This window comes from Neobacillus sp. NPDC093182 (genome assembly GCF_044754045.1).
Map to the genome: position 1 here is coordinate 231,789 of NZ_JBIVOI010000003.1, position 50,250 is coordinate 282,038.

A 50,250-nucleotide genomic window follows, 5' to 3' on the forward strand; every position below is an offset into this window, starting at 1 on the left:
ACCTCCATTCTGACAGATTCTGCTTTTCCAGAGCTTGCTCTGTCCGAATGTGACCTCTATTCTGACAGATTCTGCTTTTCCAAAGCTTGCTCTGTCCGTATGGAACCTGCTTTCTGACACCTTCTGCTTTTTCGGGCGGCTGTCTGTCCGAATGTGACCTCCATTCTGACAGATTCTGCTTTTCCAGAGCTTGCTCTGTCCGAATGTGACCTCCATTCTGACAGATTCTGCTTTTCCAGAGCTTGCTCTGTCCGAATGTGACCTCTATTCTGACAGATTCTGCTTTTCCAAAGCTTGCTCTGTCCGAATGGGACAGGCATCCAGACAGCTTCAGCCTTTTTAGGGCTTTCCCCTTTTTCTGCAACTATAACTGAGCGCAAACTCCCTTCTAAATATAAAAAGCATCCAGTATTTAAGAGAAGTTTTTGTTGAGGATTTTGTTAGGTTTCAAGATTAGAAAGATTTAGTGTAAAATCAGAATATACCATTTATCTAATTTTCGTTTGATTATAAAAAATAAGGTTGTGTTTTCATTGAATAAGAAAGAGATTCAAATGGCGCGCATGTGGAAGTTTTTTGTGGATGCAACGGCCAAAATTATAGAGGAGGAAGGAGTAGAGAATGTAACCGCAAGAAAGATTGGTGACATTGCCGGATACACTAGCTCTACTATTTATAACTATTTTGATGAATTGTCCCACTTGATTTTTTTTGCGTCGATGCGATTTTTAAATCCCTATATAAAAGAACTAACTCTTTATATCGAAAACGCGAAAGGCCCGATTGAGAAATATTTATCAACCTGGGAGTGCTTTTGCAAACACTCTTTTAATAATCCACAGATTTATCATGCCATTTTTATCGCTGATTTGGGAAAGGAGGCAAATCAATTATTAAAGCAGTACTACACTGTGTTTAGAAATGATTTAGTCGAGTTACCTGAAGATATTAAATTTCTAGTTTTGGAGCATGATCTTTCTAAAAGAAGCCGGGCGATGATACGGGAAGCTATTGACGAAGGTATTTTAACCATGGAAGATATGGAAACAGTAAATGAAATTACCATTTTTCTTTGGAAAGGAATGCTGACAACCATTCTAAATAATCGTTTAGATTATACACCTGAAGAAGCTACCACCGTGACGATGAACTATATTCGTGAAATAACTTTTAAATATCTCCAATAAACCCCCACATAAACCTTTACTAAAACCCAGCTATCCTCCAAAAAAATAGCTGGGTTTTTTATTATCTTAAAGCATGTTAATAGACAGAAAATTTATAATAAATAAAATTTTGGATTGCCTATACTATAAAGCTATGATATTATCATATTCATAAAATGAACATGTTCATAATATGATTTAGTTCACCAAGTGCGATTTACTACTACATTTGTTTTATGGGTCTGTGAAAAAGTGGAATTGACCTGATTCCCATTCCCGCTAAATAAATTAATAGAGGTGTTGACCATGTTAACTTCAATTGAAAAAAGCCAATCAGACATTAACAAAGATGTATCACTAATTGATTGTGACGTTCATTGTTTTCTAGGTTCATTGGATGAACTCATCCCCTATTCTGATGAATGGCTGCATAAAATGATGAACTTTGGCAAATTTAGCAATCATTTTTTAAAAAACCAAACCGCTGGTGCTTTTGATTTCCCTAAAACTAGATATCACAACCCGAACCATGTGCTGCGTCTTGACGCTGCGACCCCTGACGGTGGTGTTCCTGGATCAGACCCAGTATTTTTAGCAAAGGATTTGTTCGATCGTTTTAATACGACTTATGGTATTTTAAATGTTGGACACGGGACAATGAGTTCATATCATAATGTAGATGTCCAAATTGCGTACAGCTCTGCCTGTAATGATTGGTTGATTGATAAATGGGGAAATACCGACAACCGCTATAAAATTGATATGGTTGTCCCAACAATTGATACAGATGGTACTGTAAAGGAAATTGAGAGAATTGGGAAAAATCCTGCTGTTGTAGGGATTAACTTACAAAATATCAATATACCTTTAGGAAAACGCCATTTTTGGCCCATCTACGAGATTGCAGAACAGTATGGTTTACCCATAGTCCTTCATCCTGATTCCGAAGGTTCCGGAGAATATGCACCTGCACAATTTATTGGACCAGCCTCAACCTATATGGAGTGGCATACATCCCTTTCTCTAGTTGCTCAAAGACAAATTATGAGTTTAGTGTGTGAAGGGGTATTTGAGAGGTTTCCTAATTTAAAAGTTGTATTTGTAGAATATGGCTTTGCTTGGATGCCGCATTTAATGTGGCGTTTAGATAAAGATTGGAAAGCGCTTCGAGATGAAATTCCTTGGGTAAAAATGCTGCCGAGTGAATACATTAGGAGAAATATCCGTCTTGCTACTCAGCCATTTGAAGAGGCATTTCGTCCAAAGGATATCTTATCCATTATTGAAATGATTAAAGCTGAGGATATGCTTGTATTTTCGAGTGATTATCCACATTGGGATGGAGAATATAGTACAGAGATATTCTCCCATTTTCCGGCGGATTTGAAAAAGAAAATATTTTATGAGAATGCATTAAAAACATATAGATTTTAATTTGGGAAAGAAGGGAATAACATGAGCACTGGGACCCTTAATCAAATTATTGTTTGTTCTGCAGCAGAACTATCTCCTGGAAGGCGTAAGGTGGTTACACTTGATAACAATGTAATTGTTATTGTTAATTCGGACGGTAAACTCTATGGCTTTCAAAGCAGATGTCCACACCAAGGGGCACCGCTGGAATTTGGCTCAATATCTGGTGCAATGAAAGATTCAGAGCCACATCAATATGAGTATGGCTGCCATAACCAAGTTGTCAGATGTCCATTACATGGATGGGGCTTTGATATGGAAACAGGTCAATCACTATTTAGTTCAAAAGTAAAAATCAAAACATACGAAATAAAAGAAGTAAATGATTCCATCGTTTTGTATGTTACTAGAAAACCAACTAAAGTATCTGTAACTGATTTACCTGTTGGGTGCAGTTAGTATAAAACTACAAAAGGCAGCTGAATGATTTCATTCTGCTGCCATTTTAAGCAGCCAATTGGGATTTTAGAATACCTGGTTGACCTATTTTAAAATTGAAAAACTGCTTCATTAAGTACGACTTCTTTAATATATTTCATAGTAATGTGTGTAGCCTCCTCAGGAGTATAGAGTTTGCGGTTATTTAATATATTGGTAAACATCCCCTGCCAGATAAGTATGGTCAGTTCATTAATGGCATCAACATTACTCTCTTTAATAAAGCCATCCTTTACAGCTGTCTCAAGAACTGGCCGTCCCCGTTTAGACATGTTTCGTTCCAGAAGAATCGATTTTAACTCCTCCGGAATATTGATTAAATCATTAGGGAAAAGATTATAATAATGCTCTAGCATCTGTTCCGGGTGCTCACCTAAATCGGAATTAAAAACGGCATGAAAGATTTGCGGACTCTGAAAGGAGTGCTTACAAAAACATTCCCATGCCAACAAATACTTTTCAAGCGAATTTTTTCCTCTTTCCATATAAACCGCCACTTCATCGGTATAAGGCTTCATAAACTTCATCGAGGCAAAAAAGATTAAATGAGAGACTTCAGAAAAATAATTATAGAGTGTGGCGCTATTATAGCCCGCTTTATCCGCCACTTTTCTGATGGTAATTTTATCAAGTCCTTCTTCCTCAATAATTTCGACTGTTGCCTCAACGAAATACTTCCACATCCTGCCCATCTGAATTTCTTTTTTATTCACTTGATTTCCTCCTACCCTATATCTCTTGTTATTTCATTATATAAAATTTTTAGAAAATTTAATATTGTTAATTATTAATACGCGTGATAAAATATCCGTAATTATAAAATAATCATGATTATCAATCATTCCCCTGTATTTTAACATGAATGATAGAGTTAGAACAACAAGATCTGATACTAGTAAAATTTGAAAAAAAACAGGAGGTTTTACTATGGTTTTCAATGTTCGTGATGAGTCTCTTTCCATTAAGACTGAGTTCCCGTACACGATCCGCGAAATTGAGCATGTCTGGATTCCAATGTCAGACGGAACTCGTCTTGCGGCCAAAATTTGGCTCCCAGAGAATGCAGAACAAAATCCGGTTCCAGCCGTTTTGGAGTATATCCCCTATCGTAAAAATGATTTTACAGCATTGAGAGACTCTATCCGCCATCCCTACTTTGCCGGGCATGGATATGCGAGTGTTCGTGTTGATTTACGCGGTTCCGGTGATTCTGATGGAATTCTCTATGATGAGTATTTACCACAAGAACAAGACGACGCATTAGAGGTCCTCGATTGGATATCCTCACAGCCATGGTCGACCGGGAGTGTTGGAATGATTGGTAAGTCGTGGGGCGGATTTAACGGATTGCAGGTGGCGGCGCGCCGGCATCCTGCCCTTAAAACAATCATCACTCTTTGTTCAACAGACGATCGTTATGCAGATGATGTGCACTACATGGGCGGATGTCTTCTCGCCTCGGATATGCTTTGGTGGGCTTCGACCATGCTGGTCTATAACGGCCGGCCAGCTGACCCGCAAATTGTTGGAGAGTCTTGGCGTTCATCGTGGCTGGAACGATTGGAAAAAACACCGCCATATGTAGAAGAGTGGGTCCGGCATCAGCGGCGTGATGCCTATTGGAAACACGGTTCCGTTTGTGAGAATTATTCCGACATTAATATCCCGGTATTTGCTGTTGGAGGCTGGGCTGATGGCTATACGAATGCCGTCCTTCGCCTGCTCGAAGGGCTGCCGGGACCGAAAAAAGGCCTTATCGGTCCTTGGACACACGAATACCCTGAAGTGGCTGTTCCAGGTCCGGCCATCGGCTTTTTACAGGAATGTTTACGCTGGTGGGACCAGTGGTTAAACGGTAAGGACACCGGTATCATGGAAGAACCATTGCTAAGGGCTTGGATCCAAGACAGTGTTCCGCCGAAAGTCGACTACTCCGTCAGCCCTGGCCGTTGGGTGGCAGAAACTGTATGGCCGTCTCCCGATATTAAACCCGTTGACTTTTGGCTTGATGAGAAGAAACTTACAAAAAACCTTGTACCAAATGAGCAATCAATAACAATTTCCAGTATACAGGAGCATGGACTCTATTCCGGTGTTTGGTGTCCGTTTGGCCAGCCGGGAGATTTTGCTTCTGATCAACGTATAGAGGATGCCAAATCAATCTGTTTTGCAACCGAACCATTGAAAGAAACAATGGAAATCCTTGGTTTCCCCGAAGTAAACGTGGAGCTTTCCTCTAACCGGCCGAATGCAATCCTTGCTGCACGTCTATGCGATGTAGCACCAGACGGATCTTCTACCTTAATAAGCTGGGGAATGCTTAATTTAACCCATCGGGACAGCCATGAGTTCCCTCAGCCGCTGATTCCCGGTAAACGTTATACAATAGCCGTTCGTCTCAATGCCAATGGTTATTCACTGCCTGTTGGCCATCGCATTCAATTGGCCCTATCACCAACTTACTGGCCGCATGCCTGGCCGTCTCCTGAGCCAGTCACATTGACCGTTTTCACAGGAGAAAAAACTCGTCTTGTATTACCTGTACGTCCGCCGCAAAAAAGAGATGAGGAACTGCCGCCGTTTAGTGTACCGGAAACAGCCGCCGTCATGGAACGGGTGATCCTGAGAGAGGAAAAACGGACTCGGAAAGTGGAACACGATTTGATTAATGGAATCTGGAAATTGGATGATTATTCGGATGAGGGTGAGCGGATGCTGCCTAAGACAGGGATTGAATACGGCAGTACCAATCGCAATATATACACCATCAAAGAAGGCGACCCATTATCTGCAGAAGTACGCTGCGAATGGACGATGAAGGTAGGACGGGGTGACTGGCAGACCCGATTAGAAAGTGTCAGCACAATGTCGTCCGATGCTGAAATGTTTTACCTCACAAATGAATTGACCGCATTTGACAATGAAGAACAGGTCTTCACGAAGATATGGAAGACGGAAATACCGCGCGATTTAGTTTGATTTCAAGGAATTAGTGAGGTGATTGGATTGAATTTTACTGGCAGAACGCAAGTGATTAGACAATATATGGAGGAAAAAGGGATAAAGCTCTCTCTTATTTGGGATCCGGATAATCAATACTATCTTAGCGGCTTCCGGGCAATTATCTACTCGCGCCCAATTGTTACCCTTATCAGAGAAAGCTTAATCGAGTTAATTATTCCGGGACTTGAGGAAGCGCATGCACGCGAGAAGGCGAATGTAGATCATCTACATGTATATCATGAACAGCTGGATAAGGGAAAACAAGAAATTTCCTATCAGGACCATTTAACCGAGATACTAAACAAATATCCTTCCGGTACAAGGGTTGGCGTTGAGTTGGGGTCCCTTCCTTCCAACGTCTACCTTTACCTTAGTAGTTTCGGCTTTGAGGTAGTCGATATAGGTAATAAAATCACCCAAATGCGGACCATTAAGGACCCGGAAGAGATTGAACGGCTGAAAATTGCGGGCAAGCTGTCAGACCATGCGATTGGAGAGTCTCTCAAAAATGTGCGGGTCGGCATTAGCGAGCTGGAGTTTGATTCATACGGAGATCAGTTTCTATTGGAAATTGCCTCAAGGGAATACCCGGATGAACTAATAGGTTACGCTAATTGGACCTGTTCAGGAATAAAACGGAGTGAAATGCCCCATCTCTATTCAAGCACTAGGAAATTTGCTGCTGGAGATGTGGTCGTCCATAGCCGTCAAGTATGGTTTAACGGCTATAGAGCAGAAAATGAACGGACCTTTTTTGTGGGAACTCCTTCAGATAAACAAAAGGACCTGTTAAAATTAGCGATTGAGGCACAACAAGCTGCCATGGAGCACATTAGACCAGGCATTACTGCCAAAGAGGTAGATTACGTTTCCTATCAAGTATTTAAAAAGGCCGGATATGGTGATTATGTCAATCACCGAGTTGGGCATGGGCTGGGATTATCAGAACATGAAGAGCCATATTTGCGTTTTGACAATGAGTTAATCCTTGAAGAGGGAATGGTTTACACAATAGAACCGGGTATTTATGTCCCAGGTCTCGGCGGATACCGTCATTCAGATACTGTGATTTTATCCAAAACCGGAAGCTTCTCGATTACCGAGTATCCCAGGGAAATAGAGCACTTACTATTTTAATAGAAGAAACTGGGAAAAATACCCGCGATTGCAGGAAGCTCGCGAAAATACTAAAAAAAGTAGAGTGAAAAACGTGAATAAGCATATCACGATGTTGATGGGTGCTATGGTGCTTTGGGGAACGACGATTCCACCAACAAAGTGGGCCATGGAAGCGCTCCCGCCGTTCACCGTAACGTTTTTACGTTTACTTCTTGCATCCTTATTTTTAGCCCCTATAGTTTGGTGGCAAACAAGTCGTAACAAAGATAAACCAAAGATTCCCTGGGGGCGCATGTTGGTTCTTTCTTTTACTGGTGTGGTTGGCTATTTTATGATTAGCAGCATTGGACTAAATATGACAAGTGCAGTAAATGCTTCCATTCTTAATGCATCATTGCCACTTTTTACAATAATGCTTTCATCTTTGTACCTGAAAGAGCAGATCTCTGCCTCTCAGTGGTGCGGCTTGTTTCTTGGGGTTGCAGGTGTCCTGGTGATTACCTTCAATCCAGGCATGGAAGTAAAAAAAAGTTCTCTTATTGGAGACGGAGTCATTCTTTTAAGCTGCTTTATTTGGGCGATTTATATTGTGCTGATGAAACGACCAAAGGGTGAGGAAAGGCTATCCAATGAAATGTTTACGTTTTTAACCCTTTTCCTTGGGGCTGTGATGATGCTGCCGGCTGTCATTAGTGATGCTTTTGGATATGACCACCATTTCTTTAGCTGGAAAGCAGCACTTAGTATCCTATTTCTAGCACTTGTTCCTACCATTGCTGCCTATTGGCTATGGAACCAAGCCCTAAAGTATATTTCCGCTCCAACCGCAGGTGCCTATTTAAATACCTTACCTCTTTTTAGTGTTTTGTTTTCGATGGGATTACTAGGTGAATCGATAACATGGAGATTAATTGCTGGCGGAGTGTTCATTTTAATAGGCGTTTTTTGGACGGAAAAAAGAATTCAGAGGAGCGAAACATTTTTCTAAATTTATTGAATATTTAGATTGCGGTAAATATTATGCCGATGATATACTAACCTTATAAATTTGGTAATCATGATTGAAAAATAACTATGAGTTGTTGAACTGTTTTTTTACAAAAAAATGTAAAGCGGGGTTTTGGTATGAGAAAATTTAAGGTTGGTTCACTTTCCATTCTTATTACGGGCGCACTTTTACTATCTGCTTGTGGTGCAGGATCAACAGAAAAGACATCGAAGGAAAATGGTGGTTCAAACGGAACTTCGGGCAATACCGGTCAGGCGGTCATTGGAACTTGGGGAGGTGACTATCAACAATTATTAAAGGAAAATGTGGATAGTGCACTTGTTAAGGACCAGCCTAATTTAAAAGTGGTGTATGCTACCGGTGATGAAACATCACGGATGACAAAAATGCGTGCTGAAAAGTCCGGATCAGGTACGTATGATGTTGTCCATCAAGCTGACTACGAGTTCCAAGAATTAATCAATGATGATTTGCTTACTAAATTGGACTATGGCAAGATGGCAAATGCCTCTCATGTTCGTTCGACTATTAAAAATGATTACTTCATACCACATATCTACAGTGCGTCAGTCATTGTATATAACAAAGATAAAGTCAAGCCTGCTCCAGATTCTTGGAAGGTTCTTTGGGACCAGCAGTACAAAGGGAAGGTTGGAATTCTAAATTCCCTATGGACCAGCTGGCTATACGCTGCTGCTGCAGTAGATGGCAAAAATAATACAAGTGACTGGGAAGATTCTTGGAAAACATTGGTGAAAATTACAAACATGGAGCCTAAAATTTATGCGACGCAAGAAGAACTAGGACAAGCATTACAAACAGGTGAAGTCACCTTGGGTATCTCTTATCGCTCTCGTGCCGTTCAATGGTCGCAGGCAGGCGGCGAGCCACTCGGTAATGTCGTACCAAAGGAAGGCTCATATAGTGTAGTATTTGGAGCAGCTATCCCAAAAAATGCAAAAAATCCTGATGGCGGCTATGCTTATATGAATGCCATGTTAGATCAAAAGGGTCAGGCTGGATTTGCAGAAAAAATGGGCTATGCCCCAACGGTTGATAATGCGGATTTATCAGATGAGTTGAAGAAAACGATTGATTTTACTGAGGATGAGGCAGCAAGAATTAAAGCACCTGATTTGAAATATATTGCCGAGAACAATGCTATATGGAAAGAAAAATTTGAGAAAGAAATACTCTCTAAATAATCCAAACAAATTTAGAAGAGGAGAGGGTATTTGTGAAGAGTAACATTGAGAAAAATAATCAGGCTTTAGTAGTGGGACCTTTAATGGGTCCCACTACCATAATCGTTACGCTCATGTTTTTACTGCCTCTCATTATTTTTTTAAGAAGCAGTCTGAATGAGTTTGTCCCTGGTCAGTTTATGAAGACGGCGTGGACGCTTGAGAGCTTTAAAAATTTCCTGACAGATCCTTTTTATTTAAATATTCTATGGCGTACCTTTTATATTTCCTTATCATCCACTCTGCTTTCACTCGTTTTAGGCTTCCCCGTTGCTTATTTCCTTGTACGGATGAAATCTAAGAGAAAAAGTATGATTATTATGCTCATCGTCTTTCCATTATTGGTTGGAAATATGATCAGAAATGTCGGCTGGATTGCCCTGTTTAGCGGTTCAGGGCTGGTGAATCGCTGGATGATGTCACTCGGATTCATTCAAGAGCCTATGCAGATATTGCAAACTCCACTTTCTGTCATTATCGCTATAACGAATGTGGTTCTTCCGTATATGGTGTTAACCCTGCAATCCGTATTGGAGCGAATTGATCCTGCCCTTGAGGAAGCGGCCTACGACCTTGGTGCTTCACGCTGGACGGTTATGAAATCGATTGTTTTACCACTCGGTATGCCTGGAATTTTGGCTGGAACCCTGTTTGTATTCGTCCTTTCGATGAATTCGTATACAACCCCGCTCGTGATTGGCGGCCCAAAGGTACAAATGATGGCTCCTGCACTGTATTCCCAAATTACCCAAGCATCAAACTGGCCGATGGGAGCAGCAATGGCTTTCATTCTAATCGTTTTTACATTAGCTTTATCGCTTGTCTACTTAATGATTATGGAGAAATTTACTGGTAAAACAAGTGCAGCGGGAACGGAGGTAAAAGGATGAGTCAATCGATTGTTTCACGGGTCTTCTCAAAAGCAGGTATCTTTCTTATTTTCGCCTTTATGCTCCTTCCAGTTGTGATGGTGGTCTGGATATCGTTTTTTAGTTCTTCTGCAATCATGTTTCCACCAAAAGGCTACTCCCTTCAGTGGTACGGAAAATTATTAGAACAAGAAAATTTTTTAAATGCTTTCCTTTATAGTATAAGAGTTTCTTTCATTGCAATGGTAATCTCATTGGCTTTGGGGCTTTTAAGCTCTATCGCGATTACTCGGTATGAATTTAAAGGGAAACAACTTTTACAATCGTTATTCCTATCGCCATTGGTTGTCCCTGCGATTATTACTGGTATTGCCATTTACATTTTTATGTTCAACTTAGGACAAATCCTTGGAATCAATTTTGTCCCAAGCACGTGGTCATTGATTCTAGCTAATTTTGTGATAACCATTCCCTGGACTGTTCGATTACTGACAGCGGGGCTTCAGGGAGTCAATAAATCCCAAGAAGAAGCTGCCATTGATTTAGGAGCAAGCCGATTTCAAGCCTTTTGGTATGTAACCTTGCCTTCCATTCGTCCCTCGCTGGTGGCAGCTGGAATTATTGCTTTTATCTTTTCTTTTGACAGCTTGGAACTTAGTTTAATGCTTGTTAGTCCTGGTCAAAGTACATTGCCAATAGAAATACTAAATTATGTTTTCTGGAAACTTGACCCGTTAATTGCGGCTGTTTCAACCGTACAGATTATTATTGTTGGCATTTTGATGGTCATAGCTGACCGCTTTGTCGGATTAAGTAAGGTTTTTTAGAGGAGGGTCATTATGGCTGAGGTTGTATTAAACCATGTTAAAAAGAAATTCGGCGGTTCATTAGCTGTGAAAGATATGGATATAAAAATTGAAAAAGGAGAACTGGTATCGTTTCTCGGGCCTAGCGGCTGTGGAAAAAGTACCACTCTTCGTATGGTAGCGGGATTTTTGCAGCCTGATGAGGGACAAATATTCATTGGCGGTAAAGATGTGACCCGAATTCCTGCCAATAAAAGAGATACGGCGTTAGTGTTCCAGAACTACGCCCTATTCCCTCATATGAACATTTTCGATAATGTCGCTTTTGGGTTAAAAATGCGGAAACTTTCAAAAGATGAGATACGCACGCGTGTGAATGAAGCCTTGGAAATGGTGCATCTCGAGAAATTCAGCGAAAGATACCCGCGTCAACTCTCTGGCGGTCAGCAGCAGCGTGTTGCGCTGGCTCGTGCGATTGTGGTCAAGCCTCGTCTCCTTTTATTAGACGAACCGCTAAGTAATCTAGATGCAAAGCTTAGAATTGCCATGCGCAATCAAATTAGAGAACTTCAGCAAAAGCTAGACTTGACGGCGATTTTTGTAACACATGACCAAGAAGAAGCCCTTGTTCTATCTGATCGAATTGTCGTTCTAGAGCAAGGAAGCATTCGTCAAATTGGAAGTCCGCAAGAAGTATTCGATACGCCCAAGACACATTTTGTTGCTGACTTTGTAGGAATCCGGAACTTTTTTGATGGCTACTTCGAAGACAACGTGTTTATTACCAAAAGCGGTCTAACCATCATAACACATTCCACTGGTGACCCTGAGAGTAAGATGATTGGGATTCGTTCGAATATGATCGTAATTAACCCAAATAACCCGGACTTGTATGAAAATAAGGCCATGGTTAAAGTCCAATCGATTATCTACCGCGGTACCAGTGTAGAGATTACAGGGGTCTTTTCAACGGGTGAAACCATTGAAATTGAAATGCCTTCAGAACAGTTTAAGCTAAATACAATTGGTTTAGAAGATGAGATAATGGTTTATTGGAAGGCTGATAATGTGCTGCCACTGACAGAATAATAGTTTTTATGAAAAGGTATCAGTAGAATTAACAACAGCTTGTAACAGAACATTTCCAATCGCAATCCCCTTATCCAGTCAAAGTGCTCCGGTGAAAAGGAAAAAGTCATCGGGATAAACCATATGGTAATCCCGATGAAAAGCGATGTTAAACCAATAATTAAAGTCAATTTACTTGTAGGTTTATTAACTATTTTTTGAACTAGTGATTTAAATTACGGAAATATTAGTTTAGAAAGGTAAATAACTATAGCTACCGTAAAACAACTAGATAGAGTTGTGAGAATGACAATTGATGAAGCGATTTCAGGATAGTTATCATAGTCTAATGCTAGTAAAGATGCACTCCGATTGGACGGAAATGCACTTGATATAAATAAAGCCTGTGCAATGGTACCTTCAATCTGAAGCAGTAAAATAACGCCCAGCCCAACCATTGGGGAAAGAACCAGCTTGAAGAGCGAGGAAAAGATAACTATTTTGGAAATAGATTTAATTTATAAATAAGCAATTTGACCGCCTAATGTGATCAATGCCACCGCCACAAAGGCATTATCCGCGATCACTTTGTCCAAATGACACCTGCATTCTGACAAATTCCCCTAATCTCATTGAGATCTCTCCTGATTTGTCTTTCATCACACTTATGAAGGACTAATCTCATTGAGATTTCTCCCGGTTTGTCTTTCATCACACTTATGAAGGACTAATCTCATTGAGATTTCTCCCGGTTTGTCTTTCATCACGCTTATGGAGGCTCTCTATAATAAATAACCTCGGATCGCCTGAGCAACCCCCGCTTCCTGATTACTTCCCGTCACCTGATCGGCCAGTGCCTTTACTTTATCTGGTGCATTGCCCATTGCAATTCCAAGTCCTGCTGCCTTCAGCATCAGGGAATCATTAAAATTATCTCCAATCGCTGCGATTTGGGAGACAGGGATGTTGTATTTCTCACTTAGCTTTAAAAGTGACGAAGCTTTGCTTACTCCTGATGGTGATATCTCTAAATTTAAAAAATTCTTTTGGAACGAGTAATGTATCTCCTTCGTAAAAATGTGCGTAGAAACCTTCACCCTCACATAATTCCCAGAAACTCAATAAGCGGTCATGTACAAAAATTTCCTGTTCACTGATCTCGCCATTTTCATCCAGAATAATGGCCCCATTATAAGCGATGTCATTGGCGTCATTGGGATTACCGATTTTAATAGTTATATAGTCTAGGTAATCGGTTTTAGGACAATCGTTCTTATATAATACCGATACAAAAGGGAATTCTTTTTTAAAAATTTATTTTATTTTTGTATTTTTCCGTATGATTATGTAGTTTCTACTATAAAGTAAACTTATGTTTTTTAAGGAAATGTGAAAGCGCTTAATATTTTAGTATTTAGAGTTAAGAATGATCTTGAGAAAAGTAGATGAAGAAAACAAGAGTTCATATACCTTTCTACTATCCTGTTGATTTATTTTTTAGGATTTACGGAGGTGGGGATTTCCCAAAGCCGATTACTTCAGCAATACAAATTCGATTGGATGATTAGGGAAAGTCTCCAAGTTAACTATTTTAGACTAAGAGGTGTAAAAAATGAAAATGACAGATCTTGTTAATACTAATCAAGTGCAAAAGCCATGTAATAATGAAAGTGAAACAATAGATTTATTAACTTCAACTCAATTGATTATAAAAGAGGCGGTTCAAAATTTAGGGTATAACGATGAGGTATATGAGCTGCTAAAGGAACCACTTAGAACAATCACAGTACGTATCCCAGTTCGAATGGATGACGGTTCCATTAAAATTTTTACCGGTTACCGTTCGCAACATAACGATGCAGTAGGTCCGACAAAAGGTGGAGTACGTTTTCATCCTGAAGTCAATGAAGCAGAGGTAAAAGCATTATCTATCTGGATGAGTTTAAAGTGCGGGATTGCAAATCTTCCTTACGGCGGTGGAAAAGGTGGTATTATTTGTGACCCAAGAAACATGTCGTTTAGGGAACTAGAGAGATTAAGTCGTGGATATGTTCGTGCTATCAGCCAAATTGTCGGTCCTACAAAAGACATTCCGGCACCTGATGTATATACAAACTCTCAAATTATGGCTTGGATGATGGATGAGTACAGTCGTCTTCGTGAATTTGATTCCCCTGGTTTTATTACAGGTAAGCCGCTTGTTTTAGGGGGATCACAAGGTCGTGAAACCGCAACAGCTCGCGGTGTGACAATTTGTATTGAAGAAGCTGTAAAGAAAAAAAACATTGAATTACAAGGTGCACGAATCGTGATTCAAGGCTTTGGAAATGCTGGAAGTTTTTTAGCCAAATTCATGCATGATGCTGGAGCAAAGGTGATTGGTATATCAGATGCACATGGCGCTCTATATGATCCAGAAGGGCTTGATATTGATTATTTACTTGATCGGCGCGATAGTTACGGTACAGTTACAACTTTATTTACAAATGTCATTACCAATCAAGAATTACTTGAGAAAGAATGTGACATTCTTGTGCCAGCTGCCATTTCCAACCAAATTACAGCGCAAAATGCTGGTCGTATTAAGGCAGCGATTGTGGTGGAGGCAGCAAACGGACCAACAACCCTTGAAGCGACAAAAATTTTGGATGAAAGAGGAGTCCTTCTTGTACCTGACATACTGGCAAGTACAGGTGGTGTCACCGTTTCTTACTTTGAATGGGTTCAAAATAATCAAGGATATTATTGGTCAGAGGATGAGGTTGCTGAAAAACTGAGAAACGTGATGGTCACTTCCTTTGAAGAAATTTATCAAACATCACAGACCCGTCATGTTGATATGCGTTTAGCAGCATATATGGTTGGCATAAGAAAACCGGCTGAAGCTTCGCGTTACCGGGGCTGGATATAATCTTAAACGATTTACCAAGTATGGCAGCAAAAACTATTACTTTAATCTTGTATTTTTTAAAAATCGTTTTTTGATAGAATGCAAAAGTTGAAAATTCTTATGACATATTTAATTCGTCCTAATAGATAAAAAAAGATGGTAAAGGATATTGCTCCTTACCATCTTTTCTGCTTTATTTAATGTATCTTTAAAAAAGCTGACGAGTTTTTCGTATTAATTTTGCCATTTTAACTGTCATTTAAGCAGTTATTTTTGAAAAAGCACCTCAAAACGGACCCCTTTACTAATTGATACAGGCTTTTAACTTTTTCGTCAATATGTGCCCAAACGAATGGTATGAGACCTTAGTTTAACTTTAATTAGGAAATGGATTTATTCTAAAGCAGTTTGTTTTTCTTCTGCCAACGCTAATATGCGCTCTTTTACTTGTTTCGCATTAACAAGCTTTTGCGAAACACCTGTTTCCATTGCTGCGTTAGCAACTGCTTCTGCTACATAAGCCGCTACTCTTCGGTCAAATGGATTTGGAATTACATAATCAGCGCAAAGATCTTCATCTGCAATTAATCCGGCAATCGCATAAACGGCTGCGAGTTTCATTTCTTCGTTGATTTCTTTGGCGTAAACGTCTAAAGCACCACGAAAAATACCGGGGAATGCAAGTACGTTATTGATCTGATTTGGAAAATCTGAACGACCTGTTCCGACTACGAGTGCTCCCGCTTCAATTGCTAATTGAGGCATGATTTCAGGCACCGGATTTGCCATCGCAAAAATGATCGAACTATGATTCATTGAACGAACCATTTCTTTCGTGACGACACCTGGGGCTGATACTCCCACAAACACATCTGCTCCCACAAGAGCATCTGCCAGCGTACCTTGTTTTAGTTCTCTATTGGTAATACGAGCCATTTCCTCTTTAAATGGATTCATTCCAAACGGGCGTCCTTCATAAATAATTCCTTTTGTATCACATAAAATAACGTCTTTTACACCCATATGCAGCAGCAACTTGACAATCGCTACGCCTGCAGATCCGGCACCATTTACGACAACGCGAATCTCTCCTATTTTTTTGTTTGCTAGTTTCAAAGCATTGAGTAACCCAGCCGCTGTTACAATAGCTGTACCGTGCTGATCGTCATGGAAAACTGGAATATTACATATCTTTCGTAGCCGATCTTCAATTTCAAAACATTGCGGTGCAGCGATATCTTCTAAGTTCACTCCGCCAAAAGTCGGTTCCAATAATTTAACGACCTCCACAATCCTGTCCGAATCTGTTGTACCTAAGCAAATCGGGAATGCATCCACATCTGCAAACAATTTGAATAACAAAGCTTTCCCTTCCATGACCGGCATGGAAGCTTGCGGGCCGATATTCCCAAGACCCAGTACGGCTGTTCCATCTGAAACAACGGCAACAAGATTCCCCTTCATCGTGTATTCATACGCTTTGCTTTCATCTTCATAAATTTCCAAGCACGGATTCGCTACCCCTGGAGAATAAGCGAGACTTAAATCTTTCGCATTACGCACTGGAACTTTTGAATGAACACCAAGCTTTCCACGATTCTCCTTGTGCATCTTTAATGATTCTTTACGTAAAGTGGACATATATGTCGCTCCTTAATTTAATTGATATTTGTTTTAGTAAACAAATAGTTAAAAAATTCTCAAACCACATGAGTAAGATCTTTAATAGTAGCTAAGCAACAAAATAATCATTAAAGTAAACAATCTCGGAAAGAATCTTGCATCCTTGAATATTCTTGAAAGCTTCCCTTGCATCTTTTTCCGTGTCAAATTCAAACATCGAAGTATTTTCCTTTGAATAGACAGTGATTACCCACATAAAAAATTCCCCCTATAAAAGATTACTGTTCCTCTTGTCAATCCAAGGGCTAATTTGTAGTTAAAAATGAGGCTAATTCTTTACTTTTTTGTTTTCTTTCTTTGCGCATTGTTGCTCGCTCTGGAGCAGTTTCGTGTAACTTTCTCTCTTCTTTTGTTTCCGGAATGACTTGTGGAACACGCGTTGGGCGTCCATGTTCATCAAGTGCAACAAAGGTTAAGAGGGCAGTCGCTGCCATCTTACGCTCACCGCTTTTTAAGTCTTCTGCAATAATTTTTACAAATACCTCCATTGATGAAGTACCGGTCCATGTCACATAGGATTCGAAACAGACTGAATCTGTTGGTCGAATGGGATGTAAAAAGTCAACTGAATCTGTTGAAGCCGTTACACATTCCCTTCGACTATGACGCGCTGCGGAAATGGAGGCGACTTGGTCCAAATCACTCATTAACCGACCACCAAATAAGGTATTGTGATTATTTACATCGTTTGGGAATACGCGACTAGTCCGAATCACTCGTGATTCTTTACAATATTTTACTTCCATTCACACATCTCCCTAAAAGATATTAATCTGTTTATACATCATTATGGGTTATCCTTCTTCCTACCAAGAAACAAACCAAAATATGAAGCGTTTTCACATTTGTTTTTCATAAAGAATGTAGATTTAATTTATAATACGAACTACATAAAAATACGGAAAAATACATAAATAAAATCAATTTTTTATCAGATCTGCTTAGCCCTTGGTTGGACTAACGCTGGTATTGGGCCAAATCGGATTATAAAGTGCAAAGGAATATGATATTGAAATAACAGAAAAAAGCTGCCGAGGCAGCTTTTTTTCATGTTAGATTAAGAAGCCTTTTCAACTTCTTCAATATCAAATGTATGAGGTACTATAAAAGGGACTTAGCCTACAAGGTATGGGTGCAAAATATTTCATTGTTTTTCGACAAAAGACATCTTTTAATACCGAAAAGTTCTAGTTTAACAGTTTTATTTCAATATAACTTTACGGTATCGTGAAGTATTCATTGTTATTTACTTATACGAATAATCTCTACTATTTTTATTGTTACATATAACTATTTTTTTCTCTTTTTTTCTAACTATTACTACTCTCAACCATCTCAATTTTTGAAGCTTGACGATCCATATTCCATAATAGTTAAATTCACGTTGTATTCGATTAGAACTTCACTAAATGTTTGGTCCCAATCTTTTTTGACTTTTTCCCATACCTTTGGATGTTCAATTCTCAATCGGTTTCCGAAGCCGGCAACGTCCACTTGGTAATCCTTTTGCATTTTTTCTCCTACATTATTTACCAATCGTTTCACTTCTTCTTCAGCGGTTTTTTCAGCCCTTTTTAAAAATTCGTTTTCAGTAGTCCCCCCCGAAACCACCCAATTTTCAGAAAGACGCCCTTCTGATTCAATTTTTACATTAAAAGAGATGTGGTTACCATTAATATGAGGTATGATTTTACTTTTCATTGTCTTTACCTCGTAAACGATTGGCTGATTTGTCGCCTCATCAAAGCTTTTGACCAAACCGCCTTTTCCCTTTCCAGTTATCCACGTTAAGCCTTCCATTTCCTCTTCATTCAAAAAACCAAGCAGCTTTTTTGTCTTTCCTGTAATCACGGCAGCTCCTGAAAATTTAACTTCTCCGTTCGTCGGAATAACATTTTGCAAAAGAAAACTAGATCCTGAATGCATCTTGCCTTCTAATTTGGCGAGTGACATAGGGGGCAAAATCTTTGTTGTTCGATATTCATTATCTGAAATTCCAATCAAACGGAACGCTGGAATTTTTCCTGATTCTTTTGATTCTAGTGCCTCATTTGCCCGCCCCTTGCTAATGAACACAAGACAGCTTGGTCTAATTTCATTATCACGAAGTTGTTGATCAACTAATTGTTCCAATCTATACTTACGTACAAGATCCTCACTAATAACAATCACTTTAAGGTGGGGGCCGAATATGGGGCGATCACTTCTCAATGAAAATTCGCGAATCATTTGATGGATAGAATCACCGGTTTCAGAAATATTCAAGAAAGGTTTTTGTTGTGATCCCCCCCCTATACTCCCTGAAGCTGTTCCTTGTGGGTTAACAATTTGATAAGTCATGGTTATTTTTTCTGTTTGGTTATTTTCTCCTCCTTGTTCCTTTAACTCTTTCTCAATAGTTGACTCTTTTCCTTCATCTAGTGCCAAACCTACACTTAAACCTATTTCTTCAATTTCGTGACTGCTCCAGCATCCCGTAAGAAACAGGAGTAATAGAATAGAAAGTATACCCTTGAGTGACCGTACATGGTTAGGGCTTTGCTTCATGCTTTCCCACCTTCCATCGTGAAACAATGAGAAGCAGCAACGGTAGTAAACCAAATAAATAAAGAGCGACATTACCAAGCATATCGCCGAGTTTAAATAGGTCATTAATATTTTTCGGCATTTTCGTAATGATGTAAATAACCGGCAGTAATCCATACAAAAATGGATGAATATTCTTTTTGAAGAGTTGAGCCAAACCCAAAGCAGCCGCATAGTAGGCGATGGTAAATGTAGCAAATATTTGCATGATCCATATTACGAGTAACAGAGACTCAAATCTTTCAAAGATTAAGCCGGGGATTTCAAAACTTCTTATCAAATCAAGGGACGGCCACGTTCTTGTGACCACTCCATCGACGGATAACGCTCCGATAACCATAATGACGGTTATTACATAAAAAATTAAGGGTATGGCTATTCCGACTACTACAGCTTTTACTGCTTTATCCCTATGTATCATAAATGCCGGAAGGAACAACATGATTTCAAAACCTGTATATGCGAGAGCCGTTGTCTTTACCCCTTTTAGTACAGGTATGACTCCCAATCCTAATACTGGACGGAGATTATCCATCTCAAATATTCCAAAACTCATAAAGGCAACCAGCAAAAAAAGGATAACCGTTATAGGAAATATAATTTCAAACAGCCGGGCGATTGGGTTGATGCCTCCAATGGTCAAATAGAGACCTACCCAAATAAATGACATAGTGATTGCCCAAAAAGGGGTGCCTTCCAGTAAATATACTCCTGTTACTTCCACCATGGCACGGACTTGAAACCCGGCAGTTATTAATAAATAACATACAATAAGAACACTGAGAAGCCCGCCTACCCATTTCCCTACGATTATACGACTATATTGATAAAAGGTTTTTTCGGGAAACTGTTGGCTTAATTTCACAATCATAACCCCAGCCATCATCGCGATTAGTCCGCCTAGAATAACGGCAAACCAAACATCCGGTGTTTTTACCTTTTCTACAGACGCCCTGGGCAGTGTCAGGATCCCTGTTCCAAGGATAAAATTGATGACGATAACAGCTGCTTGGGGAGTGGTTATTCGGTCTTTGGGAGCAAGAATCATCTTGGGTTCACTTCCCTTCTAATTAGGCTATTCTTTACGAAATTGATCTTTCGTATGCATCATCTTCGGACGACGTTTCATCATCTGAATAGGCATGCGGACCATTAAATCTTTCAAGTCACTTAATCGATAAGGTACAGCAGGACTGGTATAAGGTACGCCAAAACTCTTCAGTTTCACCAAATGACTGCAAAGCAAGAGGAAAAACAGAATGACTCCGTACAATCCAAAAAATGCAGCAGCAAACATGGCTACAAAGCGAAGAATACGCAATGGGATCCCTGCACTATAACTCGGAATGGCAAAGGAAGAAATGGCGGTTATTGCTACTACAATAACCATAATATTACTAACAATCCCTGCTTGGACGGCTGCTTCACCGATGATTAGTCCGCCAACAATCCCCATCGCTGGGCCAATGGGTTTAGGTAAACGCAGCCCAGCTTCCCGTAAAATTTCGATGGCTATTTCCATTAACAGTGCTTCTATTAGTGAGGGGAACGGAACACCTTCTCTAGTTCCTGTAATTGAAATGGCTAACTTGCTTGGGATCAATCCCGGATGAAACGAGATAAAAGAAATATAAAGTGAAGGTGCAAACAACGTAACAAGGGCTGCTCCAAAACGTAAAAGACGGAAGAGGGAGCCGGGAAACCATCGTTCATAATAATCTTCTGGGGATTGCAATAACATACTAAACGTAACCGGGGCGATCAAAGCGAAAGGCGTTCCATCTAACAAGATTGCTACTCGTCCTTCCATTAATGCGCTGATAACACGGTCAGGACGCTCTGTACTTTGTACTTGAGGAAAGGGACTAAGGTAATTATCTTCGATCAGTTGCTCAACATAGCCTGATTCCGGTACATGATCAATATCGATTTTCTGAATTCTTTTCTTTACTTCTTCTACTAATTCCGGGTCAGCAATCTCTTTCATATAAACGATGGCCAATTCTTTTTTTGCCCGTTTTCCTATTTGGAATTTTATTAATGATAAGTTCACGTTTTCACCATGGCGTCGTAAAAGGGCGGTATTATCGGTTAAAATTTCAGTAAAACCAACTCGTGGACCTCTGACCAGTGCTTCTGATACCGGCTCTTCAATACTCCGTTTGTTTGCTTTGGTTGTACCCAGAATGAACGCATCGGATAGTCCATCAATTAAAAGGGCTGTCATACCTGTCAATATTTTTGCTAACAACTCTTTAATATGATTGACTTCTTTTACTTCACTAATAGAAAGAATTTGATTTTTAATAAACTCTTTTGAAATGGTTCCTTTTACATAAGATGGTTCCAGTTTAAATTCGTTGAAAAAATCAACCATCAATGATTTCATAATATGTTTGTCGATGAGATCTTTATCGGACAGTCCTTCTACAAAAATGATGGCCGACCGAATGCCTGTACGCCCGATAGTAAACTCTCGAACGTGCACATCCGAGTTATCACTGATTTCTTGCTTGATAAGTTCCAAATCCAAGGTAAAATCGCCCGTAAAATGACCTGTTGGATATTGATAAGGTTTATAATCTTCCTTTTTTTTACTTTCATTTGTATGGTTTCTTGTTTTTCTGATCTTTGATTTCCAGATTCTCATCACTCTTCCTCTAATGTACTGATCCAACTAAAAAATTTCGAGATAGAATAGGGGATGAAAAACGCAATAAAAGCTTGCATAAAAACATTCCAGTCTGGAAGATAGGAAACGATCGTTGTCCACATATTTATCACCTAATAAATATCCCATGTCTGCAGCTGACATAAGGAGCATTTTCTGTAAAAATGTTGTCATTTATAAAAAATCATTTCTTGACTAGTAATATTACCTTATATAGGGAATTTATGTATCGAGTCTTAATATTGTTCTGACTATTCTTCATTGAAAGACGATGATCTTTGGATTTTGTTAATGACTAATATAACACTAATATGTTTTGAAACTTTTAACTTGTTTTGTATTTTTCCGTATGATTTTGTAGGTCCTATTATAAATTAAACCTACAGTATTAGAAATTATCTATCAGTCTATGTGAAAAGAGGCAGTAATCTTTTATTGGGGGAATTTTTTATGTGGGTAATCACTTTATATTCAAAGGAAAATACTTCGATGTTTGAATTTGACACGGAAAAAGAAGCAAGGGAAGCTTTCAAGAATATTCAAGGATGTAAGATTCTTTCCGAGATTATTTATTTTAATGATGATTGTTTTGCATCAGCTACTTTTTAAGAACCTTATCATAATAACTAGAAGGAAAATGGGACGCAATTCAAAGTTTTTATACTTTTTGATTCGTCCATTTTCCTTATTTAATTTTGATAGTTTAAGAAAAAGATGTTCTCTGCTTTAGGTGTCATAAAAATAAACCAACAATTAGATAGGATTGTAAAAATAAATTTGAAATCCACTACTTGAATGTCAAAGTAGTGGATTTGTTTTAGATGTATATGCAGGATTCTACCCGAAAAAATCTAAAGATATTCAGACCAGAATGTGTTTAAACGTCTTATTATTATATGGCCTTTTCCTGTTCTAAGGTTGAATCAACTTGAGAGAGTTCCCAACATTCAATGTTCTCATGATTCTTAATAGTATCTTTATAAAATACCGGATCTTTACCCTCCTTTTTCTGTTTCATGTAATCCGTTAATGCAGCAAAAGCCACTTTTGATAATAAAAGAATCGCAATTAAGTTTACGATAACCATGAGGCCCATAAATAAATCAGCTAAATCCCATACAAGTTGAATCTTTGCAACTGAACCGAATAAAATCATGGCGAATACGCTTATTCGGTATATCATCAACCATGCTTTACTTTTGTGTAAAAAGCGAATGTTTGTTTCCCCATAATAATAGTTACCAATTAACGCACCGAATCCAAATAGGAAAATAAAGATGGCTAGACAGCCTGATGCCCAGGAACCAACATGTTCACTTAATGCTGCTTGTGTAAGGGCAATACCATTTAACTCTGGTTGTTTGTAAGCATCGGAAAGTAAAATAATAAATGCTGTGCTTGTACAGACGATCAGTGTATCCGTTAATACGCCAAAAGCTTGAATAAGTCCTTGTTTCACCGGGTGACTTGTTGTTGCTGTTGCGGCAACGTTTGGTGCACTCCCCATACCGGCTTCATTCGAGAATAAGCCACGTTTAACTCCATGCATGATCGCAGCGCCGAGTGAACCGCCTACAGCTTGCTCAAAGCCAAACGCGTTTTTAACAATAAGAGAAAGAACTTCCGGCATTTTTGTTATGTTCGTTGCTATGACAAATAAGGCAATACCGAGGTATAACACAGCTAAAAGCATAACCTTGTATTCAGCTATTTTTGCAATACTCTTCACACCGCCAAAGATAATCGCAGCGAAAGCAAGTGCCATGATAATCCCTACAGTTAAACGATCTGTACCAAATGCGTTCTCAAAAGCAATTGTAACGGTATTTGATTGTACAGAATTAAATACAAGACCGAAAGAAAGCGTAATTAAAATGGAGAATAATACTCCCATCCAACGTTTGTTTAATCCTTTTTCCATATAATAGGATGGGCCGCCACGGAAACCGTCTTTATCTTTTACTTTATATACTTGTGCTAACGTACTTTCAATAAAGCTGGATGCTGAGCTAATAATAGAAATAATCCACATCCAAAATACCGCTCCAGGACCGCCTAATGCAATCGCAATCGCAATTCCTGTAATATTACCTGTTCCAACGCGTGCCGCCATCCCAATACAGAACGCTTGAAATGGGGAAATGCTTTCTTTAGAACCAGTTCTCCCCTCCATTAATACACGGACCATTTCCTTTAACATTCGAAACTGTACAAATTTCGATTTAAATGTGAAATAAAGACCGAATAAAACTAGCATAATAATTAATAACTTTGACCATAGAAAATCATTTGTTAAGCTAATAATATCATGAAGTAATTGTTGCATGTTCATTCATCACTCCTGTAAAAGTTTAGTAGTTTGATATCAAAATATAAATATTTAGCGACTTATTGTCTTCCTTTATTATTTTCACCAGACATTATGCTTTTTAGAAAATACTTAGATCCCATTCTTGTGCTATATGTTTCAATAACATAACACCTGTTAGGCTATTCCCATATTCATCAATCGCGGGTCCATATATCCCGATACCACATCCATCTTGAAAAGGCAGTGCACTTCTGACGTTTGGAGGAACTAGTGCCATAATGCCCCCAGATACACCACTTTTGGCTGGCAAACCGACAAATGCTGCAAATTTACCCGAAGCATTGTACATTCCACAAGTAAGCATTAAGGCTTTGGCTAATTTAGCTACTTTTTTAGGAAGGACTTGTTCTTTACGAATAGGATGATATCCATCATGTGCAAGAATCAGTCCAATCAAGGCTATGTCTTCTGTGTTTACTTCTATCGAACATTGTTTCATGTAAACCTCTAAAGCTACCTCTACATCCGATTCTAAATAATCCGTTTCCTTTAAATAGTAAGCTAAAGCTCTATTTCGATGAGAGGTTTCCCACTCAGATTGATATACTTCCTTATTAATGGCCGGGCGTTTTCCTATCAATTTTTCGATTAATGTGTAAAGAACTTCTAGTTTTTTGTGTGAAGTTTCTCCTGGGAGGAGTGAAGCGATGGTAATCGCTCCAGCATTAATCATTGGGTTAAATGGCTTTCCCGTCTTATGCATTTCTAAACGAATAATGGAGTTGAAGGCATCCCCAGTTGGTTCTACATCAACCCTCTCTAACACATAAGAAATACCACAGCTCAAGCACGCGGCTATAAAGCTTAGCACTTTTGATATACTTTGCAACGTGAAACCTACTTCATAATCCCCTGACTTGATCATGGTTCCATCCTGTCTTATGATGCAAATACCTAAATGCGATGAGTTTTCCTTTCTTAAAGCAGGAATATAGTGAGCGGTTTGTCCTTTAGTAGCATAGGATTTATAATGTGTTACCCATTCATCTAAGCAAGCTTTCCTTTGACTATTAACCGTAATGTTTCGCTCTTTTAACATCCCTTCGACCATATTCTTCCACCTTTCTAATTTTTTAATTTAAACTTTCTACCTTTCATCCCCATCTACTGAAAAAAATAATCATAGACTAGTATAAAAATTGAAAAAATTAATTATCGTTAAGCGCTTTCAAATTTTTCTATAAGAACTTAGCTTTAATTTATAACTGGAACTATATAATCTTACAGAAAACTACAAAAAATCTACAAAATTATTTCAAAAGTGGGATAAGCCCAATTAAGATGTTCGAGTTTAATAGATTATTTCTTATACATAATTTAAGCATTGTATTGAGGATGATGAGACTGTATACTGATTTCAAATAAAACTGGGAGGTGATCTCCTTGAACGTAAGTACTTTAGTTAAAAAAGACGTCTATATTCTTGTTCTAATGGTGTTAACAGTCCCACTAGCAGGTGAAATAAAGTTTTATCCCTTAAATGAAACATTTCGAGTAAGCTTAGGAGCCCCGACATTTTTCTTTTTTTTGTTATTGCTGCAGAAAACACCAGCAGTTTTATCCGGGTTTTTAACTGGAACGATGGTTGTTCATTTTCGTATTTTAATGGACTTTATTCAGCAGGAAAATTTTGATTACTCATCCTCCTTTCAAGCCCAATATCCAAGTTTTTTCTTTTATTTCACTTATTCTTGCCTCTTTTATATAGTGAAAACCAACCGCTTTCAAAATAGGCCTTTGGTAATCGGATTTATTGGCCTTTTAATCGAAATACTGTCCGACTGTGTAGAACTAATTATTCAATATTTCGTATTAGAAACAACGATTACGTTCGTGGAACTAAATGATATGATCATGGTCGCATTCGCCCACAGTTTTATTGTTATAAGCTTTTTTAATATGATGAAACTGTATGAAGTACAGACGAGGGAAAGACAAATTAGAAAACAAAATGAACACATGTTAATGCTTATTTCTAATTTATATGAGGAAAAGATTCAATTAAAAAAAACATTAAAAAATGCAGAGAATATTACAAAGGAATCTTATCATTTATATCGCAATTTAAAAGAACAGGAAAAACAACATAATGTATTTCACCAGCAATTTAGTCAAAAATTATTACGTATTGCTGGTGAAATTCATGAAGTTAAAAAAGATAACCAACGAATTTATGCAGGGCTCTCTAAATTGATTACTAATGAAAGTTTTCAAGACTATATGAATGCTACTGAATTAATTCAATTAATTATACGAATAAATGAAAAATACGCCATCTCACTAGGAAAAGAGATTAAATTTTTATATTCAGTGGAAGGGAACCATCCAAATTATCATGTTTATACTGTGTTATCTCTCATTAATAATTTAGTAGCAAATGCAGTGGAAGCAATTAAAGAAAAGGGAAGCGTTAGTTTAAATTTGCGTGAACTTAGCGATATGGTTGAATTTCAAGTTGCTGATACTGGACCTGGCATCCCTCAAAAATATGAGGATGTGATCTTTCAGCCTGGATTTACCTCGAAGTATGATCATTTAGGAACACCTTCAACAGGAATTGGACTCTCATATGTAAGTGAAGTAGTGAAAGACCTTGAAGGAGTGATTCAATTTCAGAATAATCATAACAACGGCATTGTTTTTTTAATTAAGTTACCGATTATTAATTTGATTCAGAAAAGGTAAGGGTGGGTTCCATGCGTTTTTTTATAACTGATGATGATTGCGCTATTCGTTCAATCTTAAGGCAAATTATAGAAGACGAAGACCTAGGAGAAGTGGTTGAGGAAGCGGAAGATGGCGACCTATTAGAAGGACACATTTTGAATTTAAAACAAATTGATATTTTATTTATTGATTTATTAATGCCAATCCGCGATGGAATTGAAACAATTCGCCACTTAAAAGGTACGTTTTCTGGAAAAGTTATCATGATTTCACAAGTTGAATCAAAAGAACTGATTGCCGAAGCTTACTCTCTCGGGATCGAATATTATATTACTAAACCAATTAATCGTATTGAAGTATTAACAGTTATTCGAAAAGTAATGGAACGGATCAATTTAGAAAGATCGATTAATGATATCCAAACCTCTTTAAATAGTTTACTAATTGTGAATCAGCCAAAAGTTGACAAATCAAATATTTTAAATGAAAAAAGAATTCTAGAGGTCGGGGGATTTCTTTTGGCTGAATTAGGGATCATAGGTGAAAATGGGCATAAAGATTTACTAGAAATTATTCAATATTTATTTCAGTATGAAATTACTCATACTTTTGAACAACATTTTCCAACCCTTAAAGATATATTTGTACAAATATCGAAAAAAAAACTTGGACCATCAGCTACACAAGCTGATATTAATCGAGAGATAAAAGCTTCCGAACAACGTATTCGTAGGGCGATTACTCATTCGTTAAATCATTTTGCGTCTCTGGGTTTAACAGATTTTTCAAATCCGAAGTTTGAAAATTATGCTTCAAAATTTTTTGATTTTACTGTCGTTCACCAGAGAATCAAGGAATTACAAAAAAATAAAACAATACAAGCAACTCAAACTCGAGTAAATACAAAAAAATTCATTCAAGTATTTTTTTATGAAGTGAAACGCTTGAATTCAGAGGAAATATTTAAGTATAGGTAGTGTTGCTGAACAGGTAAACTATTAGGTTTGCCTGTTTTTATTTTATCATGATTTTGTGTGTTTCATCATAAGAACGAGTGTTTCTGGAAATGGCGAACTGGAGGGTATATTCTCCCTTCTTTTTGACGATTTCCTGTACTGCTTATATGCTTTTCACTATCAAAAAGAGATGTGATGACCTCGTAAAAAACCAAAATAACCGAACATTGTTTGGTTATTTTGGTTTTTCCATTATGAATTTCAAAATAAAAACAGATTCTATATTCAACTCTTAGGTAAAAGTAATTGGCAGTTCTTTTAGCGATCGAAAACCTGTAAGTTTTCGCCATTGTAGGTAAGGAGTAGCAATTTGAAGGTTGGGCAATCGCTGTACGAGTGTATGAATCGCAATTTGTGCTTCTAATCGGGCTAATGAGGAACCTAAACAGAAATGAATACCATATCCAAAGGCAATATGAGGATTAGGATTCCTAGTTATATCAAGCACATTAGCATGAAAGAATTTTTTCGGATCTCGATTGGCAGCTCCTAAAAGGATATATACTTGTTCACCTTTTTTTATGGTCGTCCCATTAAATTCAATATCTTCTGATGCAAGGCGAGCTGTCATCTGGGTTGGACTCTCATAGCGTAAAAACTCCTCAACTGCCCTTTCAATTAGCGATGGTCTTTGCTTTAGCTCCACTAATTGCTCAGGGTGATTTAATAAGGAAAGGACCGAATTGCTAATGAGATTTACGGTTGTTTCATGTCCAGCAATAACAAGTAAAATACAAGTTGACAGTAATTCTTCTTCTGTTAACTTGTCACCCTGCTGTTCCTCTTTAATTAACATGCTAATCAGGTCATCTTGTGGGTTATGTTTCCGCTTTGTAATCAGCTCTCTAAAATAATCTAGTAACCTTCTAATCGCATCGTTACCATTTGCTAATCCCATTCTCGTTCGAGTAAAATCTATTGTTTGAATTAAGGTTACAGCCCATTCTCTAAATTGATTCCGTTCCTCCGCTGGAACTCCTAAAATTTTAGCTATAATGAGGCTGGCTAAAGGAAACGCATAATCTGAAACAACATCCATTCCTTTCTTATTCTCCACCTCATTCAGTAGCTCATTAACAGTTTCTTCTATATAAGGACGATAAGCTTCAATAACACTTGGAGTAAATACATTACTTACGAGCATCCGTAACCGCTTATGATCAGGCTGATTCTTAAAAAGCATCATGTCATTCTGTATATTTTTAAGATGCTCATACTTTTTTGATGTCTGTGGTAAAGGAATACGATTTTGAAATCGGGCATCTTTAAGGATCGCTACTGCCTCTTCATATCCGGTTACATACCATCCTGGATATTTTACTGAATTCCCCCAGTAGATAGGATTAACGGACCGCAGCTTATCATAATAAGGATAAGGATTTCTTAAAAACTCAGGAGAAGTAAGCGAAAATGGTCTGGTTATCATTTCTTCTAAATGTTCATTTAAAACATTCTTCATTTCATGCCCCCTACAAATTCAATCCTATTCGTTTTTCATAGATGCGACCATAATAATAAATACATCTATAGAAAACTCTTGGAAACTGTTTTTATTAATTTTCCCCTGCTAGACTAGCTTTCATTTCTTCTACCGACTCAACCTCAAATCCTAAATCAACTAACATTTTATGATCTTCACTTTCCGCTTGCCCTGCTGTTGTTAAGTAATCTCCGACAAAGATGGAATTTGCTGCATATAGTCCTAATGGTTGTAGTGAACGAAGGTTGACTTCTCGGCCGCCTGAAATTCGAATTTCCTTTGTTGGGTTGATAAAACGAAATAATGCCAAGACTTTTAAACAGTAAATTGGATTTAATTCTTTTACTCCTTCTAGTGGAGTACCATCAATGGCGTGTAAAAAATTTATAGGGATGGAATCTGCATCAAGGGCTTTTAAGCTGTTAGCCATATCGACCACATCCTGCTTTGTTTCCTTCATCCCTATAATGACACCAGAACATGGAGACATTCCTGATTCTTTTACCATTTCTACCGTATTGACTCGATCATCATACGTATGTGAAGTGGTAATATTTGCATGGTTGCTTGATGAGGTATTGATATTATGATTGTACCGATCTACCCCGGCTTCCTTTAGTCGCTGAGCTTGTTCCGGCTTTAACAGACCAAGACAGGCACAAACTTTTAATCCATATGAGTCCTTGATTTCCTTTACAGCTTCAACCACTTGATCAACTTCTCGATTAGATGGCCCTCTACCACTTGCAACAATACAATAGGTTCCTATATTTAAATCATGTGCACGCTTTGCTCCTTCTAAAATGGTGTCCTTGTTTACCATTCTGTAAGAGTTAATCGGTGCTGTCGAAATAGAAGATTGAGAGCAATAGCCACAGTTCTCCGGACAAAGTCCAGATTTTGCATTCATGATCATATTAAGCTTTACTTTTTTTCCATAAACACGCTTTCTTATTTGAAAAGCAGCATGCATGAGCAACAATACGTCATCATCTGGACATTCTAAGATTGACAGGGCCTCCTCATTTGATACTTCTATCCCACCTAACACTTTACCTGCAAGTTCCATCCATTGATTCATCTTCCTGCCTCCATCTGATTGATTAATAATGTCATATCGATGTGACCCTTTACGATATTTTTAATGTTTTCATGTGTTATTTCTTTAAGTTTAGGGGTTATTCCTAATATAGGGACTCCACATAACTCTTCGATTAGTTTCGGGTTTGTTATTTCGGCAAGGTCAGGATGATGACTTATGCCGTTGATTACAATTCCGGCAATTCTGAGTCCTATACTTTTTGCATATTGGACAGTTAAAAAAGTATGATTGATGGTACCTAGATTAGGTCGAGCTACAATAACAATTGGCAGCTCCAAAGCTTTCATTAAGTCACTAACTAAAAAATTTTCACCCAGTGGGACTGAAATACCGCCAGCACCTTCTACAATGAAATATTGATGTTTAACTCTAATCATTTCCCAATGTTGCAGCACCTCTTCAATGTCAATGAGCTTCCCTTCTAACTTCCCAGCCACGTAAGGAGCAAGTGGCTCCTTATATTGAAAAGGGGTAATATCTTCATGGGAAAGATACGTTTGTGACATTTTCTTTAGCAAACTTGTATCGCTTTCTGGATCATCCCGTGAAATACCACTTAACAATGGCTTAAATACTCCAACATCAAACCTTTCCTCTTTTAAAACAGCTGCCAGTCCACAAGCTATAATGGTTTTCCCAACTCCTGTATCCGTTCCTGTTACAAAAATTCCCTTCATTTAATCATGTTCAGCTCTTTTCCAATTAAATTAAAAGACTCTAACAAGTAATCTATTTCGCTTAAATTATGGTCAGCTGTGACGGTTAACCGAATACGACTTTCTCCTAATGCTACGGTTGGCGGGCGAATCGCTGGTGCATATATTCCCTTTTCCTGTAGTCTTTTCGCAAATATGACAGTCTTATGGGTATCACCAATGATTACAGGTAGAATCGGTGTATTGTCCCCTTTCACCGTAAAGCCCATATCTACTAAACTCATCCTTATCTTTTTAACATTTGAAAGCAACAATTCGCGTTTTACTTTACTATGTTCAATAATCTCTAAGGCTTTATATGAAGCTGCACAGATGGCTGGTGGAAGTGATGTTTGAAAGATAAACGTTCTAGCATGGTTTAATAAAAAGTCAATTAACACCTTCGATCCACAGACAAAACCTCCTTCTGTACCAATGGCTTTGCTTAAGGTACCAATAATTACATCTGGATAAACACCGAAATATTCGCTTGTCCCCCTGCCGTTCTCTCCTAAAACACCCGTTGCGTGAGCATCATCAACAATCACGAAAGCATGATAGCTTTTGGCAAGTGACATAATCTTATCAAGCGGCGCAATCGTCCCATCCATACTGAATACTCCATCTGTTACAATAAAACGTCGCAGACAAGATTCTGTTGCTTTTAGCTTTTCTTCAAGATCATCCATATCAATATGGTTATAAATCATGGTGTTGGCTTTTGATAGTCGGCAGCCATCAATAATACTTGCATGATTTAATTCATCACTTAAAATAACATCCCCTTTTTCAGGTAATGAAGATAGCACACCAACATTAGCTAAATAGCCGCTTGAAAACAGGAGGGCAGCCTCTGTTCGCTTAAAGTTGGAGATTCTATCTTCAAGTTTTTGATGCCAATCAGTATGACCTGTAATTAACCTGGAACCACTACTTCCTACGCCAAACTCATGTAGGATCCTTTCTGCTGCATAAATCAATCGGTGATCATTTGCCAGCCCTAAATAATTATTGGATGCAAAGACGAGCTGTTTCTGACCATCAATAACCATCTTTGAAAGAGGGGCAGTATTCATCGTTCGTACCTTTCGATTCAAGCCGGCCTCTTTCGTCTTGTCTAATCGATGACGTAACCATCCATCAAACTTCAACAAATCTTACCCCATTTGTTACTTCACTGATTGCTTCTTTCATGATCATAACCATGGCTCTCAGGTCATCCCTTGTACTAACGAGCGGAGGCATAAACACAATGACATCACCCAATGGTCTTGTTAGCATACCTAGCTCTCTCATTTTCAGGGTAACCTGAAAACCTACTCGTTTTTCAGCAGGATAAGGCTCCTTTGTTTCCTTTGAGTGAACAAGCTCGATTCCACACATAAAACCAAGTTGTCTGATGTCTCCTACGTGTGGGAGTGATTGCAGCTCATTAAGGAGTAAATGAAGGTACTCTGAATTGTTGGCTACCTGTTCTACGATTTTTTCTGATTCAAACAAACGTAAATTTTCAAGTGCAACGGCACATCCCAGCTGATTTCCCGTATAAGAATGACCATGGAACAACGTTTTTAACTTTTGATAGTCATCATAGAATGCCATGTAGATTTCCTCTGTTGTTAATGTAGCAGCAATGGGCAAATAGCCTCCTGTAATTCCTTTCCCGATTGCCATAATGTCTGGCTGGACACTTTCATGTTCACATGCAAACATTTTCCCGGTGCGTCCAAAACCCGTTGCCACTTCATCTACAATCAGTAAGACACCATATTTTGTACAAAGCTCACGTACACCGGTCAAAAACCCTTCTGGCATCCTAATTATGCCTCCTGCTCCTTGGACAATCGATTCAATTGTAAGTGCAGCGATTTCTCGGTGATTTTCAATCAGTAACTGTTCAAGCGTATTTAAACATTCATCGCGGCACTGGGCCGGATCACCACTCTCAAAACGATATACATAAGGAATGGGTGCCTTAAAACTCTCAAACATTAATGGGCCGTATACTTGATGGTATAGCGCAATCGAACCGACACTTACAGCACCAATCGTATCGCCATGGTAGCCATTTTGCATGGAGATAAATTTTTGTTTCTCTGGCTTACCGATGTTCTTCCAATATTGAAAAGCCATCTTAAGAGCAATTTCCATCGCTTCTGCTCCACTATCAGAAAAAAAGACACGTGTCAGCTTTTCAGGACTTATTTTAATTAGTTTTTCAGCAAGCTCTGTTGCTGGCACATTGGTCATACCCAATAAGGTTGAGTGCGCAATTTTTCCAAGTTGTTTTGTAATTGCGTCATCTAATTCCTTTTTTCTGTGTCCATGTACATTAAGCCAAACAGAAGAAAAGCCATCGTAATATTCATTACCATCAATGTCTTTCACTTTAATTCCTTTTCCACTCTCAATAATCAAAGGATTTTCATCGTAATCTTTCATTTGCGTGAAAGGCAGCCAAAGATGCTTTTTACTTTTTTCAATTAATTCTTGTGTCATTTTCTTCCTCCCATTGAATGAAGACGGGCTGTTTTTCTAAGTAATGTATGTATGAATTCGGATTTCTTAAGCAATCAACAAAAAAAATCCGACAACCTCGTTCATCTCCGTATTCTTTTAGCTTAGTAATCCGTTGATAGCCTAGCCTTTTAGTTGCAACATACCCTGTTATGTATTCAGGATCATCTGACCAACATAATTCCGCGACAGTAGCCGGATGCTCACATACCTTTGTTGCAAGGACTAGTGCCTCCTTAATTCTGGAGTTTTTAGGCATCTTGTAGTAGTCAGCCCATTTTTCAAAATTAGTGTTCAACCAGTCCATTCTGGAAACACGCACGCCTTTATCATTCCGATCATCAAGACGTTCACCTGAATGAACATCAATTAATGTAGCACCCCTAATTATTGAATATTCAGTCATATGTTGATAGGCTTTTTCAATAACCTGCCTTTTGATGCCAGCCTTCTCCAAAAGCTTTCTACACAATGCTTGTCCCATATCTACTGATTCCACTATATTTGTCGCAACCTGTAATGGCTTTATAAGTTTAATAGGCTCTTCAATCAATTCAAATTGAATCTGCATAAAATCCGGATTTCCTCTTGAATGATGTAAACCTTTTTCCAGTAAATCATTCACTGCTTGTTTCATATGGCTATAGGTTGATAGTAGTTCCCCGCCAGATATATGCTTTCCCCCATGTTCATGTGATCCATTCTTGGCAGCTCTCATTCTAACGCTATAATACTTTTCGGCTTCCATACCATCTGTCCTCTTCCTGGTAATTTAATTAAAATAATTCCAATATTTTACCACACACCTCCTGTATGTTAACCAAATTACAAAATAAGTTAACATATAGGATGTTAATAGTGTTCATTAATTCTGTCAATTAATTTGTATTTTTTATCTTAGGAAACTCCTTTCAGTTATTTCTGAGTCTATGTAATTTGAACAAAGTATCTTCATCGTGACCTTCTTTAAGAAGAAAGCTATCAACTAATTCTTTAAAGTTGTTTTAAACCAATTTTTTAAACCTTCTTTAATGTCAACTAAAATTTATTAAAGAGGGAGTCCCCAAATTTGGGGACTCCCTTTTACGTTTTAATCTAAAAAAGTCCATCATGTTTTGACCCTTCAAAGTGCAAAAGGAGGTCATTGTAGAATCACTTGCCAAATATATTGATCAAGGAAATGTACCATTTAGGTATGGGTAATAATCTTATTGTTTAGTTTTTCGATGGAATGACCTTCATCTTTGAAGCGAATAAAGGTAACTGTGTGTTTTCGCTCCTTTAATTTCATAATTTGCTCGGATTCTTTTATGGGGAGACGCGGATAGTGTGAACAATAACGGAGAAGTAATTTTATCGGAATTCCAACAATATCGTGTCAATTCCGATTCCTCCCCTTCGTGAAAGAATGGAGGATTTACCAGAACTCATTCAATTGTTTTTACAAGAGTTTGCCAGTAAATATAAAAAGCCGGTTCCCAACATCGTACCGGAAGTAATGGTCACCTTCATGCATCTACCATGGAACGACAACATTCGCCAACTGAAAAATACGATTGAACGGCTGGTGATTTTAGCAGACGGCAACCAGATCACATCGGCACAATTGCCAAGTGAACTGGTTAAGCAAGCGCATCGGCCGCATTTCTCTGAAACGGCACCAGGTTTACACGGGGATGAACGTTCCAACATCTTTCAGGCATTGCAAAAAACATATGGCAACAAATCGGCCGCTGCCAAATTGCTTGGTATTTCCCGCGTAACGCTGAATAACAAAATAGAAAAATATGGATTGTAGGGGTTCAGTTTATGAAGTGCTAACTAAAGCCCCCTTTCGTTCCATCTACCAATTTATAACCGTATACTTTGTTGGCTAAATTCGCAGGCATCAATTTAAAATTGGAAAACAGCTTCATTAAAACAACTAGTGTTTTTTTAGCTATTTTCTAGCACGATATATTCTGTTTTTACCTGCAACCAATATTAAATACTTTTTTTAGTTTCTTTTTTCAATTTTTATTCAAAAGAATAGACCGACTCTTTAAAAAGTCGGTCTCAGGTTACCACTCTAGCCGATTACGAAGGGAGGTAATATGGGCGATATGATGACGTCCGTGCCATGCATACATTCCAATAGTGTTCCCTACTGTTTGAACACCTGATTCAGGATGGACGAAGGTTTTTTCTAAATCAGATTCTTTCAAAGAACGCAGCAATGTTACCCACCGCCCATGTAAAGCTTCTAGGAGGGACAACGAAATATCAATCGGTAACTTAGAATCCGGAAGTTCCGCCCACCTATCCTCGAAATAAGGTCTAATCGTTGGCTGATTCTCCGTCAGCGCTAATTTGAATCTTATATAGCTGTTCATATGGCTGTCTGCAATGTGATGAACAACTTGGCGAACAGTCCAGCCTCCTGGACGATACTGGGTATCGAGCTGTACCTCACTTAAATTCCTTACTGCCTCTCTTAGTTGAAATGGTGCAACTTCCATTTCCTTCACCCAATTTTCAACCACTTCCATTGTCAAAGGATCATCAAAAGAAAATATTCCAATCGGATAACGCAAATCTGCCATCTTCCAACCCCACCTCAATTATTCATTAACATATTCTCAAATCCTGTAACTATGTACATCTCGACAAACTCCGACTTTTTTCTTCCCAACTAATCGTTTAATTAAAACTACTACAACCCGTTTAAAAAAACGAACTTTTACCAGTTTCTAAGAAATTTTTTTGTCGAGGAATAGCCAAATGTATTCGCCTAATAATTCCCTTTTTCAGCTACTACAAATATAATAATAGTATAACACTCTAGGAGACTACTAAATGAATCATAAAAAAATAGAGAACCCTTTATGGGCATGGTTTGTCCTCATTGGCGGCGGGATATTTTTACTATAAGCCGCTCCAGGGATGCTGATAATTCTTGCCATTCCTCTGTGGAAACCAGATGAATTTAGCTTTTTTTCCATTTTTTATACCATTTTCATCCTAGGCATTCTCACTGTGACAATTTGGGGGATGAAAAAAGGCTTATTCAGCCATAAAGGCATACCAACAGGCAAAAAACAACCAAATTTCACCGCAGGTTCAAGTTACACCAGAACCGATCATTCAGGAACATCCTCCTGTCAAAAAGCCAGTTTGGCCATGGATTGTCATTGGAGCTGGTGCTGTTCTTGTAATTAGTTCCGGTCCCGCCGCTTTTATGCTGCCAGTAATGCCGCTCCTGTTAGCAGCGTTTTCAAGTGATTCACCAAGTACTCCGGATTATGTCCCCATCCTCATTATCTTTGTGGGGTACGGAATACTGGTGGTGTATATTTTACTGCTTGTGAAAGCAATAAAAAGACTTAAAGCACAATAGACCATGTCAGCCAACACGGTCTTCGAAGTACTTTTGATACCACTCGATTGTTTTCATCAAACCGGATTCGAAGCTAAACATTGGTTTCCAGCCCAACATATCCCTAGCCTTTTCCGAACACAGATATTGAATGTTAGGTTCATGATTAGTTTGATTTTGAATAATCGGCATTAAATTACTATTCATCAACTTTGTAATTTTATCCACTACTTCCAAAACACTCTGCGGGCTTTCATAACTGAAATGAAAGGCTTCGCCTGCGATTGGACGGTTTTCCATTTTTTCTGCCACTAGTAAATGAGCTCGAACACCATCCTCAATATAAAAAAAGTCCCGGGCCGAGCTACCATCACTCCTGATCACCGGTGCATTCCTTTTAAAAAGGGACTGAATGGTTTCTGGAATGAGTCTACTAAAATTCAAATCCCCGCCCCCAAATAAATTTCCGCACCGAACCATACATACCGGCAGTCGATAGGTATGATAATAGGAGTTCGCAATTAAATCAGCACAGCTTTTGGAAACATCATAGGGGTATCTCCCTGCCAAAGGCATGGACTCAACATAAGGAGGATTTGCGACATCACCATACACTTTTTCACTAGAAGTGACAATCACTCTTTTAACTGAAGTTTGCCGGCAAGCCTCCAATACATTCCAGGTTCCGCGAATATTAGTTTCAAAGGCGGCAACTGGATTGAGGTGCGCTTCCCCCGCCACAGCAAGGGCAGCCATATGAAAAACGGTATCAATTTCATATTCTTCGAGGGCTTTTTTGATTACCTGAAAATCATCCAAGCTTCCCAGAACAAAATTTATTGTGTCATGTGATTGAGGTTTTCTCACCAGCGCAGTTACATTTGCGCCTAATCGCAGTAGTTTCTGCACCAAATGACTTCCAACGAACCCTGTGCTGCCAGTCACAAATACGTTATTATTTTTCCAACTCTGCATTCACATCATGCCTTCCAACAATAGGATTATGAATCTCTTATGCAGAATTCTTGAACTGTATTCCTGCCTTGCTCAGAGATTACCCATTTCAATTGGTCCAGATTTCTCTCAAACTGAAACTCTCCATATTTAACCAATATCCCAAAGTACAAGCCAATTTTGGCAATCAGAGACGGAAGAACATGGATTTCCTGCTGTGTCAAAGCCCCGTACCCTTTCAAAAACTCCTGTGTCACCATTTCATTACGCCGCTGGATAAGGAAAAAATAAAGCGCATAAGCAACATCCAATACCCGTTCACCCTGCTGCAGAGTATCAAAATCCATGAAACTGCAAACTTCATTATTCTCGTCATACAATTGATTGCTTGGATTCCAATCACCATGAATGATTGTCTTCGGCAGATTACTAGTGTCGATGCTAAGAGGCTCCAACAAGCTAAAATATTCATCAAACGCAGTTCCCTCATGACTTGGTAAGGTATGACCATTTTTTATCAATTCCTCCATCATGGCTGCGGGATCAAGCTGGTAATATTGATAAACGCCCGTTGGTTTCGGACTATTCTCCATCCCAATTAGGGTATCGTGCATCCGGCGCAGCGTTTTCCCACTATAGTAGGCTTGCTCAGGGACCCAATGAAAACGAGAGGCTTCTACGAAAGGAGTAATCTCGACGACAAACTCCTTATACCTTGTGTGAGTTACACCCTGACTATTCAGGAGCGGCAACAGAGCAGGAACGCCTTCTTTAGCAAGCTTTGAAACAATAGAATAAGCATACTTCAGACTTTCTTCTGCAACTTCCTTAAGGAAGATTCGAACCACGAAGTTTCCCTTGGTCGTGCGGATTTTCAGATTACCGTTAATGTAACCACCGCCGAGAAGGCCTTCTACCTCCTGCAGCCTTCCAATCCTAAATTCCCTGCAAACCCGCCTAAGATCTCTCACTGCCACTCCTCCTTCTCTTCAAAACTACCAATACTTTTGTAAATCCTCTTTTGTGGCAAATCCGTCAAATTCAGGCTCCAAATGTTTAATGATGGTAATCAGGTCCGATAGCATTTTTTGATAATGATTGAAAACAAATGGGGTATTTACCTTACATTCGTGCACAAACTCTGGCCCATTATCACCTTTTTTGATTCTAACCCCGCTGAAATGGTAAAAGATAAGCGGAATGTGATTGATAAATACATGGTCATCTTTTTTCGAAAAGGTATACTTACGGTAATCCCAAGGACCGATATTGACGCCGGGCGTGGTAATATCGCATATATTTGAAAAAACTCGAGGCATTTCATTCAAATACTTTTGATCACCGAATATCCCATTTCGAGGGTCGATTCGACACGCCTCTAATGTCTGTTCCTTCCACCAACGTAAACAGGCAATCCCCATCTCATCGCGCTTAAAGCTGATAAAACCCGAATTGTATTCTCCCGTTAATTTCGTAACCTTCTTAATGAAATTTGGCTTCCATTCTGGCCTATATTTTTCTTCTCTTGATAACAAAACCGAACAATCTGGCTGCTTATTAAAAATGATTTCAGGATCATCCCAAAAATATAAATCGGAATCCATAAAGGTCACACGCATCAATTCAGGATACTTTGTAAGGACCATCTCCAAAAATAAAGCCTTCAATGTCCAGCAATACTCGTGAATTCTTCTTTCTTTTTTTAAGGCTAAAATATCCTCGCCAAGCTCTTTATCTTGGAAAACCGTGAGATTTCCCCAATTTAATTTCTTTAGCAGATGGTATGTTTCATCATCCACACAGAGGACATAAAACCTAAAATTTCCCGCTCTGACCTTATTCAGAGATACAAACAGGGCAAGAAACTGATACAATCTGCTTTTCGTCATAAGACTGCAGTAGGCACTTTCCATTCCTAACACCTCATTTCTTAAAAGAAATTCCTACCTGATCTCCGCTAATTCAAGCGTTTTTTTCAGCTTAGCTATATCAATTACAATGGGATCTTTATGGTTGCTGCGATTTTCATCCTGCGGCATCTCTTCACCTATCAAACCATAGTAATCAAGATCCATATGATTACTAATGATATGAAAGCAAGGCATTAAATACGTTGGCGTAAACATTTCAACGATTTTGGTGCCTGGGTTACAAAAGATAAGATTCGTAAGCCCCGCCCCGTGTGGGGAAACGATCACTTCTGCACAATGAAACAGCTCAATTTTTTCTACAAATGACAAAGTGGATAATTTAACTAATTTAAATCCGAATTTTTTTAAAATAGAAAATACCTCTTCTTCATTCAATACCTTTCGATGGGTTGCATCTTCACGACTTATATAAATTCGTTTATATTTGCTTTCTTTTCGAATCGTGACCTTTTCTAAAAATTCATTTCTTAAAAACTGACAGACATTTTTCGGTACATGTGCGGAATAGCCCGCCATGGAAGAAACAATTAATTTCTTTGCTAGAATATGGGTTTCTGGATTACATTCAATCAGCATGTCTTGCGAAATACCAAGCAATTTTAAGCTTTCATTCTGAAATCCACAATTCTCTTTTGTAAAGTATTTTCCGCGATTGATAACAATTCGGTCATAATCAAGGTTGCTTTTGCGCAGTAATTCTAACCGTGGCAAAACATCAAACATCCAATGGAAGTAATTGAAACTTACTTGGGAGGTGATGACAGCTAACGTTTCTGGTATATAGGATATAGAAGGAAGTTTATTGTAGAATATAGGATGTGTCTTCGGAGTATGATGATACTCAAACGAAACATCCCATAAAAGCTTATTATCAGGTGTAATGACACTTCCATTCCATCCCCAAACACGCCCCCATGGAATAGTCGCAACGAATTGCCTAGGTAAATGAGGATGATACTGCCAATTAATCACTTCGACTCCCTTTGGCTGATTTTTCATAATGGTACGCTCAACAGGGAATCTTTTGTAATGCGTAGGAGCAGAATGATCCTTAAAGGCGGATATAAAATCAACTGTACGATTGTAGTAACCTATAGGAGGATCTATTTTTATATTCGTTCACCACCTTACCAATATCTTTGCAATGCTGTTTCATCTGCGAAGCCGTTAAAATCAGGATCTAATTTTGCTACTAACTCAACCGCTTCCGTAATCGCTTTGATATAAAGCGAATAAATAAAAGGGAGTTTCCTCCGATTCACTCGATGAACATACTTGACTTTGTCCTTGGCAACGACTCTTAAACCACTAAAATGGTAAAAAACAAGCAAATGTTCATCAATGAAAACCGAATCATCCACGTTTGAAAATTGATATTTTAATACATTCCATGGACCTACATTTACACCTGGTGTTGCAATATCGCAGCTAGTAGAGAATAGGGAGGGCATATCATCTAAGTATTTCTGATCTCCAAAAATACCCTCTTCTGGCGCAATCCTGCAAGCCTCCAAGCATTTCTCCCTCCACCACTTCACCGCCTTCACTCCGATTCCATCATTCTTGAAAGAGATAAATCCTGAATTATAAATTCCAGTAATCTTACTTTTTCTCTGTACAATTCTTTGGTTCACATTAGGTCGGTATTTTTCTTCAATGGAAAGCAGCACCGAACAGTCAGGCTGGTTTTTAAAAATGGATGTTGGGTCTGACCAGAAGTACAAATCTGAATCGAGATAGGTAATACGTTTGACAGAAGGATACTTGTTGAGCAGATAGTCACAAATCACAGGTTTCAACGTCCAGCAGTATTCATGGATCTTTCGTTCATGCTTTAGATTTCGAATGCTTTCATCTAGTATTTTCTCTCGTATGAAATGCACATTCTCTAGTTTCATTTTTTTCAATAGTTTATAAGATGCTAGGTCTATACAATGAATAAAGAGGGAAAAATCCTCAGCCAATACCTGTTTTAAGCTCGCAAGTAACGCAAGACCCTGATAAACCCGTGTTTTCGATAAAATGGTACAAAAAATATTCTCTGAACCCAGTGTGGTACTCATTTTAGCTTCGGGTTCCATACAATGTTCCCTTGCTCCCACATCTCATTGATGTCCAATACATTTTTATAAGTATCAATGGCTGTCCAAAATCCATTATGCAGATAGACAGATAATTGCCGGTCTTGAGTTAATTTTTTCAACGGTTCCTCTTCAAATATGCATTGGTCATCATCCCTTAGGTAGTAGAAGACCTCAGGACTTAGCACAAAGTACCCCCCATTGATAATTCCATCTGTCTGCGTTTTTTCCTCAAAGGATTCTGCGATACCCTGATTTACCGTTAATGTGCCAAATTGACTCTTATTCTTAATTCCTGTTACGGTCGCAATGGTTCCTCTCGTCTTATGAAATTGAATCAACTCGTGCAAATTAACATCACATAGGCCATCACCATAGGTTAAGAGGAAACTTTCGTCCCCAATATATTTTTGAGCCATCTTAATTCTACCTCCAGTCATGGTATTCAAACCGGTATCAACAAACGTAATCTTCCACTTTTCTGTCGGACCTAAGATTTTAATATCACCGGTAGAGGAGTCCATCGTAAAACTATTATTCTTCCATTCGTAGTCCATAAAATATTCCTTGATCTTGTCGCCTCTATAACCGAGTAATAAAATAAATTCATTAAAACCATAGTTCTGAAAAATTTTCATAATATGCCAAAGAATCGGTTTATCCCCTATTAATGCAAGGGGCTTCGGAAGGTCATTGGTGATTTCACTCATTCTCGCGCCTTTTCCTCCACTTAGTATAACGACTTTCATGATTCTCCCCCTTTCGTTTGTTAGCTTTATATATATTCCTCGATTTGACGTAAGCAGACAGCCTTTACATCCTCATTCGCTAAATAAGCCCTTGTCCATTCCACACTTTTGTCAATTGCCTGCTCGACATTCCATCTCGGATACCAGCCCAATTTGAATTTTGCCTTCGAGCAATCGAGTCGTAAATAATGGGCTTCATGCGGGTGTGGTCCTGGCTCGACTTCATAAGAGGCGCTAGTTCCCCATTTCGCACAAATTTGTTTCACAATCCATTCCACCGTCTTCCCATCACCATCATCAGGACCGAAATTCCACCCTTCGGCAAACGTCTTTCCTTCCGTGTATAGCTTTTCCGCTAAGGATAAATAGCCGCTTAATGGATCTAATACATGCTGCCAAGGTCGAATCGCATGAGGGTTGCGGATTTTTATTTTTCCATTTGACTGTAGTGTTCGGAAGCAATCCGGAAGCAAGCGGTCAACCGCCCAATCTCCTCCGCCAATCACGTTACCCGCTCTTGCACTCGCAATCCCCACATCACCTTGAAAAAAAGAATTCCGATACGCGTCTGTTACGAGTTCAGAGCATGCTTTGCTATTGGAATAAGGGTCATAGCCTCCGAGCGTATCATTTTCCCGGTATCCCCATGGCCATTCTTGATTGTTGTAGCATTTATCTGTAGTCACATTTACTACTGCTTTAATGTTGATTCCTTTTTGAACCGCCGTTCTCACTGACTCTAGTAAATTCACCGTTCCCATTACATTCGTTGCGTAGGTGTCAACTGGATTTAAGTAAGAGGCACGCACCAACGGCTGTGCCGCCATATGAATCACAATATCCGGCTTCGCTGAGTGGAGCGCCTTTTCTAAGGCTTGTTGATCGCGGATATCACCATAATGAGTGGGGATTAGCTGTTCCAACTGACATAATTCAAATAAACTAGGTGTGGTCGGCGGCTTTAAACTATATCCAGTTACGTTTGCTCCTAAGGAAAGAAGCCATAAACACAGCCATGAACCTTTAAAACCGGTATGACCGGTAACAAATACATTTTTATTTTTCCAAAAGTCCTGATTGACCATTTGTTCGTTCCTCTCTCATCTCATAGTGGACATCCCCATTGAATCCTTACACATACTATGATTCATTGGGATAAAGGGTTTGGATGAAGTGACCTATTTCATCCAAGAATGGTTATTTTTAAGAGAATCCAGCCCTCTTACAAGAGTTCATGAAGCCCAGAATTTTAGTGAATTGGAGTAGATGGGACTCATGACGCTTTCATGAAGCCCAAAATTGAGCAGACTCAGAAAGAATGGTACTCCATGTAGCTCATAAAGACTTATCAGCTAATGCTCGGTATAACGCTAACTGCCTCTGTGCCGTGTGCACCCAGGTGAAATTAGCTCTAACGTGTAAGGCACTATACACGCCCATCCTCATGATTTTTTCAGGATCAGAAAGCAATTTAAGAATCTGCCAGGTCAGTTCCTGAACCACCCTTTCTGGATCAACGAGAATACCCGTTTTTCCATGTTCGATAATTTCTGGAATTCCGCCTGAATTTGTTCCAATAACAGGAGTCCCCACTGCCATCGCCTCTACATTCACAAGTCCGAACGGTTCAGCCGCAGATGGAACCAAGAGTATGTCGGCTATTTGATACCAAGTGTGGATCTGATCATGTGTTATAAAAGAGGCAAAGATCACATGACCCTTCACTTTCTTAGCCAGTTCCCGTAAGCGGGCTTCGTATGCAAGCTTTTCAGAAGTGGGAGAAAGGGAACTTCCTGCAATAAAGAGAACGATGGAAGGGTCAAATTTTATGAGTTCAGGCATTGCCTCGAGAATATGGTGAACACCTTTTTTTTCAATTAGCCTGCCCGCATAAAGGAGAATTTTCCTATCGGTTACACCCCATTTTTTTTTTAACAGTGCCGTCTTTTTTTTCTGTTCATGATGCCATTTAGGTTGAAATTGATTGATGTCTACTCCTAAATGGTTAACGGTAATCTTGGAGGGAGAACACAGCGTTTCTTTTATCATATGATTCTTTAAAAAATGACTATTGACTACAATTGCATCTGCTGCCTCCAAACAGGTCATCATTTCCGCTTTCCTAATATGCGGCCGTGACATAAACACTGTAGACTGGAGAGCCAAAACGATTTTCGCCTTAGGCATCGCTAAACGGACGGCTTTGGCAAATCGAGGGCGATTCTCAATATGAATAATATCTGGCTGGATTTCCTGCAGCTGCTCAATACATTGGTTAATATACGTTTTACCCTTGGAGGAGAGATAACGATAGTAAGTGATGGAACCAATCGTTTCAATTCCAGGCTGTTTCCTAAACTTTTTTCCAAACATAAAAACATCTGCCTCATTTTGAAAAAGACTCGCCAGCTTCTTCATTAACATCTCAATCGAACTAGATTTTCCACCCGATATCGGAAAAGTACCTGGTGAAATCATCGCAATCTTTAACTTTCTGCCCACAATGCCACCCCTTACGATAACTGCTTATCACACTAGCTTATTCAGTTGAGTAAAGAATGGTGAGGACAAGTTGCCTTGCTCCTGAAATTAACGGGAACTCCTTGATTATGCTATACTTTAAAAGGTTTGTTTTTTAGAGAGGAGTTGCTCTTTTGGAGTTTTTAGAATCAAAAGCAAATACAAAATCAACTTATATATATTTTTTTATTGCCGGGATTGTCCTTATTGCCTTTAATCTACGCCCAGCGATTACATCGCTAGGACCGTTAGTGGGTATGATCCAGGAAGACGTGGGACTTGCCCATTGGAGTGCAGGTTTATTGATGAGTTTACCTTTAGTTGTTTTCGCGATCATGTCTCCCCTTGTACCAAAAATAGCCAATAAGCTGACAAATGAATTGACATTAATTATTGGTTTAACATCTCTTTTAATTGGAATAGTGATAAGGTCGATTCCTATGACCTTTTTCCTTTTCACTGGAACACTTTTGGCTGGATTGGGGATTGCCATTGGAAATGTACTTTTGCCCGCCGTTGTAAAAGACAAGTTCCCACAGAAATTCGGTTTGATGACAAGTGTCTATTCAACATCAATGGGATTTATTGCATCCTTAGCGTCCGGAATCAGCGTACCTTTAGCAACTGATTTAAACCTTGGGTGGCAGGGGGCCCAAATCGTATGGGCGCTACCGGTGGTAGTGGCAATCCTAGTGTGGGTGCTTCTTCGAAAATATAATTTAAGGGATTCTGGAAGCATACAACAGATGAGTTCTGCCTCTAATAGAATGTGGCGTACTCCTCTTGCCTGGCAAATCGCCATTTTTATGGGGTTTCAGTCCTTTTTATTTTATGTAACCATTTCTTGGCTGCCTGAGATTTTGCATAGTCATGGCATGAGTATGGAAACTGCCGGGTGGTTGCTTTCCTTTACCCAGCTAGTTGGATTACCCGCTAGTTTCTTCATTCCCGTCCTCGCAGGACGTGCTCAATCACAGGTATGGATTGCATTCATGTTAGGGATGTGCTCCATTGTTGGTTATAGTGGATTACTGTTGGGTTCATCGTATCCGGTTTTAATCGTGAGTATTGCCTTAATCGGATTCGCATTGGGTGGAGCCTTTCCCTTAGCGCTAAGCTATATCGGTCTTCGTGCTAGGAGTGCCAATCAAGCAGCTGAGTTATCTGGAATGACGCAATCAACAGGTTACCTCCTTGCAGCAGTGGGTCCTTTGTTTATTGGCTATTTATATGATATGGCGCATTCGTGGACCCTTCCAATCCTTACCCTTATTGTAGTTTCAATGGTTATTGTGGTATTTGGAATGTTGTCCGGCCGGAATAGGTATGTATAAATCACAAAAAAAGAACGATTCGCGCGTGAGGCGAATCGTTTTTTTGTTACTTTAACATCTTTGGATTGGAAATTCCTAAGAATAATCCTAATTCCAAACCTAATTGTACATTAGTAAATGAAAGAAACTTTGAAAAATAATTAACAATATTCCCCAATTAATCTAGCTTTACTTTTTCGACTTTACCTTCGAGGAGTGACAGGCACCATTTTGGATGAATTCTAAGAACTGGGAGACGCCGATTTTATTGAAGCGTTGTTGTTTTTTTACTAGCCATAGGTTTCTTGAAATGATTACTCCTTCTATGTCTACTTCTCGTAATAGTCCAAGCTTTAGTTCTCTAGCAACCGTTAGTCTTGGCAGGATACTGATTCCAAGTCCCGCTTCGACGGCACCTTTAATTGCTTGCGTACTGCCTAATTCCATATAGCTTTCCATTTTTTCTAATATCCCATATTCTCTTAAGGAGTTTTCCACAATCAGTCGTGTTCCAGATCCAGATTCCCGCCAGATTATCCGTTCATTAATCAGCTCTTCAATCAAAATCTGTTCTCCCCACACATGTTCCGGCGAACAAACAACAATGAGTTCATCGTCAGCGAATTTCTCAACGATAAATTCCTTATTCTCAACCAGCCCTTCCACCAGGGCCATATCGATTACATCATTAGATAAGTCTTCCAAAACGCCTGGCGTATTTTTAATGGTCAAGGTCACTTTATTGTCGGGCGTTTGTTTTTTATACCTCCCCAACAAGCTTGGCAATAAATACTCACCGATCGTAAAAGAGGCGCCGACATGAAGGGTTGTATGATACTCACCCATTGCCTGTTTCATGCTTTCCTTGGAACGATGAAAATCATGAACAATCGATTTGGCAAACGGATATAACATTTTTCCAGCCTCTGTTACCTTCAGCTTTCCATCCGTCCGGTCAAATAACAAGGCACCATAAAAATTTTCCAGTTGGTGAATCTGTCTCGTTACCGCAGGCTGGGAGACATAGCTTAATCTTGCAGCCTGACTAATACTTCCTTCATCGACGACCAAACAAAACATTTGCAGACTTTCTATGTTCAAGTAAATTCAACCTCCACAACACAACTATCTTCTCTAGTATTATATCCCACAGGCTATACGTATTGGTTATAGCCTATAAATTTATTGCAATTTACCCTTCGAGCCTGGTCTGATAACGTAGTATATAGATTCATATTCCCATAGAAGGAGGGATAAACATGAAGGAACTTTGGAAAACACTGTTTGAAATCTTTTGGACCTTTTTCAAAATAAGCCCTGTTACGTTTGGAGGGGGCTTTGCCATGGTCCCTCTCATCGAAAGTGAAATAGTAGAAAAACGAAAATGGCTGGACAGCGAGGAAGTGGCAGATGTGTTTGCTCTATCGCAATCGATACCCGGATCGGTTGCCATTAACTCGGCCACTTTTATTGGTCATAGAATTGGCGGAGTAAAAGGAGCACTAGCCGCAATGATCGGGGTTTCGCTTCCCACTTTTTTAATCGTTCTCGCTTTAGGAGCATCCTACCTTTTCATTCATGATCATCCAAAACTAGAAGCGGCCTTTGTATCCATAAGAATCACCATTGTAGCGATTATCATCTATGCAGCCATCAAAATCGCCAAAACGGCCATCGTTGACAAAACCACCTTCTGTATCTTGCTTGCAGGGGTTCCGGTACTGTTTATTGTTCATCCGACCGTTGCAATTTTGCTCGGAGCCTTAACCGGTGTAGTAGTGGTTTTTTTAAAGAAAAAAATGGGCTACAAACATAAGAAGAAACATGACCCTGCCACGAACCCTGATTATTTTATGGGAGCTGGAATCTAAGAACAAGGAGGGCTATGTATGGTGTTATGGGAGCTATTCCACACATTTTTTTTCATGGGGTTTTTCTCTTTTGGAGGAGGATACGCGATGATGCCCTTTATCGATGCGGCGGTTACGAAATACGGCTGGATGTCCTCCGAACAGTTAACCAATATGATCGCTATTGCTGGTATGTCCCCAGGTCCAATCGCTGCCAATAGTGCTATTTTAATAGGTTATTCAACAGCAGGAATCAGCGGCGCCATTCTAGCTGCCGTTGCCATCTTGCTTCCCTCTGTGATTTTAGTGCTAACGGTAGCTGCCTTTTTTATAAAATGGCAACACAATCCCTTGGTAGAAGCCATATTTTATGGGTTAAAGCCGCTTGTTACTAGTTTAATTATCTTTGCAGCGATAAGTTTTGCCCGATCTAATCACCTTGTTGCCTTCGATTTCTCTTTTCGTTCCATAAGCATATGGCTCATCTTTGTACTATCCTTATTTGTCTTATTAAAACTTCGTTGGAATCCCATCTATGTGATTGTACTTTCCGGACTGTTGGGGATAACTCTCTATTCTTGAAAATACTTAATTTTAATAGCAAAAGGCCGGGCTCATAATGAAACCGGGCCTATTGCTAGCTTAAGAGGTACCATTCTATTTGCCCATAGCATAACGAAAGATACTATTGAATAATGCTATTTAAAAGAAAAGGGAACATTCGTATAAATTTGCTGATAGATTGATGGGTTGTCTTGTAAGGACATTTTCTTGTCACGGCAGACTGAAATAAAAATTTAACACAACGCAGGATACTTTTTCCAACAACGTATTTAGGCGCGCAGAAAAAGATGATTGTTTATGCTGATAAGGATACTTTTGAATATATCGGAAATGGTATTGTCGGGGAGGTCTTTAGGTTATACCGCCTTTTTCTTTTATTTAGGCTCTTTTCGTAATCTTTGTTGCCTTTTGTACTAAATAGTGTAAACACAGAGGTGAATTCGAAGCCCACTGTGTCTGAATCGAGGGCCCATTCAGCAGGTTTGGTGATTCCGAATTTAGCATGATAACATTAAATGAAAAATGCACAAAAAAACCGAAGGAAAAATCCTCCGGTCCTAATGAATATTGATTAATTCTTCAAATCAATTTCAACAACAGCATCTTCTTCAGTTACTTCTGCTTCTTCTTCAACAACTAGTATTTCTTCTGTTTCAGTTTCAGCTTCCACTGGTTCTTCATCAGCCACTACATTTTCTGCAACCTCTTCAGATACAACTTCAGTTTCTTCTTCAATAGCTTCTTCAGCAGTAACTTCTACTGCTACTGCAAGTACAGCTGAATTGGCTGCTGCATGTGCTTTCGCAGTTTCGCTTGCTTTTACACTAGCTTGTGCCTTTGCTTTGTTAGCTGCAGATGGGTTTACTTTTTCAACCTCAGTTACTTCTGCCTCTTCTTCAACTACTTCAGTTTCTTCTGTTTCAGTTTCCACTACTACTGTTTCTTCATCAGCGACTACTTCTTCAACAGCTTCTTCAGCAGGTACTTCTACTGCTACTGCAAGTACAGCAGAATTATCCGCTGCATGTGCTTTAGCATTATCGCTTGCTTTTACACTAGC

At 38.9% G+C, this 50,250-nt stretch carries 46 protein-coding genes and 1 pseudogene; 18 read left to right on the forward strand and 29 right to left on the reverse strand.

Annotated elements, in window-relative coordinates; translation table 11 throughout:
* Positions 1 to 56 precede the first annotated feature (56 nt).
* A complete protein-coding gene (locus tag ACIQAA_RS08440) occupies positions 57 to 380 on the reverse strand; it encodes a hypothetical protein (protein ID WP_402617626.1) in 324 nt (107 codons plus the stop codon).
* A gap of 144 nt (positions 381 to 524) precedes the next feature.
* On the opposite strand from ACIQAA_RS08440, the gene ACIQAA_RS08445 reads away from it, so the two are divergent.
* The 3 genes from ACIQAA_RS08445 to ACIQAA_RS08455 all read left to right on the forward strand — a co-directional run bounded on the left by ACIQAA_RS08445 (position 525) and on the right by ACIQAA_RS08455 (position 3,038).
* Positions 525 to 1,187, forward strand: a complete 663-nt coding sequence (locus ACIQAA_RS08445; RefSeq protein ID WP_402617896.1) for a TetR/AcrR family transcriptional regulator — start codon at positions 525 to 527, stop codon at positions 1,185 to 1,187.
* A 285-nt stretch (positions 1,188 to 1,472) separates the two neighbouring features.
* Positions 1,473 to 2,600: an amidohydrolase family protein gene (locus ACIQAA_RS08450; RefSeq protein WP_402617629.1), complete on the forward strand. Its 1,128-nt coding sequence runs from the start codon at positions 1,473 to 1,475 to the stop codon at positions 2,598 to 2,600.
* Positions 2,601 to 2,621: 21 nt separating this feature from the next.
* Positions 2,622 to 3,038, forward strand: a complete 417-nt coding sequence (locus ACIQAA_RS08455) for a Rieske (2Fe-2S) protein (RefSeq protein WP_402617632.1) — start codon at positions 2,622 to 2,624, stop codon at positions 3,036 to 3,038.
* A gap of 89 nt (positions 3,039 to 3,127) precedes the next feature.
* Here ACIQAA_RS08455 and ACIQAA_RS08460 read toward each other — a convergent pair whose 3' ends face one another.
* Positions 3,128 to 3,790, reverse strand: coding sequence for a TetR family transcriptional regulator (locus ACIQAA_RS08460; RefSeq protein ID WP_402617635.1), 663 nt, complete (start codon positions 3,788 to 3,790; stop codon positions 3,128 to 3,130).
* 214 nt (positions 3,791 to 4,004) lie between these two features.
* Here ACIQAA_RS08460 and ACIQAA_RS08465 point away from each other — a divergent pair, with 214 nt between their 5' ends.
* The 7 genes from ACIQAA_RS08465 (at position 4,005) to ACIQAA_RS08495 (ending at position 12,216) form a co-directional block, all read left to right on the forward strand.
* Positions 4,005 to 6,056, forward strand: coding sequence for a CocE/NonD family hydrolase (locus ACIQAA_RS08465; protein ID WP_402617637.1), 2,052 nt, complete (start codon positions 4,005 to 4,007; stop codon positions 6,054 to 6,056).
* An 18-nt stretch (positions 6,057 to 6,074) separates the two neighbouring features.
* Positions 6,075 to 7,217, forward strand: coding sequence for a M24 family metallopeptidase (locus ACIQAA_RS08470; RefSeq protein WP_402617639.1), 1,143 nt, complete (start codon positions 6,075 to 6,077; stop codon positions 7,215 to 7,217).
* A gap of 73 nt (positions 7,218 to 7,290) precedes the next feature.
* Positions 7,291 to 8,187 (forward strand): DMT family transporter, encoded by an 897-nt coding sequence (locus ACIQAA_RS08475; protein ID WP_402617642.1) that lies wholly within the window; start codon positions 7,291 to 7,293, stop codon positions 8,185 to 8,187.
* Between the two features lie 137 nt (positions 8,188 to 8,324).
* Complete coding sequence (locus ACIQAA_RS08480) at positions 8,325 to 9,413, forward strand: ABC transporter substrate-binding protein (protein ID WP_402617645.1); 1,089 nt, start codon at positions 8,325 to 8,327, stop codon at positions 9,411 to 9,413.
* A gap of 32 nt (positions 9,414 to 9,445) precedes the next feature.
* A complete protein-coding gene (locus ACIQAA_RS08485; protein ID WP_402617647.1) occupies positions 9,446 to 10,342 on the forward strand; it encodes an ABC transporter permease in 897 nt (298 codons plus the stop codon).
* Complete coding sequence (locus ACIQAA_RS08490) at positions 10,339 to 11,148, forward strand: ABC transporter permease (RefSeq protein WP_402617650.1); 810 nt, start codon at positions 10,339 to 10,341, stop codon at positions 11,146 to 11,148. Before ACIQAA_RS08485 ends, ACIQAA_RS08490 begins: the two co-directional genes overlap by 4 nt.
* 12 nt (positions 11,149 to 11,160) lie before the next feature.
* Entirely contained in the window at positions 11,161 to 12,216 is a 1,056-nt protein-coding gene (locus ACIQAA_RS08495; RefSeq protein ID WP_402617653.1) for an ABC transporter ATP-binding protein, read from the forward strand.
* 215 nt (positions 12,217 to 12,431) lie between these two features.
* On the opposite strand, the gene ACIQAA_RS08500 is transcribed toward ACIQAA_RS08495, so the two are convergent.
* Positions 12,432 to 12,713 carry an AEC family transporter gene (locus ACIQAA_RS08500; protein WP_402617899.1) on the reverse strand — a complete coding sequence of 94 codons (282 nt, stop codon included), beginning with the start codon at positions 12,711 to 12,713 and terminating at the stop codon, positions 12,432 to 12,434.
* A gap of 264 nt (positions 12,714 to 12,977) precedes the next feature.
* Positions 12,978 to 13,292: an HAD hydrolase family protein gene (locus tag ACIQAA_RS08505; protein WP_402617657.1), complete on the reverse strand. Its 315-nt coding sequence runs from the start codon at positions 13,290 to 13,292 to the stop codon at positions 12,978 to 12,980.
* A 515-nt stretch (positions 13,293 to 13,807) separates the two neighbouring features.
* Here ACIQAA_RS08505 and ACIQAA_RS08510 point away from each other — a divergent pair.
* Positions 13,808 to 15,106 (forward strand): Glu/Leu/Phe/Val family dehydrogenase, encoded by a 1,299-nt coding sequence (locus ACIQAA_RS08510; RefSeq protein ID WP_402617659.1) that lies wholly within the window; start codon positions 13,808 to 13,810, stop codon positions 15,104 to 15,106.
* A gap of 372 nt (positions 15,107 to 15,478) precedes the next feature.
* On the opposite strand, the gene ystJ is transcribed toward ACIQAA_RS08510, so the two are convergent.
* From ystJ to ACIQAA_RS08540, 6 genes are all read right to left on the reverse strand, one after another.
* Positions 15,479 to 16,726 carry an NADP-dependent malic enzyme gene (gene ystJ / locus ACIQAA_RS08515; protein WP_402617662.1) on the reverse strand — a complete coding sequence of 416 codons (1,248 nt, stop codon included), beginning with the start codon at positions 16,724 to 16,726 and terminating at the stop codon, positions 15,479 to 15,481.
* Positions 16,727 to 16,817: 91 nt separating this feature from the next.
* The gene (locus tag ACIQAA_RS08520; protein ID WP_402617664.1) at positions 16,818 to 16,964 is read right to left on the reverse strand and encodes a hypothetical protein; all 147 of its coding nucleotides are present in this window, start codon (positions 16,962 to 16,964) and stop codon (positions 16,818 to 16,820) included.
* A 49-nt stretch (positions 16,965 to 17,013) separates the two neighbouring features.
* Entirely contained in the window at positions 17,014 to 17,514 is a 501-nt protein-coding gene (locus tag ACIQAA_RS08525; protein WP_402617667.1) for an acyl-CoA thioesterase, read from the reverse strand.
* A 589-nt stretch (positions 17,515 to 18,103) separates the two neighbouring features.
* On the reverse strand, positions 18,104 to 19,315 hold the full coding sequence (locus ACIQAA_RS08530; RefSeq protein ID WP_402617670.1) for a Ger(x)C family spore germination protein: 1,212 nt from the start codon (positions 19,313 to 19,315) through the stop codon (positions 18,104 to 18,106).
* Entirely contained in the window at positions 19,299 to 20,402 is a 1,104-nt protein-coding gene (locus ACIQAA_RS08535) for a spore germination protein (RefSeq protein WP_402617673.1), read from the reverse strand. Before ACIQAA_RS08535 ends, ACIQAA_RS08530 begins: the two co-directional genes overlap by 17 nt.
* Positions 20,403 to 20,429: 27 nt before the next feature.
* Positions 20,430 to 22,004 (reverse strand): spore germination protein, encoded by a 1,575-nt coding sequence (locus ACIQAA_RS08540; protein WP_402617676.1) that lies wholly within the window; start codon positions 22,002 to 22,004, stop codon positions 20,430 to 20,432.
* Between the two features lie 471 nt (positions 22,005 to 22,475).
* Here ACIQAA_RS08540 and ACIQAA_RS08545 point away from each other — a divergent pair, with 471 nt between their 5' ends.
* Positions 22,476 to 22,634: a hypothetical protein gene (locus tag ACIQAA_RS08545; protein ID WP_402617679.1), complete on the forward strand. Its 159-nt coding sequence runs from the start codon at positions 22,476 to 22,478 to the stop codon at positions 22,632 to 22,634.
* 283 nt (positions 22,635 to 22,917) lie between these two features.
* On the opposite strand, the gene ACIQAA_RS08550 is transcribed toward ACIQAA_RS08545, so the two are convergent.
* Positions 22,918 to 24,351 carry an alanine/glycine:cation symporter family protein gene (locus ACIQAA_RS08550; RefSeq protein WP_402617902.1) on the reverse strand — a complete coding sequence of 478 codons (1,434 nt, stop codon included), beginning with the start codon at positions 24,349 to 24,351 and terminating at the stop codon, positions 22,918 to 22,920.
* Positions 24,352 to 24,454: 103 nt separating this feature from the next.
* Positions 24,455 to 25,435 (reverse strand): glutaminase, encoded by a 981-nt coding sequence (locus ACIQAA_RS08555; RefSeq protein ID WP_402617905.1) that lies wholly within the window; start codon positions 25,433 to 25,435, stop codon positions 24,455 to 24,457.
* Between the two features lie 335 nt (positions 25,436 to 25,770).
* Here ACIQAA_RS08555 and ACIQAA_RS08560 point away from each other — a divergent pair, with 335 nt between their 5' ends.
* Positions 25,771 to 27,081 carry an ATP-binding protein gene (locus ACIQAA_RS08560; RefSeq protein WP_402617681.1) on the forward strand — a complete coding sequence of 437 codons (1,311 nt, stop codon included), beginning with the start codon at positions 25,771 to 25,773 and terminating at the stop codon, positions 27,079 to 27,081.
* A gap of 11 nt (positions 27,082 to 27,092) precedes the next feature.
* Positions 27,093 to 28,040 carry a response regulator gene (locus ACIQAA_RS08565; protein ID WP_402617684.1) on the forward strand — a complete coding sequence of 316 codons (948 nt, stop codon included), beginning with the start codon at positions 27,093 to 27,095 and terminating at the stop codon, positions 28,038 to 28,040.
* A gap of 271 nt (positions 28,041 to 28,311) precedes the next feature.
* On the opposite strand, the gene ACIQAA_RS08570 is transcribed toward ACIQAA_RS08565, so the two are convergent.
* The 6 genes from ACIQAA_RS08570 to bioW form a co-directional block, all read right to left on the reverse strand.
* Positions 28,312 to 29,538, reverse strand: coding sequence for a cytochrome P450 (locus ACIQAA_RS08570; protein ID WP_402617687.1), 1,227 nt, complete (start codon positions 29,536 to 29,538; stop codon positions 28,312 to 28,314).
* 94 nt (positions 29,539 to 29,632) lie between these two features.
* Complete coding sequence (gene bioB, locus ACIQAA_RS08575) at positions 29,633 to 30,640, reverse strand: biotin synthase BioB (RefSeq protein ID WP_402617689.1); 1,008 nt, start codon at positions 30,638 to 30,640, stop codon at positions 29,633 to 29,635.
* Positions 30,637 to 31,338: a dethiobiotin synthase gene (bioD, locus tag ACIQAA_RS08580; RefSeq protein WP_402617692.1), complete on the reverse strand. Its 702-nt coding sequence runs from the start codon at positions 31,336 to 31,338 to the stop codon at positions 30,637 to 30,639. Before bioD ends, bioB begins: the two co-directional genes overlap by 4 nt.
* Entirely contained in the window at positions 31,335 to 32,507 is a 1,173-nt protein-coding gene (gene bioF, locus ACIQAA_RS08585) for an 8-amino-7-oxononanoate synthase (RefSeq protein ID WP_402617694.1), read from the reverse strand. Before bioF ends, bioD begins: the two co-directional genes overlap by 4 nt.
* On the reverse strand, positions 32,497 to 33,855 hold the full coding sequence (bioA, locus tag ACIQAA_RS08590; RefSeq protein WP_402617697.1) for an adenosylmethionine--8-amino-7-oxononanoate transaminase: 1,359 nt from the start codon (positions 33,853 to 33,855) through the stop codon (positions 32,497 to 32,499). Before bioA ends, bioF begins: the two co-directional genes overlap by 11 nt.
* Positions 33,836 to 34,621 carry a 6-carboxyhexanoate--CoA ligase gene (bioW, locus tag ACIQAA_RS08595; protein ID WP_402617701.1) on the reverse strand — a complete coding sequence of 262 codons (786 nt, stop codon included), beginning with the start codon at positions 34,619 to 34,621 and terminating at the stop codon, positions 33,836 to 33,838. Before bioW ends, bioA begins: the two co-directional genes overlap by 20 nt.
* Before the next feature lie 660 nt (positions 34,622 to 35,281).
* On the opposite strand from bioW, the gene ACIQAA_RS08600 reads away from it, so the two are divergent.
* On the forward strand, positions 35,282 to 35,671 hold the full coding sequence (locus ACIQAA_RS08600) for an AAA-type ATPase lid domain-containing protein (RefSeq protein ID WP_402617704.1): 390 nt from the start codon (positions 35,282 to 35,284) through the stop codon (positions 35,669 to 35,671).
* A 262-nt stretch (positions 35,672 to 35,933) separates the two neighbouring features.
* On the opposite strand, the gene ACIQAA_RS08605 is transcribed toward ACIQAA_RS08600, so the two are convergent.
* From ACIQAA_RS08605 to ACIQAA_RS08645, 9 genes are all read right to left on the reverse strand, one after another.
* Complete coding sequence (locus ACIQAA_RS08605) at positions 35,934 to 36,455, reverse strand: YfiT family bacillithiol transferase (protein ID WP_402617707.1); 522 nt, start codon at positions 36,453 to 36,455, stop codon at positions 35,934 to 35,936.
* Positions 36,456 to 37,255: 800 nt separating this feature from the next.
* On the reverse strand, positions 37,256 to 38,203 hold the full coding sequence (locus ACIQAA_RS08610; protein WP_402617708.1) for an NAD-dependent epimerase/dehydratase family protein: 948 nt from the start codon (positions 38,201 to 38,203) through the stop codon (positions 37,256 to 37,258).
* Positions 38,204 to 38,229: 26 nt separating this feature from the next.
* Positions 38,230 to 39,153 carry a phosphotransferase enzyme family protein gene (locus ACIQAA_RS08615; RefSeq protein WP_402617711.1) on the reverse strand — a complete coding sequence of 308 codons (924 nt, stop codon included), beginning with the start codon at positions 39,151 to 39,153 and terminating at the stop codon, positions 38,230 to 38,232.
* Between the two features lie 24 nt (positions 39,154 to 39,177).
* Positions 39,178 to 40,095, reverse strand: coding sequence for a putative nucleotide-diphospho-sugar transferase (locus ACIQAA_RS08620; RefSeq protein WP_402617714.1), 918 nt, complete (start codon positions 40,093 to 40,095; stop codon positions 39,178 to 39,180).
* Positions 40,096 to 40,125: 30 nt separating this feature from the next.
* Complete coding sequence (locus ACIQAA_RS08625; protein ID WP_402617717.1) at positions 40,126 to 41,112, reverse strand: glycosyltransferase family 61 protein; 987 nt, start codon at positions 41,110 to 41,112, stop codon at positions 40,126 to 40,128.
* A 128-nt stretch (positions 41,113 to 41,240) separates the two neighbouring features.
* Positions 41,241 to 42,194 carry a glycosyltransferase gene (locus ACIQAA_RS08630; protein ID WP_402617720.1) on the reverse strand — a complete coding sequence of 318 codons (954 nt, stop codon included), beginning with the start codon at positions 42,192 to 42,194 and terminating at the stop codon, positions 41,241 to 41,243.
* Entirely contained in the window at positions 42,173 to 42,943 is a 771-nt protein-coding gene (locus tag ACIQAA_RS08635; RefSeq protein ID WP_402617723.1) for a sugar phosphate nucleotidyltransferase, read from the reverse strand. The genes ACIQAA_RS08630 and ACIQAA_RS08635 overlap by 22 nt, the downstream gene beginning before the upstream one ends.
* Positions 42,944 to 42,969: 26 nt before the next feature.
* Positions 42,970 to 44,028, reverse strand: a complete 1,059-nt coding sequence (gene rfbG, locus ACIQAA_RS08640; RefSeq protein WP_402617725.1) for a CDP-glucose 4,6-dehydratase — start codon at positions 44,026 to 44,028, stop codon at positions 42,970 to 42,972.
* A 250-nt stretch (positions 44,029 to 44,278) separates the two neighbouring features.
* Positions 44,279 to 45,445, reverse strand: a complete 1,167-nt coding sequence (locus tag ACIQAA_RS08645) for a glycosyltransferase family 4 protein (RefSeq protein ID WP_402617727.1) — start codon at positions 45,443 to 45,445, stop codon at positions 44,279 to 44,281.
* Between the two features lie 152 nt (positions 45,446 to 45,597).
* Here ACIQAA_RS08645 and ACIQAA_RS08650 point away from each other — a divergent pair, with 152 nt between their 5' ends.
* Positions 45,598 to 46,797 (forward strand): CynX/NimT family MFS transporter, encoded by a 1,200-nt coding sequence (locus tag ACIQAA_RS08650; RefSeq protein ID WP_402617730.1) that lies wholly within the window; start codon positions 45,598 to 45,600, stop codon positions 46,795 to 46,797.
* 168 nt (positions 46,798 to 46,965) lie between these two features.
* On the opposite strand, the gene ACIQAA_RS08655 is transcribed toward ACIQAA_RS08650, so the two are convergent.
* Positions 46,966 to 47,877: a LysR family transcriptional regulator gene (locus tag ACIQAA_RS08655; RefSeq protein WP_402617732.1), complete on the reverse strand. Its 912-nt coding sequence runs from the start codon at positions 47,875 to 47,877 to the stop codon at positions 46,966 to 46,968.
* Positions 47,878 to 48,035: 158 nt separating this feature from the next.
* Here ACIQAA_RS08655 and ACIQAA_RS08660 point away from each other — a divergent pair, with 158 nt between their 5' ends.
* Entirely contained in the window at positions 48,036 to 48,647 is a 612-nt protein-coding gene (locus ACIQAA_RS08660; RefSeq protein WP_402617735.1) for a chromate transporter, read from the forward strand.
* Between the two features lie 18 nt (positions 48,648 to 48,665).
* The gene (locus ACIQAA_RS08665; protein WP_402617738.1) at positions 48,666 to 49,208 is read left to right on the forward strand and encodes a chromate transporter; all 543 of its coding nucleotides are present in this window, start codon (positions 48,666 to 48,668) and stop codon (positions 49,206 to 49,208) included.
* Between the two features lie 553 nt (positions 49,209 to 49,761).
* On the opposite strand, the pseudogene ACIQAA_RS08670 reads toward ACIQAA_RS08665, so the two are convergent.
* Positions 49,762 to 50,250, reverse strand: a pseudogene (locus ACIQAA_RS08670) (hypothetical protein); the annotation flags it as partial.

Coding starts and splice junctions, on each gene's coding strand:
- ACIQAA_RS08450 (WP_402617629.1), top strand. CDS start 1,473: ATGTTAACTTCAATTGAAAAAAGCCAATCAGACATTAACAAAGATGTA.
- ACIQAA_RS08455 (WP_402617632.1), top strand. CDS start 2,622: ATGAGCACTGGGACCCTTAATCAAATTATTGTTTGTTCTGCAGCAGAA.
- ACIQAA_RS08465 (WP_402617637.1), top strand. CDS start 4,005: ATGGTTTTCAATGTTCGTGATGAGTCTCTTTCCATTAAGACTGAGTTC.
- ACIQAA_RS08480 (WP_402617645.1), top strand. CDS start 8,325: ATGAGAAAATTTAAGGTTGGTTCACTTTCCATTCTTATTACGGGCGCA.
- ACIQAA_RS08490 (WP_402617650.1), top strand. CDS start 10,339: ATGAGTCAATCGATTGTTTCACGGGTCTTCTCAAAAGCAGGTATCTTT.
- ACIQAA_RS08495 (WP_402617653.1), top strand. CDS start 11,161: ATGGCTGAGGTTGTATTAAACCATGTTAAAAAGAAATTCGGCGGTTCA.
- ACIQAA_RS08510 (WP_402617659.1), top strand. CDS start 13,808: ATGAAAATGACAGATCTTGTTAATACTAATCAAGTGCAAAAGCCATGT.
- ystJ (WP_402617662.1), bottom strand. CDS start 16,726: ATGTCCACTTTACGTAAAGAATCATTAAAGATGCACAAGGAGAATCGT.
- ACIQAA_RS08520 (WP_402617664.1), bottom strand. CDS start 16,964: ATGTGGGTAATCACTGTCTATTCAAAGGAAAATACTTCGATGTTTGAA.
- ACIQAA_RS08525 (WP_402617667.1), bottom strand. CDS start 17,514: ATGGAAGTAAAATATTGTAAAGAATCACGAGTGATTCGGACTAGTCGC.
- ACIQAA_RS08530 (WP_402617670.1), bottom strand. CDS start 19,315: ATGAAGCAAAGCCCTAACCATGTACGGTCACTCAAGGGTATACTTTCT.
- ACIQAA_RS08535 (WP_402617673.1), bottom strand. CDS start 20,402: ATGATTCTTGCTCCCAAAGACCGAATAACCACTCCCCAAGCAGCTGTT.
- ACIQAA_RS08540 (WP_402617676.1), bottom strand. CDS start 22,004: ATGAGAATCTGGAAATCAAAGATCAGAAAAACAAGAAACCATACAAAT.
- ACIQAA_RS08545 (WP_402617679.1), top strand. CDS start 22,476: ATGTGGGTAATCACTTTATATTCAAAGGAAAATACTTCGATGTTTGAA.
- ACIQAA_RS08550 (WP_402617902.1), bottom strand. CDS start 24,351: ATGCAACAATTACTTCATGATATTATTAGCTTAACAAATGATTTTCTA.
- ACIQAA_RS08555 (WP_402617905.1), bottom strand. CDS start 25,435: ATGTTAAAAGAGCGAAACATTACGGTTAATAGTCAAAGGAAAGCTTGC.
- ACIQAA_RS08565 (WP_402617684.1), top strand. CDS start 27,093: ATGCGTTTTTTTATAACTGATGATGATTGCGCTATTCGTTCAATCTTA.
- ACIQAA_RS08570 (WP_402617687.1), bottom strand. CDS start 29,538: ATGAAGAATGTTTTAAATGAACATTTAGAAGAAATGATAACCAGACCA.
- bioB (WP_402617689.1), bottom strand. CDS start 30,640: ATGAATCAATGGATGGAACTTGCAGGTAAAGTGTTAGGTGGGATAGAA.
- bioD (WP_402617692.1), bottom strand. CDS start 31,338: ATGAAGGGAATTTTTGTAACAGGAACGGATACAGGAGTTGGGAAAACC.
- bioA (WP_402617697.1), bottom strand. CDS start 33,855: ATGACACAAGAATTAATTGAAAAAAGTAAAAAGCATCTTTGGCTGCCT.
- bioW (WP_402617701.1), bottom strand. CDS start 34,621: ATGGAAGCCGAAAAGTATTATAGCGTTAGAATGAGAGCTGCCAAGAAT.
- ACIQAA_RS08600 (WP_402617704.1), top strand. CDS start 35,282: ATGGAGGATTTACCAGAACTCATTCAATTGTTTTTACAAGAGTTTGCC.
- ACIQAA_RS08605 (WP_402617707.1), bottom strand. CDS start 36,455: ATGGCAGATTTGCGTTATCCGATTGGAATATTTTCTTTTGATGATCCT.
- ACIQAA_RS08610 (WP_402617708.1), bottom strand. CDS start 38,203: ATGCAGAGTTGGAAAAATAATAACGTATTTGTGACTGGCAGCACAGGG.
- ACIQAA_RS08620 (WP_402617714.1), bottom strand. CDS start 40,095: ATGGAAAGTGCCTACTGCAGTCTTATGACGAAAAGCAGATTGTATCAG.
- ACIQAA_RS08625 (WP_402617717.1), bottom strand. CDS start 41,112: ATGAAAAATCAGCCAAAGGGAGTCGAAGTGATTAATTGGCAGTATCAT.
- ACIQAA_RS08630 (WP_402617720.1), bottom strand. CDS start 42,194: ATGGAACCCGAAGCTAAAATGAGTACCACACTGGGTTCAGAGAATATT.
- ACIQAA_RS08635 (WP_402617723.1), bottom strand. CDS start 42,943: ATGAAAGTCGTTATACTAAGTGGAGGAAAAGGCGCGAGAATGAGTGAA.
- rfbG (WP_402617725.1), bottom strand. CDS start 44,028: ATGGTCAATCAGGACTTTTGGAAAAATAAAAATGTATTTGTTACCGGT.
- ACIQAA_RS08660 (WP_402617735.1), top strand. CDS start 48,036: ATGAAGGAACTTTGGAAAACACTGTTTGAAATCTTTTGGACCTTTTTC.
- ACIQAA_RS08665 (WP_402617738.1), top strand. CDS start 48,666: ATGGTGTTATGGGAGCTATTCCACACATTTTTTTTCATGGGGTTTTTC.